The sequence below is a fragment of the SAR86 cluster bacterium genome (genome assembly GCA_023703615.1).
In the GTDB taxonomy this organism is placed as follows: domain Bacteria; phylum Pseudomonadota; class Gammaproteobacteria; order Magnimaribacterales; family D2472; genus MED-G85.
Map to the genome: position 1 here is coordinate 807,400 of CP097971.1, position 57,671 is coordinate 865,070.

54 protein-coding genes and 3 tRNA genes (2 of these 57 only partly in view) are annotated in these 57,671 nt (G+C 31.8%); 14 read left to right on the plus strand and 43 right to left on the minus strand.

Features of this window, described 5'->3' with window-relative positions; all coding sequences use genetic code 11:
- Positions 1-778, plus strand: partial view of an acyl-CoA/acyl-ACP dehydrogenase gene (locus M9C80_04200; GenBank protein URQ69144.1) — the 3' portion only. It extends 335 nt beyond the left edge of the window; 778 of the gene's 1,113 nt are visible here — the last part of the coding sequence; the start codon falls outside the window, past its left edge; its stop codon occupies positions 776-778.
- A gap of 10 nt (positions 779-788) precedes the next feature.
- A complete protein-coding gene (locus M9C80_04205) occupies positions 789-2,009 on the plus strand; it encodes an acyl-CoA dehydrogenase family protein (protein URQ69145.1) in 1,221 nt (406 codons plus the stop codon).
- Between the two features lie 3 nt (positions 2,010-2,012).
- Here the strand turns inward: M9C80_04205 and M9C80_04210 are convergent, their stop codons facing one another.
- Entirely contained in the window at positions 2,013-2,534 is a 522-nt protein-coding gene (locus M9C80_04210; GenBank protein ID URQ69146.1) for a hypothetical protein, read from the minus strand.
- 24 nt (positions 2,535-2,558) lie between these two features.
- On the opposite strand from M9C80_04210, the gene M9C80_04215 reads away from it, so the two are divergent.
- Positions 2,559-5,411 carry an insulinase family protein gene (locus M9C80_04215; protein URQ69147.1) on the plus strand — a complete coding sequence of 951 codons (2,853 nt, stop codon included), beginning with the start codon at positions 2,559-2,561 and terminating at the stop codon, positions 5,409-5,411.
- A 3-nt stretch (positions 5,412-5,414) separates the two neighbouring features.
- Here M9C80_04215 and M9C80_04220 read toward each other — a convergent pair whose 3' ends face one another.
- From M9C80_04220 to M9C80_04290, 15 genes are read right to left on the minus strand one after another with little or no spacing between them, the layout of a single operon-like run.
- Positions 5,415-6,017 carry a transglycosylase SLT domain-containing protein gene (locus M9C80_04220; GenBank protein URQ69148.1) on the minus strand — a complete coding sequence of 201 codons (603 nt, stop codon included), beginning with the start codon at positions 6,015-6,017 and terminating at the stop codon, positions 5,415-5,417.
- Positions 6,018-6,036: 19 nt separating this feature from the next.
- A complete protein-coding gene (locus M9C80_04225; GenBank protein URQ69149.1) occupies positions 6,037-7,323 on the minus strand; it encodes an ATP-dependent DNA ligase in 1,287 nt (428 codons plus the stop codon).
- A 1-nt stretch (position 7,324) separates the two neighbouring features.
- The gene (locus M9C80_04230; GenBank protein URQ69150.1) at positions 7,325-7,969 is read right to left on the minus strand and encodes a cell division protein ZipA; all 645 of its coding nucleotides are present in this window, start codon (positions 7,967-7,969) and stop codon (positions 7,325-7,327) included.
- A complete protein-coding gene (locus tag M9C80_04235; protein URQ69151.1) occupies positions 7,969-10,167 on the minus strand; it encodes an AAA family ATPase in 2,199 nt (732 codons plus the stop codon). The genes M9C80_04230 and M9C80_04235 overlap by 1 nt, the downstream gene beginning before the upstream one ends.
- 33 nt (positions 10,168-10,200) lie before the next feature.
- Positions 10,201-10,980: a hypothetical protein gene (locus M9C80_04240; GenBank protein URQ69152.1), complete on the minus strand. Its 780-nt coding sequence runs from the start codon at positions 10,978-10,980 to the stop codon at positions 10,201-10,203.
- Entirely contained in the window at positions 10,981-11,355 is a 375-nt protein-coding gene (locus M9C80_04245) for a cytochrome c-type biogenesis protein CcmH (protein URQ69153.1), read from the minus strand.
- Positions 11,348-11,875, minus strand: coding sequence for a DsbE family thiol:disulfide interchange protein (locus M9C80_04250; GenBank protein ID URQ69154.1), 528 nt, complete (start codon positions 11,873-11,875; stop codon positions 11,348-11,350). The genes M9C80_04245 and M9C80_04250 overlap by 8 nt, the downstream gene beginning before the upstream one ends.
- Complete coding sequence (locus tag M9C80_04255; GenBank protein URQ69155.1) at positions 11,872-13,776, minus strand: heme lyase CcmF/NrfE family subunit; 1,905 nt, start codon at positions 13,774-13,776, stop codon at positions 11,872-11,874. The genes M9C80_04250 and M9C80_04255 overlap by 4 nt, the downstream gene beginning before the upstream one ends.
- Complete coding sequence (ccmE, locus tag M9C80_04260) at positions 13,773-14,177, minus strand: cytochrome c maturation protein CcmE (GenBank protein URQ69156.1); 405 nt, start codon at positions 14,175-14,177, stop codon at positions 13,773-13,775. The genes M9C80_04255 and ccmE overlap by 4 nt, the downstream gene beginning before the upstream one ends.
- On the minus strand, positions 14,164-14,331 hold the full coding sequence (locus M9C80_04265) for a hypothetical protein (protein URQ69157.1): 168 nt from the start codon (positions 14,329-14,331) through the stop codon (positions 14,164-14,166). Before M9C80_04265 ends, ccmE begins: the two co-directional genes overlap by 14 nt.
- Positions 14,324-15,064, minus strand: coding sequence for a heme ABC transporter permease CcmC (gene ccmC, locus M9C80_04270; GenBank protein URQ69158.1), 741 nt, complete (start codon positions 15,062-15,064; stop codon positions 14,324-14,326). The genes M9C80_04265 and ccmC overlap by 8 nt, the downstream gene beginning before the upstream one ends.
- Before the next feature lie 19 nt (positions 15,065-15,083).
- Positions 15,084-15,731, minus strand: a complete 648-nt coding sequence (locus M9C80_04275) for a heme exporter protein CcmB (protein ID URQ69159.1) — start codon at positions 15,729-15,731, stop codon at positions 15,084-15,086.
- Entirely contained in the window at positions 15,731-16,312 is a 582-nt protein-coding gene (gene ccmA, locus M9C80_04280; GenBank protein URQ69160.1) for a heme ABC exporter ATP-binding protein CcmA, read from the minus strand. The genes M9C80_04275 and ccmA overlap by 1 nt, the downstream gene beginning before the upstream one ends.
- Complete coding sequence (locus tag M9C80_04285) at positions 16,312-16,818, minus strand: hypothetical protein (protein ID URQ69161.1); 507 nt, start codon at positions 16,816-16,818, stop codon at positions 16,312-16,314. Before M9C80_04285 ends, ccmA begins: the two co-directional genes overlap by 1 nt.
- A gap of 5 nt (positions 16,819-16,823) precedes the next feature.
- Positions 16,824-18,116: a PLP-dependent transferase gene (locus M9C80_04290; protein ID URQ69162.1), complete on the minus strand. Its 1,293-nt coding sequence runs from the start codon at positions 18,114-18,116 to the stop codon at positions 16,824-16,826.
- A 208-nt stretch (positions 18,117-18,324) separates the two neighbouring features.
- Here M9C80_04290 and M9C80_04295 point away from each other — a divergent pair, with 208 nt between their 5' ends.
- Positions 18,325-18,723, plus strand: coding sequence for a cupin (locus tag M9C80_04295; GenBank protein URQ69163.1), 399 nt, complete (start codon positions 18,325-18,327; stop codon positions 18,721-18,723).
- 6 nt (positions 18,724-18,729) lie between these two features.
- Here M9C80_04295 and M9C80_04300 read toward each other — a convergent pair whose 3' ends face one another.
- The 5 genes from M9C80_04300 to M9C80_04320 all read right to left on the minus strand — a co-directional run bounded on the left by M9C80_04300 (position 18,730) and on the right by M9C80_04320 (position 26,421).
- Complete coding sequence (locus M9C80_04300) at positions 18,730-19,215, minus strand: thioesterase family protein (protein URQ69164.1); 486 nt, start codon at positions 19,213-19,215, stop codon at positions 18,730-18,732.
- Between the two features lie 55 nt (positions 19,216-19,270).
- A complete protein-coding gene (locus tag M9C80_04305; protein ID URQ69165.1) occupies positions 19,271-22,240 on the minus strand; it encodes a TonB-dependent receptor in 2,970 nt (989 codons plus the stop codon).
- A gap of 140 nt (positions 22,241-22,380) precedes the next feature.
- Entirely contained in the window at positions 22,381-22,599 is a 219-nt protein-coding gene (gene yidD, locus M9C80_04310; GenBank protein ID URQ69166.1) for a membrane protein insertion efficiency factor YidD, read from the minus strand.
- Complete coding sequence (gene thrS, locus M9C80_04315) at positions 22,593-24,530, minus strand: threonine--tRNA ligase (GenBank protein URQ69167.1); 1,938 nt, start codon at positions 24,528-24,530, stop codon at positions 22,593-22,595. Before thrS ends, yidD begins: the two co-directional genes overlap by 7 nt.
- A 37-nt stretch (positions 24,531-24,567) precedes the next feature.
- The gene (locus M9C80_04320; GenBank protein ID URQ69168.1) at positions 24,568-26,421 is read right to left on the minus strand and encodes an alpha/beta hydrolase; all 1,854 of its coding nucleotides are present in this window, start codon (positions 26,419-26,421) and stop codon (positions 24,568-24,570) included.
- A gap of 23 nt (positions 26,422-26,444) precedes the next feature.
- Here M9C80_04320 and M9C80_04325 point away from each other — a divergent pair.
- Positions 26,445-26,519 (plus strand) — tRNA-Arg (locus M9C80_04325).
- Positions 26,520-26,525: 6 nt separating this feature from the next.
- On the opposite strand, the gene M9C80_04330 is transcribed toward M9C80_04325, so the two are convergent.
- The 5 genes from M9C80_04330 to M9C80_04350 all read right to left on the minus strand — a co-directional run bounded on the left by M9C80_04330 (position 26,526) and on the right by M9C80_04350 (position 31,594).
- Positions 26,526-27,125, minus strand: a complete 600-nt coding sequence (locus M9C80_04330) for a pyridoxamine 5'-phosphate oxidase family protein (GenBank protein ID URQ69169.1) — start codon at positions 27,123-27,125, stop codon at positions 26,526-26,528.
- Complete coding sequence (cysS, locus tag M9C80_04335) at positions 27,122-28,504, minus strand: cysteine--tRNA ligase (protein URQ69170.1); 1,383 nt, start codon at positions 28,502-28,504, stop codon at positions 27,122-27,124. The genes M9C80_04330 and cysS overlap by 4 nt, the downstream gene beginning before the upstream one ends.
- Before the next feature lie 4 nt (positions 28,505-28,508).
- Positions 28,509-29,132, minus strand: coding sequence for a Maf family protein (locus M9C80_04340; GenBank protein ID URQ69171.1), 624 nt, complete (start codon positions 29,130-29,132; stop codon positions 28,509-28,511).
- Complete coding sequence (folE, locus tag M9C80_04345; GenBank protein URQ69172.1) at positions 29,133-29,777, minus strand: GTP cyclohydrolase I FolE; 645 nt, start codon at positions 29,775-29,777, stop codon at positions 29,133-29,135.
- Positions 29,778-29,863: 86 nt separating this feature from the next.
- Complete coding sequence (locus tag M9C80_04350; protein ID URQ69173.1) at positions 29,864-31,594, minus strand: hypothetical protein; 1,731 nt, start codon at positions 31,592-31,594, stop codon at positions 29,864-29,866.
- A 24-nt stretch (positions 31,595-31,618) separates the two neighbouring features.
- Between M9C80_04350 and M9C80_04355 the strand changes: the two genes are divergently transcribed.
- Complete coding sequence (locus M9C80_04355) at positions 31,619-32,260, plus strand: MBL fold metallo-hydrolase (protein ID URQ70201.1); 642 nt, start codon at positions 31,619-31,621, stop codon at positions 32,258-32,260.
- Here M9C80_04355 and M9C80_04360 read toward each other — a convergent pair.
- The 11 genes from M9C80_04360 to M9C80_04410 all read right to left on the minus strand — a co-directional run bounded on the left by M9C80_04360 (position 32,257) and on the right by M9C80_04410 (position 44,562).
- Positions 32,257-33,054: an SDR family NAD(P)-dependent oxidoreductase gene (locus M9C80_04360; protein URQ69174.1), complete on the minus strand. Its 798-nt coding sequence runs from the start codon at positions 33,052-33,054 to the stop codon at positions 32,257-32,259. The two genes, M9C80_04355 and M9C80_04360, sit on opposite strands and share 4 nt — an antisense overlap.
- A gap of 4 nt (positions 33,055-33,058) precedes the next feature.
- The gene (locus M9C80_04365; GenBank protein ID URQ69175.1) at positions 33,059-33,499 is read right to left on the minus strand and encodes a hypothetical protein; all 441 of its coding nucleotides are present in this window, start codon (positions 33,497-33,499) and stop codon (positions 33,059-33,061) included.
- A gap of 5 nt (positions 33,500-33,504) precedes the next feature.
- Complete coding sequence (locus M9C80_04370) at positions 33,505-36,234, minus strand: insulinase family protein (GenBank protein URQ69176.1); 2,730 nt, start codon at positions 36,232-36,234, stop codon at positions 33,505-33,507.
- Between the two features lie 134 nt (positions 36,235-36,368).
- Complete coding sequence (locus M9C80_04375; GenBank protein ID URQ69177.1) at positions 36,369-37,169, minus strand: hypothetical protein; 801 nt, start codon at positions 37,167-37,169, stop codon at positions 36,369-36,371.
- A 99-nt stretch (positions 37,170-37,268) separates the two neighbouring features.
- Entirely contained in the window at positions 37,269-38,123 is an 855-nt protein-coding gene (locus M9C80_04380) for a methylenetetrahydrofolate reductase (GenBank protein ID URQ69178.1), read from the minus strand.
- 35 nt (positions 38,124-38,158) lie between these two features.
- Positions 38,159-38,248: transfer RNA gene (locus M9C80_04385), tRNA-Ser, on the minus strand.
- 54 nt (positions 38,249-38,302) lie between these two features.
- Entirely contained in the window at positions 38,303-39,637 is a 1,335-nt protein-coding gene (locus M9C80_04390; protein ID URQ69179.1) for a dihydroorotase, read from the minus strand.
- The gene (locus M9C80_04395) at positions 39,638-40,852 is read right to left on the minus strand and encodes an aspartate kinase (GenBank protein URQ69180.1); all 1,215 of its coding nucleotides are present in this window, start codon (positions 40,850-40,852) and stop codon (positions 39,638-39,640) included.
- Between the two features lie 17 nt (positions 40,853-40,869).
- Positions 40,870-43,446, minus strand: coding sequence for an alanine--tRNA ligase (alaS, locus tag M9C80_04400; GenBank protein URQ69181.1), 2,577 nt, complete (start codon positions 43,444-43,446; stop codon positions 40,870-40,872).
- Between the two features lie 2 nt (positions 43,447-43,448).
- Positions 43,449-43,970: a gamma carbonic anhydrase family protein gene (locus tag M9C80_04405; GenBank protein ID URQ69182.1), complete on the minus strand. Its 522-nt coding sequence runs from the start codon at positions 43,968-43,970 to the stop codon at positions 43,449-43,451.
- Entirely contained in the window at positions 43,960-44,562 is a 603-nt protein-coding gene (locus tag M9C80_04410; GenBank protein ID URQ69183.1) for a CoA pyrophosphatase, read from the minus strand. The genes M9C80_04405 and M9C80_04410 overlap by 11 nt, the downstream gene beginning before the upstream one ends.
- A 54-nt stretch (positions 44,563-44,616) precedes the next feature.
- Here M9C80_04410 and M9C80_04415 point away from each other — a divergent pair, with 54 nt between their 5' ends.
- Positions 44,617-45,153: an NUDIX hydrolase gene (locus tag M9C80_04415; GenBank protein ID URQ69184.1), complete on the plus strand. Its 537-nt coding sequence runs from the start codon at positions 44,617-44,619 to the stop codon at positions 45,151-45,153.
- Here M9C80_04415 and purL read toward each other — a convergent pair whose 3' ends face one another.
- A complete protein-coding gene (gene purL / locus M9C80_04420) occupies positions 45,154-48,987 on the minus strand; it encodes a phosphoribosylformylglycinamidine synthase (protein URQ69185.1) in 3,834 nt (1,277 codons plus the stop codon).
- A 62-nt stretch (positions 48,988-49,049) separates the two neighbouring features.
- On the opposite strand from purL, the gene M9C80_04425 reads away from it, so the two are divergent.
- Complete coding sequence (locus M9C80_04425) at positions 49,050-49,775, plus strand: transglycosylase SLT domain-containing protein (protein ID URQ69186.1); 726 nt, start codon at positions 49,050-49,052, stop codon at positions 49,773-49,775.
- Here M9C80_04425 and uvrB read toward each other — a convergent pair.
- A complete protein-coding gene (uvrB, locus tag M9C80_04430) occupies positions 49,750-51,759 on the minus strand; it encodes an excinuclease ABC subunit UvrB (GenBank protein ID URQ69187.1) in 2,010 nt (669 codons plus the stop codon). The genes M9C80_04425 and uvrB overlap by 26 nt on opposite strands.
- Positions 51,760-51,803: 44 nt before the next feature.
- Between uvrB and M9C80_04435 the strand changes: the two genes are divergently transcribed.
- Positions 51,804-51,878: transfer RNA gene (locus M9C80_04435), tRNA-Asn, on the plus strand.
- Between the two features lie 22 nt (positions 51,879-51,900).
- Here M9C80_04435 and M9C80_04440 read toward each other — a convergent pair.
- On the minus strand, positions 51,901-52,317 hold the full coding sequence (locus M9C80_04440) for an arsenate reductase ArsC (GenBank protein URQ69188.1): 417 nt from the start codon (positions 52,315-52,317) through the stop codon (positions 51,901-51,903).
- Positions 52,318-52,381: 64 nt separating this feature from the next.
- Between M9C80_04440 and M9C80_04445 the strand changes: the two genes are divergently transcribed.
- The 3 genes from M9C80_04445 to M9C80_04455 all read left to right on the plus strand — a co-directional run bounded on the left by M9C80_04445 (position 52,382) and on the right by M9C80_04455 (position 54,862).
- Positions 52,382-53,497, plus strand: a complete 1,116-nt coding sequence (locus M9C80_04445) for a sulfotransferase (protein ID URQ69189.1) — start codon at positions 52,382-52,384, stop codon at positions 53,495-53,497.
- Between the two features lie 151 nt (positions 53,498-53,648).
- On the plus strand, positions 53,649-54,152 hold the full coding sequence (locus M9C80_04450) for a peptidylprolyl isomerase (protein URQ70202.1): 504 nt from the start codon (positions 53,649-53,651) through the stop codon (positions 54,150-54,152).
- On the plus strand, positions 54,149-54,862 hold the full coding sequence (locus M9C80_04455) for a UDP-2,3-diacylglucosamine diphosphatase (GenBank protein URQ69190.1): 714 nt from the start codon (positions 54,149-54,151) through the stop codon (positions 54,860-54,862). Before M9C80_04450 ends, M9C80_04455 begins: the two co-directional genes overlap by 4 nt.
- Here the strand turns inward: M9C80_04455 and M9C80_04460 are convergent.
- Positions 54,852-55,478 carry a hypothetical protein gene (locus tag M9C80_04460; GenBank protein URQ69191.1) on the minus strand — a complete coding sequence of 209 codons (627 nt, stop codon included), beginning with the start codon at positions 55,476-55,478 and terminating at the stop codon, positions 54,852-54,854. The genes M9C80_04455 and M9C80_04460 overlap by 11 nt on opposite strands.
- Positions 55,479-55,566: 88 nt before the next feature.
- Here M9C80_04460 and umuD point away from each other — a divergent pair, with 88 nt between their 5' ends.
- Together umuD and umuC are read left to right on the plus strand one after the other, a co-directional pair.
- Positions 55,567-55,995, plus strand: a complete 429-nt coding sequence (gene umuD, locus M9C80_04465; protein URQ69192.1) for a translesion error-prone DNA polymerase V autoproteolytic subunit — start codon at positions 55,567-55,569, stop codon at positions 55,993-55,995.
- Positions 55,995-57,257, plus strand: coding sequence for a translesion error-prone DNA polymerase V subunit UmuC (gene umuC, locus M9C80_04470; GenBank protein URQ69193.1), 1,263 nt, complete (start codon positions 55,995-55,997; stop codon positions 57,255-57,257). Before umuD ends, umuC begins: the two co-directional genes overlap by 1 nt.
- 5 nt (positions 57,258-57,262) lie before the next feature.
- Here umuC and M9C80_04475 read toward each other — a convergent pair whose 3' ends face one another.
- The gene (locus M9C80_04475; GenBank protein URQ69194.1) at positions 57,263-57,631 is read right to left on the minus strand and encodes a DUF2237 domain-containing protein; all 369 of its coding nucleotides are present in this window, start codon (positions 57,629-57,631) and stop codon (positions 57,263-57,265) included.
- Positions 57,628-57,671, minus strand: the final stretch of a protein-coding gene (locus M9C80_04480; protein URQ69195.1) for a hypothetical protein. It continues 148 nt past the right edge of the window; the window shows 44 of its 192 coding nt (coding positions 149-192); its start codon lies beyond the right edge, outside the window; its stop codon occupies positions 57,628-57,630. Before M9C80_04480 ends, M9C80_04475 begins: the two co-directional genes overlap by 4 nt.

The following is a 57,671-nucleotide window of genomic DNA, read 5'->3' on the forward strand; positions in this document are numbered from 1 at the left end:
AAAGTTAGTATCAGGTGAAATTGTAGGCACACTTGCTGTTACCGAAGATTTTATGGCACCTAGTCGTGACAATATTTTGGTAAGTTGTGATAATGGTTTGATAAATGGCAAAAAAATAGCAGTGCCTGACGCTAAAATTGCTACTCATGTAATTGTAGTGGCAAAAACAAATTCTGGCATTTCGTTGAGATTGGTAGATACATCCTCCTCTGGAGTTACTATAAAACACCAGAAAAATATTGATGAAAGTAGAGGTCATTTTCAAATTGATTTTGATAACGTAGAAGGTTCTCTTATTGGTGATGAGATCAGTGGTTGGGAACAATACGAATCAATTATAAATCAAGCAGCTGTATTGTTTAGTTATGAACAAATAGGTGGGGCACAAGCTTCGCTTGATATGGCGATAGGTTATGCAAAAGAAAGATATGCTTTTGGAAGACCAATTGGCTCTTTTCAAGCAATAAAACATAAACTTGCTGATATGTATGTTTCTTTAACATTAGCCAAATCTAATTGTTATTATGCTGCTTGGGCCTTGTCAACAAACTCTTCTGACCTTCCATCTGCTTCTGCAACTGCAAGGGTTAGTTCTACAAAAGCATTTCAATTGTGCTCAAAAGAAAATATTCAAACTCATGGAGGCAATGGATTTACTTGGGAATATGATTGTCATTTATTTTATAGACGATCAAAACTTCTATCATTAAATATAGGTTCGATGAGTAATTGGAAAGAGAAACTTGTTACAAGTTTAGAACAGTCAAATATTAACTAGGATTATAAAAATGGACTTCAACGATACAACAGAACAAGCAAATTTTAGAAAACAATGCAGATCTTGGCTTGAAGAAAATGCAAAATATAAAAGTGGAAATTCTAAGCCAAATGATTTTGCTAACAAGGATGCACTAAAAGAAGCCAAATCATGGCAAAAAAAGAAATATGATGCAGGATGGGCAATGTTACATTGGCCAAAAGAGTATGGGGGAATTGGAGCCAGCGCGATAGAAAGGATTATATGGGGTAATGAAGAATCAAAATTTGACGTACCAAAAGGTATTTTTGAAATTGGTCTAGGGATGTGTGGTCCAGTAATGATGGAGTACGCTACTGATGAGCAAAAAGAAAGATACTTACCTCCTATGGCCGAAGGTAAAGAAATTTGGTGTCAATTATTTTCTGAACCATCCGCTGGATCTGATGTTGCAGGACTAAGAAGCAAAGCTGTCCAAGATGGAGATAAGTGGATAATAAACGGGCAAAAGGTTTGGACATCTGGTGCTCATTTTTCTGATTTTGGCATTTTAGTTGTTAGGCATGATCCAAGTGTTGAAAAGCATAAAGGTATGACTTTTTTCTTTGTGGATATGAAGTCACCTGGCATAGAAATTAAACCAATTAAACAAATTACTGGAAGTTCAAGTTTTAATGAAGTTTACTTTAATGATGTAGAGATACCAGATTCACAAAGACTTGGAGCAATTGGTGATGGTTGGAAAGTGGCTATCACAACTTTAATGAATGAGAGATTGGCTGTTGGAGATGCTAACGGCGCTGATGTTGAAGATGCTTTTAAGTGGGCTAAAAAACAGGATGATAATGGTGAACCACTTTTAAATAATAAAGCTGCTCGTGAATCTATTGCAGATTGGTATTGTGAAGCAAGCGGCTTAAAAAATACAAAATTGAGAACAATGTCAGCCCTTTCAAAAGGTCAAACACCAGGACCAGAAGCATCTATTACAAAAATTGTTAGTGCTGGTAAGCTGCAAGATATTGGTAACTTTGGTATAGACTCCTTGGATATGGCTGGAATGCTAAGAACTGAGAATTTAGATATTAAAAGTTTTCACAATGCTTGGCTGGGAGCTCCAGGACTTAGAATAGCTGGTGGAACTGATGAAATTTTAAAAAATGTTATTGCTGAACGTGTTCTTGGTTTACCGCAAGATCCCAGAGCAGATAAAGGAGTTGCGTTTAAAGATATTCCTTCAAGCAAGAACTAAGCTTTATAAAAAACTCAACATAATTTCATCAATTAAAATATTTGATCCATCATCAGTTGTAACATCTCTTGATGAACCATTTCTCCAAACAGTAAGTACTGTCCAAACTGTGGTATCAAGTTCTTTGTCTTTGAGATTAATTCTTAAGATATTTTCAGTTACAGTTCTAACATCATTATTAAATGAATATCTATTATAGTAATAAGGTGAATAGTAGTAATAACCTAGAGATCCCCTATCTGCATCAATTTTATCTTTAGTTGTGATATTGATTTCAAAAGTTAAATTAGAATTTTTATCATAGGAAAGACCCTTCTCTTCCAATGCATTTTTAAAATTATTTGAAAATTTTTCAAGCTCAATTGGATCAATTTCAGCACTTAAAAATGAATCATTTATATTTATATAAAAATCGCTATAATTATCAAGATTAAATGTATCAACAGAGTTAATTTTTATATTCGATTGAGTGCTAGCACATCCAAAAATTAATAAGACACAGATTAGAGAAGTTATTTTGTTCATTATATTATTTTAACAACTTTTTTTATGTTTGAAATACAAGACGAAAAATATATACCATTACTTGATATAAATGCACAAATTTATGAGGATGAGCATTTTAAATGCAAACATATTCATTTAGATTCAAAAAGCAATGAAAAAGTATTTATGGTTGCTTTTAGAACTATTCCAAGTGATTCGTCTGGCGTAGCTCATATACTTGAACACACTGCATTATGTGGTTCTGAAAAGTATCCTGTAAGAGATCCTTTTTTTATGATGATTAGAAGATCTCTAAATACCTTTATGAATGCGTTCACTTCAAGTGATTGGACTGCTTATCCTTTTGCAACTTTAAATAATAAAGATTTTAAAAACTTATTAGGGGTATATCTTGATTCATCCTTTTTCCCAAAATTAGACATGCTCGATTTTGCTCAGGAGGGCCATAGGCTAGAATTTTCAGACAACGATAATATCGAAAGTGAAATTCAAATTAAGGGAGTTGTTTTTAATGAAATGAAAGGAGCCATGAGTTCAGTGACTAGTCAATTATGGCATGGTTTATCAAAAAATTTATATACATCATCAACTTACAAACATAATAGTGGAGGAAATCCAGAAAATATTATTGATCTTACTCATGAGGATTTAGTTTCATTTCATAAAAAACATTATCACCCCTCCAATGCAACCTTTTTTACTTTTGGAAAGATTAGTCCAAAAGAAATTCAGGATTATATACATGCAAATGTTTTGAACAAATTCACTCCTTCGCTTGAAGAAATTGCTGTCAAAAATGAAAAAAGAATATCAGAACCAAAAGTTGCCTATGACTTCTACAATCCACAACCTGGTGATGAAAATAATCATCATGTTGTCTTAAGCTGGTTGTTGAAAGAAAGTCATAATCCAATTGAATTATTAGAATCTTATTTAATGTCAAGTATATTACTAGATAATTCTGCATCACCACTTAGAAAGATATTAGAAAATACAAATTTGGGTAAATCTCTTTCTCCATTAACTGGACTTGAAGCTGATCAAAAAGAACTTGTCTTTGCTGTAGGACTGGAAGGAGTTGAATCTAATAAGCATATGGAAGTTGAGAAATTAGTATTTGATTGTTTAAATGATCTTACTGAAAATGGCATCCCGAAGGAACTTGTAATGTCATCACTTCATCAGTTAGAAATAAAACAAAGGGAAATTACAGGATCTGGTATGCCCTTTGGTCTTCAAGTAATGTTAAGTTGTTTGCCGGCATGCATTCACAATGATAATCCTTTAAATATTCTTGATTTAGATTCGGCTTTTAATAGCATTAAAGATAATTTAAATAAAGAAAATTATATTGAAAGTCTTATATCTAAGAATTTGATAGAAAATAATCATAGAGTTAATTATTCTTTAATACCGGATGTTAACTTTAATAAGAAAATTGAAAAGAAAATTCAAGATAAGCTTGATAAATACACAAACACACTTTCAATTGATGATAAAAATAAAATAGCTTATATAGCAAAGTCTCTTGAAAAAAGACAATCACAAGTAGATGATCCTGAAATTTTACCAAAAGTTACTAAAAGTGATATCCCACTAAAGAGATCATATATTTCACCAAATAAAAGTGATGCTAATTACTTTTACAAAACAGGAACTAATGGTCTTGTATATCATTCAATGATTTTTCCATGCAAAAGCTTAACTAAAAATGAGTTAGAGATCTCCTCTCTTTTTTCTGACAATATTACAAATATTGGACTGGGATCAGAATCCTATGAATTAATTCAAAAAAAGCAATCTCTTATAAGTGGTGGTATTTCAGCATCTTTTAGTGTAATTCCAGATGAAACAAATAAAAATTATCAACTAGCGTTAAAAATTAGTAGTAAGTGTTTAAAAGGAAATGAAAATCAAATGCAAGATTTAATGTTAAAAACAATTCAAGAATCAAATTTTAATGAGTCAGAAAGAATTCAAGAATTGTTAGGTTTTATTTCAGCTAATAATGAAAAATCAATTATTCAAAATGGTCATATTTTATCAATGAGTAGTGCTGCAGCTCAAATAAATAATATAGCTTCAACTAATGATTTTACCGGCGGGATAAGATTTATAAGTAATACGTCGAGCTTGTATAAAAATATTACTAAAGAAAAAAATATAGATAGTTATATAGATTCACTGCAAGCAATTAAATCTAAAATATCTAATGATCCTATATACACATTCATAGCTTCATCTATAGACTTGCAGGATTTAAAAATTAAGAGTGATTTTGATAAAAATTCAAACTTTGAAAAAATTCTTTTTCTTGAATCGCAAAAAGATTCATATGCATGGATAACTGGATCACAAGTATGCTTTTGTGCTGAAGCATTTCCATCAGTAGATATTGATCATAATGATTCTGCTGCATTAACGGTTTTGGGTGCTGTGCTAAGAAATGGCTATTTACATTCGGCAATTAGAGAAAAAGGTGGTGCTTATGGTGCTGGTGCAAGCCAAGATTCAAAAAATAAAACCTTCAAATTTTTTTCTTACAGGGATCCTAATTGCATCGAAACATTTAATGAATTTAAAAGATCAATTGATTGGGGAATAAGCAATATTAAAACATCTCACTTAGATGAAGGCATACTTGGAGTTATTTCTAGTATTGATAAGCCTTTATCGCCATTTGGAGAGGCTATGAATGATTTTTCCAGTGAGTTAGATAATAGATCACAAGAAGCAAGACTTAATTTTAGATCTAGAGTTAAGAAGTGCTCTGTAAAAGATTTACAATACGTTTGTGAAAAATATTTATTAAATAACTCAAAAAAATCTGCTATTGCTGGTGAAAGTTATATTGATCAGTTAAAAGAACTTAACCTTAAAATTAAAGAAGTTTAAGACTTAAAAAAAGAAAAACCATTTACGTTTGAGTTGCTTTTGACATCCCCAATACTGTTGTTGATATTTTGTTGATCTTGTTTGGACTCTGTCAGCAACCTTTATCAACCATTGTTTCTTTCTGTAAGTTTTCTTTTTAAAACCACCATAGCCTTCGTGATAAGCTAAATATAAAGACCTTGCATCGGTTCTTTCAAACCCTTGATAATATCCTTTGGCCGCATACCAACCAATAAAATCGGCTGAATCTTTAAATGATGAACGTTTAGCATTAGTATTGCCAGTTTCCTTTTGATAATCTTCCCAAGTCATTTTTAGTGCTTGTGAATAACCTCTTGCAGTTGAGGCTCTTAACCAAGGGATGAAACCAAGTAACTTATCTCTTGCCGGTTTAGCATCATGTCTAAAGCTAGATTCCTGATACATAAAAGACATTAGCACATAAGGAGGTACCTTCCATCTCTTTTCACTCCTCATTACAGCCTTATACCAACTTCTTTTTTCTTTGAATATTAAACATAGATTATCAGGATTCTTTGGTGGTTTTGTTGCACATGAAGACAAGATTAAAAAAGCAAACATGAATAGAAATATTTTAGAATTCATTTTAATGAAAATCGATTTTTTATAATTTTTCATCTATCTCAAATCCTCTAAAATTTTTAAACCTTGGGAACCTTAAACTATAGGTTTCACTATCTAAGCTTTGAGTAATTGCATCTGCTCTTATTTCTATAAGTCTACCGACTAATTTATCTTTAGCTAACCAAAATTTTTCTCTATCTTCATCAGTTAATCCACTTCCAACACTTAAAGAAAAAAACTTTCCATCATCTGTTCCTTCAACAGTGAATGCGCCTAACTTGCCCTCATGCTTACCTGTACCCTCTTGAATACTTGTTACTTTTAATGTTACTTCAATAAATGGTTTTATTTTTAACCATGCATGGCTCCTTTTGCATTCGTAAAGATCATTTTTAGGCTTTATCATTAGTCCTTCATAGCCCATTTCAAGTGCTTCTTTATTCATCTTGGCAAACTTTGCTTGTCCTTTTGGATTATCGAAATCTATTACTTCATAATCAACTAATTTTATAGAATCTTTAAAATTATTATCTAGTTTTCTAAGGACCTCTTTTCGTTCAATTGAATTCAATTTGCTTACACCATTGTTAAATTCATTGAGAGGCAAGATATCAAATAAAGCTAAGTATGCATCTTTTGTATTTGCACCAGACTTTCTATGGACTTGCTTCATTAGCTCTTGAAAATCATTACTCATTACTTCTCCATCAAAAACAAAATTATTATATTTTGAAGAACTTAAAGCTTCTTCGATATGGGGAAAATTTGAAAAAATTTTTCCATTTCTGCTATATAAAGTAGCATTTCCTTTTTTTACAATTGCGATAACTCTTACTCCATCATATTTATATTCTACTAAACATTCGCCAATAATTTTTTTAGGATGCTTTGCGCCATCATGAGCTAACATGCATGAAAAAACTGGAATACTAAAATCAAGATTCATTCTTTTTGCTACATTATTAACTGTTTTTTGACTCACACCACATCTTAAATCCTTAATAAGAATTCTTCGATACCAATTATTCCATTGATCACCTGATGATCTTTTCATTAATTCTATAATTAAATCTCTTGCAGCATGACCAGTTTTTTCTCTATCAACAAGAAGATTGATCTTCTCTTTAAACTCCTTCCATGATAAGTGATTGGTCTTTTCCTTAGATTCAGGAACTTGTTTTACACCGAATGTAATTAGTGGATCTAAACACATAGATAAACCCTCTTGAAATTCCTCATTGTGTAAATTTTTTTCAATTACGCTTTCTTTAAATAGTCTACTATTATTACTTTCGAGTTCTATAATTATCTTTGATGGGTCTGTCATCCTAATTTGATACTTCTTTAAAGTTATTAAGTTGGCTTAAACGCATAATTTCTTGAGCTCTTGATTCCATATGAGAAATCATTTGTTTTGTTATTGGCATCCTCTCTGCATCACAAATACTTGAATGAAACTTTTCTGAAAACATATATGCAAAATTAATCATTTCTTGGAATGCATTAGTAGGATTGCTTACACTTGCAAGATCAGCAACAACTAAAATGGCGAAGGTTGAAGTATTTTCATCAAAAGTTCCGGGATTAATAGCATTAACTATTTTAAATATTTCTTTGTTATTTATATCTAAATATGAAAAATAGCCGTTCTTACTTTTTGTATTTAGGTTATTCATGATTCCAAAAAATTGATTAATATTAAAATCAGATTTATCTACAGAAATTAGGTTTAGTATGGCTAGCTCTTGCTCTTTGTTTTGTAGCTCTTTGGCTTCATCAACTTTTTCATTAAAGTCAAAAGAACTTTGATTATCTATATTTATTGAATCATCTTCATCAAATGAATCCGAAACAGGTTCTATTTTCATCTTAAGCTCGCTGGAATTTGATATTTTTCTAATGAAGAAAAAAGTTAAAATTAAAAAAATTAAAACTGAAAAACCTATTAGATATATTTCAAAATTATTTTGCATTACGTTTCTGCAAATTCTAATGCTTGATTAACATCAACCGATACCATTCTTGATACACCAGCTTCCTGCATTGTGACTCCCATAAGATGATCACTTCTTTCCATTGATACTTTGTTATGAGTTATAAAAATAAATTGGATAGTTTTTGACATTTCTTCAACCATATTTATAAATCTCATCGTATTTAAATCATCTAATGGTGCATCGACTTCATCAAGCATACAAAAAGGAGCAGGATTCAACTCAAATATTGAAAATACAAGTGCTAATGCTGTTAACGCTTTTTCACCGCCAGATAACTGCGAAATTGAAGTATTTTTCTTTCCAGGAGGACGGGCCATCAGAACAACTCCTGCGTTAAGAGTATCATTTTCAGTCAGAGAAAGTTCTGCAAAACCACCCCCAAAAAGTTTTGGAAAGACTTCTTTGATCCTTGCGTTTACTGCATCAAAACTATTTTTAAATCTAGTTTTTGTTTCTTCATCAATTTTCTTAATAGCAGCTGAAAGTTTTTCAAGTGCGTCTATTAATTCATCATACTGGGAATCTAATTCTTCTTTTCTTTTGAGTTCTTCTGCAATTTCATTTGGTGCTGCTAAGTTAATTGCCCCTAACTTTAAGATTTTCTCTTGCAAAATCTCAATATTTTTTTGTAATTCTTCAACATCTAAATTCTCGTAGTTATCAAAATTAATTGTATCTATATTTATACCTGCTTGATTAATTTTTTTATTAGATGAATCTAATTGTATTTCATGTGATTTAAGTTCTACTCTTAAATTAGTAATTTTTTCTGATATGGATCTTAAATCAAGCTCTGCGATAGATCTTTCACTTTCTAATTTTTTTACTTCGCTATCAACAGCTGATTGTTCTTTTCTTATTTTGTTAAGTGCTTCTTCAGCTATTGAACTATTCAAAATAAGGTCATTTAGTAATTCAGTTTTTGTTTCAATTGATTTATCTATGTCATTTATATCTTTTGTAAGCTTAGTCTTTCTTTCAATATAGTCAGCTGAAATGCTTTTTGTTTGCTCTGATGCTATTTGAAATATATTTTTTAATAAATCTTTTAATTCATAAGCATTTTCTTTAACACGATCTTTAACAAAGCCATTTTCATTTAATGTGTTAATTATCCTATCTAAAAGTCGTAATGCTTTTTCTTTTGGTGACAAATTTTCAAAATCTTCTGCTTTCTCAATAGCTATTTTATGAAGATCTTCTACTCTTGAAAGTTCTTCTTTGAATTGTTTTTTTTGATTTTTTAAGTTGTGAATATCTTGTTCGTTTCTTGCAACCTCTGCTCCAATAGAATAATAATTTTTTTGAGACTCTTCATACGAGCTTAAAACTGCCTCATTTTGTGTTCTAAATTCATCAATCTTAGATTGTTTAGTTTTAACCTCTGAATCTTTTATTTTATAGTCACGATTTAGAGCATCTAGATTATTTTGAAGTTGGTCTTTGCTATTTTTTGCTTTTAATGAAAAAACAATAGCAATATCTAGCTCTGTCTTTGCTTCATCTTCTTTAAGTTTTTTATATTTTTCAGCAGCTTTAGCCTGATTTTCAAGCCTTTTTATTAATCTTGAAATTTCATCTTTAATATCTTTTACACGCGAAAGATTTTCTTTAGTTCTTTTGATCCTACTTTCAGTCTCTCTTCTTCTTTCTCTATATTTAGATACTCCGGCTGCTTCTTCAATATGTGTTCTAAGATCTTCTGGTTTTGCTGAAACTAAACTACTTACCATCCCCTGTTCAATAATTGCATATGAACTTGGGCCAAGCCCAGTTCCTAAAAAAAGATCCTGAACATCTTTTCTTCTGCATTTTGTACTATTAATAAAATAATTTGACTGACTATCTCGAGTCATAACTCTTTTAATTGAAATCTCATTAAAGGATGAGTATTCACCACCAATTTTTCCACTTGAATTATCAAATAATAATTCAATACTGCATTGACCTGAGGGCTTTCTCAGGTCTGATCCATTAAAAATGACATCAGCCATTGAATCTCCTCTTAAATTTTTGGCTGAAAGTTCACCTAACACCCATCTCACCGCATCAATTACATTAGATTTACCGCAACCATTAGGACCAACTACACCAACTAAGTTTGTTGGAAATGCTATTTTCGTTGGATCTACGAAACTTTTAAAACCTGCTAGTTTTATATGTTTTAATTGCATTATGAAGAGTTAATTTCTTCCTAATATATTAAACTATTGTTCCTTTTTTAACCATTGATTTGCTTGAATTTTATATGAATTAAAAAGATTACTACTATTTAAGAGAAATGTTGAATTAAAAGATATTTTACCGACTGAATCATTACATGAAACGTTAATTTCTAGATCAATTGATTCATTATTTAATATAGCAGATGATATATCAAAACCTGGAATTAATGAGTAATCATTTGTTATTGTGATTTCTTGTAGAGTTGGAAATTCTATTAAAGCTATTGGCAAATCTGGACCGTTAGTAATAAATGCTTTAAGTTCAGAGTTACCAATGTCACAGTTATCAATTGGCTCAAATTCAATAACAAATTTTGATTGAGAATATTCAGGAAATCTTTTATCCCTTAAGGACTTATAAAAAGAGTAAAAAATAAATTTTTCTTCATTAGTAATGAAATATCTTTCACTTTTTGAAATTAAGTCCTCTGCAGATATAAGATTTTCTTCAATTAATGCCTTATTGATATATTCTGAGTACCATTTTGTAAGATCTTCTTTTTTAATTACTGAAGATAACTCTTCATGTTTTTTAATAGGAATTATTACATTTGATGAAATATGCTCCAAAATTTCTTTATTCAAAATATGCATTTTGAATGATCCCAAGAAGGATGTTTTTCCAACAAATGAATAAATACATAAAGCAATCATCAACAAAGACAAACCAATGACATAACCTTTATTTGGTGTGGTTTGTTTTAAAACGTAACTAAAAATTGGAATTAAAGCAAAAAACGACAATATATATATGTAGATCATTTATTTTTTTCTAAATATAAATGTCAACGAAGCAAGAAATAATAGTATAAAAGGTGATATCCATAAAAAAGAAGTTTTTTTATCAAAATTTGGATTATAAACTGCTCCCTGACCAAATCTTTTAATTACATATTCTTTTATTTCATTATCAGTTTTATTTTCTTTAATCATTGCAACAATTTTAAGTTTTAAATCCTCAGAAACAGGAGCATTTGAACTAGCTAGAGATCCGCTGGTGCACTTTGGACATCTTATTTCCTTAATTAACTTATAAAATCTTTTTTCGTCTTCTAAATTATCAAATTCATAGAGTGGAGTTCCAGAAATTAAAGAGGTAAAGAAAAATAAATTTAGCAATAGATATTTTTTAATCATTAAATAGACCTTCTTTTTCAATTATTGGCTTAAACACATCTTTCCATACCTTTTCGTTAACTTCGCCTTGATAATGAACTAAAACTCTATCATTATGAATTAAAAATGTTTCTGGTGCTCCGGTAACACCAAGATCTAATGCAAATTGTCCTTTATAGTCATAAATTATTAGTTCGTAAGGATTACCAAATTTTTGAAGCCAATTAATTGCTTCATTTTTTTCATCTTTATAATTGAGGCCAACTATTGGAATTTTTTTTGATTTAAGTTGTGTTAAATATGGGTGTTCAACTAAGCATGTTATACACCAACTTGCCCAAATATTAAGAATATATTCATCACCTAAATCTTTATTAGTAACAGTATTAACTTTATCTAAAAGAGGTAACTCAAAAGCAGGTGTATTAAAATTTCTAAAATCTGCTCCAGGATAAAATTTATCTTCTTTTAAATAAACAAATAAAAAGATAATTAAAGACATAGGTATAAGTAAGATACTTAATCTAAACAATATCTTCATAACAATGATCGCTTATTTTTGTTAAGAGAATATAAAAGCAAAATTCCTGATAGAGCCATCAAACATGTCGAAAACCAAATCCATCTTATAAAATAATTAAACTGAATGTTTACAACCCAATTTCCATCCTCCAGCTGATCTCCTAATGTAATATAAATGTCTTTAAGTATTGTTGGGAATATCGAAGTCTCTGTTGTGATTTGTCCTCTTGCAAAGTAACGTCTTTTTTCCGGGAAAAGCGTAAACTCTTGTCCATATCTGTCTTCAAAAATAAAAGTGCCTTTGACTGAATCAAAGTTATCATTATTTTCAAGCTCAATATTTTGAAATTTAATTTTATAATCTTCAAAAGAACTAGATTCGTTCAATTTTAAAAGAATTGCCCTTTCGGATGATAATTCATTATTCAAGGCAATAGATATTATTAAGAGGGCTAAACCAAGATGGGCAAGAATGCTAAAAGGATTTGAGTATTTCTTTTTACTAATAAGTAAAAAAATTACGATGAGGTATCTTACAAAAATAAGCATTCCTGTAAAAATGGATGTAATGATCCAAATATTAGTTATTTTTGTTAATGCCATAAAAATAGCCATTAAACAAAAGCTTAAAACAAAAGACAAAGTTGTTGCATTTAGTAACTTGGATTTAATATTTGATGTGCTCCATTTTGAGTTAATAGAGTAAATCATAAAGAATCCTGCTATAAGCGTAATTGGAATAAAAATCGCATTATAGAATGGTGCTCCAACACTAATTTGTTGATCAAATAGATATTCATAAATTAAGGGATACAAAACACCCAAAATAGTTGTGAATGCCAAAGTGGCGAAGATTATATTATTAATCGAGACGAATGATTCTTTTGAAAAAGTTTTTATTTTTTTTTCAGATTTTAACTTATCTACTCTTAAAATAAATAAAGAAAATGCCGATAAAATTATTATTGATGTAAATAATAATAAGTACATTCCTCTTGTAGGGTCATTCGCAAATGAATGTATACTATCGATAATTCCAGATCTAACTATAAATGCGCCAAATAGACTCATAGAAAATACTAATATTGATAATAGTACTGTCCAAATTCTAAGAGTTGATGATTTTGCAGAAACGTAAACCGAATGAATAAAAGCGGTTGCAAGAAGCCATGGAATCAAAGCAACATTTTCAACTGGATCCCAAAACCAGTAACCACCCCAACCTAGTTCATAATAAGCCCACCAACTCCCAAGTGTTATTCCTACAGTTAAAAAAGCCCACGCTGCTAGAGACCAAGTTCTTACAAAAGATTCCCATTTAATAGTTGAGTTTCCTTCTATTAAGAAAGCAATAGCATTAGCAAAAGCTATGACAAATCCTACATAACCAAGATATAAAATTGGGGGATGTATTGCTAAAGCAGGATCTTGAAGCACTGGATTAATATCGGCACCATTTGATGGAGCAATTGGTAAAATTGTCTCAAAAGGATTTGAGGTAAATAATAAAAAAAATAAAAACCCAACTATGATGAGCGCTATAACCCCTATTGATAAAGCTTTTAATTGTTGTTTGACTGAAGTACTAATGTTATAAAAAAATCCCCACAAAGCCAAAAAAACTATCCATAAAAACATAGAACCTTCATGAGCACTCCATATAGAAGAAATTTTGTAGAAGAGAGGTAAATTAGTATTAGAGTGTTGTGCAATGTAAAGAACAGAGAAATAATCATTAGCTGCTAAGAAAATATAAATACCAAAAGAACTTAGTAACAATAAAAAGGAGTGGTTATAGAGTTTTGAAGTAAGGTTTATTACATTTATATTCTTATTATCAAAAGAAAAGCTAAATAATGCAGTTAACAAGAATAATCCAGCAGACAAAATTGTTAGGAAATGAGAGATCTCTACTATCATTTTTTAATTTCTAGGTTTGGTGGCATATAGTTTTCGTCATGTTTTGCTAAAACCTCCTCCGCATAAAACATTTGATTATCAAGAAATCCTAAAGCAACAACGCCGCTATTTTCTTTAAATAAGTCTGGTACTATACCTCTATAAGTTACATTTATTGAGTTTTCATAGTCTGTTACAGTAAATAAAATTTCCGATGAAGCTCGAACTACCGAACCCTCTAAAACCATGCCTCCTAACTTTATTCTTCTATCGCTAGGAACTTCTTTGTCCATTAGTTCAGATGGTGTAAAAAAATAATCCAGATTTGAATTAAGTGAATAAAGAATTAGCGAAATACCTGCAAATGAGAACAAAAGGACGAGCAACACATTAAATAATCTTTTTTTTCTAATTGGGTTCATTTAATTTTTTTTTAATTTTCTTAATTCTTATATTGAGACTGATAAAAAAAATTAATAAGCTTGCAATTACAATTGCGAGAACAGTCCAAACATAAATACCATGACCATTCATATATAAGGCCTCAGCAAAAGAATTAAATGCAAAATTAAACATAATCTCTAATCCATGTCTTAGTTTTTTCTCTAATCAAGATTTGATTTTTAGAAGACAGTAAAACTAAGCAAACTACTAATCCGACAAAGCCAATAATAGATCCAATTAAAGGATATAGCATTACTGGATCAATACTGGGCTTTTCAGTCAGTGTAATTGATGCAGATTGATGCAAAGTACTCCACCAGTCTACGGATTTTTTTATAATAGGCAGATTAACTGCTCCAATTATTACAAGCCATGACAATAATTTATCTGCCCTTTCGTAATTAGTAAATGAACTATGAAGTGAAATGCAACCTAAATACATTATAAATAATATCAAAGTAGATGTTATTCTCGCATCCCATTGCCACCAAGTACCCCATGTGGGTATCCCCCATATAGCTCCAGTTATTAATGCAATAAATGTTGTCATTGCTCCAATTGGTGCTATTGCAACAATTAGATATGCAGCAAGCTTAACTCTCCATATTAAGTAGAAGACTCCAGAAATTGCCATAACCGCATACAGCGATTGAGATACAAATGAAGCCGGAACATGTAAATAAATTATTCTAAAAGAATTCCCTTGAATATAATCTTCTGGAGTCAAAAATAGTCCCCAAAAAACAGATAAAGAAAATATAAATATAGAAAGATAGAAAATTGCTGTGTAGTACCTATCTACTTTCAATAAATAAGACTTTGGTGAAGCAAATTGATGTATGAATTTTTTAATAATTTTGTACATGAATGCAGTGTATTTAAAACTATTCTAAGTGTGCTTTAATTATATAAGATATAACAGTCGGTACTATAACTATTATAATTGATAAGCTTCCAAGCAATAAAAAAATAAACCCAGTGAAATTTAATTCCAATTGAATTGCTGATACGCTTTTACCTAAAACAATCAAAACAGGAAGAGCTAATGGCATTGTTACTATTGCTCCTAAAACACTTCCTTTGTTTAAACTTAATGCATTTCCTAAAACAAAAATATTTAAAAATATATAAGAGCTAATCATCGACATTGGCAATACTAATAAACTAATTATTAAATTTTCTGATGTTCCAAGTGAAAATATAAAGCTTAGCAAAGAAATTGGGATTCCTATAAATAACCAATATATAAAAATTTTTACACCAACAATCAAAGAGAAGGAGGAATTTACAATCATAGTTTGTTCTAAAGTTCCATCATTATAATCCTCAGTAAAGATATCTTCAGCAGCAAACATCATTGAGATCAAAATTGCTATCCAGAGAACTGAAAAGAAACCAATTACTAACTTTTCTTTTAAGAACTCAACTGTTAATGGGTATGCAATTAATATGAGCCAAAACACTAATATTGGTCCCATCCAGCTTCTTGCCTTAGTTTTTAATTTTAGGAATTCTATATAAATTATTTTCATTAGTTACTATTTAAATTTAATATTTCTGAATTCAAGTCACATTCGATATGTGATGTATAAATTAGAGCTTTTTTTTGAGTGAGTTCATTATTCAAAAAACTACTTAATAAATTTTGCGTACTTTTATCTAAACCAACGAATGGTTCATCTAAAATTAAAAGATTGGAGTTGTTTAAAAAAACTCTTAATAAAGCAAGTTTTTTTTGCTGGCCAAAAGAAAGATTGGCAACTCTAACATCAAGAAATTTTTTTAAATCTAATATTTCGACATATTTTTTTAGCCCTTTCATATTGTTTAGCTCCATTAATAATAAGTTTTCTTCAAGGGTTAGATAGCTTTTTAAGGCATTTTTATGACCAAGGTAAGATATTTTATTTTTAGTGCAGTGTTTTATTGTTCCCTTTGTTTGTTGAGTAAGCCCCAATATAATCCTAATTAGTGTGGATTTGCCCGATCCATTTTCACCACAAATATGTAATGCGCTACCCTCTTTTAGAGAAAAAGTAAGGTTATGAAATAATCTTATTTCATTAATTTTATAACTTATTTTATCTGCTACTAGGATAGATGTATCATTCATTAAAATAAATCCGAATTTTTTGACCTAATTATAAGTGCTGGTAATGGTTTTTGGGGATCAATTCTCGCATATAGCCTTTTAGATATTTCTTTAAAAGGAGATCCACTAAAAAGTCCTATTCCGCCAATTGAAAAATATAATCTTTTACTAAAATATATGCCTTGATCAAGATTTGGAATGCTTCTTACAATTGTTGACACTTTTTTAAGTCCTTGAAAAAAATCTTTTTTATCTTTTAAATTAAACCAACCCCAAGTTGACTGATCAATTAAAGATATTTTTTTTAATAAATCTCTTGCGGCTTTAGTTGGAAACGCTGATGGAGGCAAAAGAACAATTAATTGTCCTTTAGCTTGAGTAATTATATTGTCTAATTGTTTTTCTAACTCTGATTTTTCAAAATTAGATGAGACTATTTCCTCAAACTTATCATGTTGAGGAATACTTAGACCTTTTAATCTCTCTGCGCCACCTAATATGACAAAGGTGACTAGCTCCTGACTCAAAATTTTTAAATTTTTGCTAAAGCCTGTTCATAGTCAGCAATAATATCATCAACGTGCTCTAAACCAATCGACAATCTAACAAAACCTGGAGTTATACCAGCTGCTAATAACTCTTCTTCATTTAATTGGCTATGTGTGGTGCTTCCAGGATGAATAGCTAAACTTCGTGAATCTCCAATGTTAGCAACGTGATATACCATCTCTAAGGCATTGATAAATTTTCTACCTGCTTCTATTCCACCTTTGATTTCAAATCCCATAAGGCCACCATTACCGCCAGTTAAATATTTTTCAGCTCTTTCTTTAGCATAACCTTCCATAACAGATGGATAAATAACTCTTTCTACAGAATCATGATTTGATAAATAGGTTGCAATTTTTTCTGCATTTGAAGTATGTTCTCTCATTCTTAATGCAAGAGTTTCTAATCCTTGAATAAACATGAAGGCATTAAAAGGACTCATAGCAGCGCCCATATCACGCAAAATAGTAGTTCTTGCTTTGAGAATATATGCAATTGGACCTAAAGGTTTTACAGCTTCAGTCCATACAGCTCCTCCATATGAAGGATCTGGAGTATTCATTGCTGGTTGTCTTTCTGGAAAAGCCTCCCAATCAAAATTACCACTATCAACAATAATTCCTCCGATAGATGTTCCATGTCCACCAATAAACTTTGTAGTTGAGTGAATCAGAACTGCAGCACCATGATCAAAAGGTTTGCAAATGACCGGTGCAGCTGTATTGTCAACAATCAGCGGAATGCCTAATGGTCTTCCTATTTCAGCAACTTCTGACATCGGGAAAACTTCAAAACTTGGATTTGGCAAAACTTCGCCATAATAAGCTCTTGTTTTATCATCGGTTGCATCTGCAAAATTTTGTGGATCAGCAGGATCAACAAATCGAACATCGATACCCATATCAGACATTACATTTTTAAACTGATTATATGTACCCCCATAAAGATGTGATGATGCAACTATATTATCGCCATTTTTTGCAATATTTTGAATTGCATAAGCTGACGCAGCTTGTCCTGATGCAACTGCCAAAGCTCCAACACCACCCTCAAGAGCAGCAATCCTATCCTCTAAAACAGCACACGTTGGATTCATGATTCTTGAATATATATTTCCTAGCTCTGATAAAGCAAAAAGATTTGCAGCATGATCGCAATCATCAAATTGAAAACTAGTTGTTTGATGAATTGGTACGGCAACTGAATTAGTACTATCATCTTTTCTCCACCCAGCATGAAGACCAATTGTTTCTGGATTTGTGTATGTTTTACTCATTTTTTTTCCTTATATTTTTACAGCAAATAAAAGGAACTCCCTAATTCCTCTCTTTAGCCAATTTGTTAAACGCTGGCAAGCTGATATCAAAACGCGTCTGATAATTATATTTGATTTATATTGAATAACAAAATTTATATAAATTTATAAACAATTGATGATTAGTTCAAAGTATTTAATTATAATTAATCATCAAGAGGTGAATCTAATGGCAAAAAAATATAATAATTTTAGAGTGGGCGGTGCGCCACAAAAAGTAAATGATGATTATGCTGTTTGGACTAATGATCTTTTGCAAAGAGTTATCGCAAGTAAAACAGTTATTCAACCTGGAAAATCGACTATTGGACATAAATTAGTCGACTCAGATGTAGTCTATGTTATAACAAATGGGCGAGGAACGATGGAAGTCGTAGAATACATGAATTCTGATGAGGGTCATGGTTCTGATCCGTCTTATGGAGTTGAGCATGAAGACTCATATGAGCTCACATCCGGTGATGTTGTATTGGTTCAATCTGGCGACTACTGCAAAGTAATAAATGATTCAGAACACGATCAACTAACTTATCTAAGAATATTTGACAGAGGTGGCTGGAGAAAATAGTCTTTATTAATTTCTTAAAGATTTAATTTTTAATCGTATTTGGAAAGGAAGGTCTTCATTAGACTTGTTTTGTTTTATGTAGTTTTGCAGAAACGTACACTTTTCATCACTGAATGCAGTTATTTTTCTAATTTTTAAATTTACATGTCCCAAAACTGTTTCGAAAATTGCTGCTATTTCATTATTTTCATTTAATAAGACTCCAACAAAATGCATCATCTTTTCGTTAGCATTGTGAAGCTCAAAAAACGGGCGAACCTTATCATTGAGTTTAAATTCTCTTAAATATCTGATGCTATCCTCAAGAGTAAATGTAGAAAAACCAGATTTTAAATATTCGTTATCAAATCCAAGTTTTTCGATATAAAAAGATGAATAAACTGAATCAAATAATTTGTAATAGTAAGTAACATTCATATGGCCATTGTAATCACACATATCTTTTGAAACTGTAATCTCAGGTGAATGATAAGAAAAAAAATTTGTATTCATTTTAAATACTCAAAAAAAAGCCCGGCAAACCGGGCTTTATATTTAAAAAATTATATTAAAAAGTTGAACCAAACTTAATACCAAATTGTCTTGGTTCTGAGACATTTACATAGTTATTACCACCTTGTAAATTACTTCCTGCTCTAATATAGATTATATCTCTGTCATCTCTTATGTTTTTAACATATAAACCAACGTACCAATTGTTATTTGATTCATAAGTAGCAACTGCATCCATATATGAATTTGCGCCAATATAAGATCTCGCATTATTCCATGGGTCACCATAAATTGATCCAGTGTATTTATAAGATAATCTTGTTGAGATAGCCCCGCTACTCATTGGAAACACCTTATTGATTGCAATGCTGTAGGATTGCTCAGGCGCAGCAGGTAATCTATTTCCATCTATTGAAATTGGAACTGTTGGTGATGTACAGTCAAGGCCACCCAAAGGCAGAGCTACATCAGTACATAAGAAACCAGCAGATTTATATACAACACCGGCATCAGTAAGAGCAGCAGTTAACAATCCTGTTCCGGCAAAACCTATTAGCTGCTCAACCGTTGCAATACCAGCATTAAGTTGTGCAATACCAGCAGTAAGTGCTGCAGCCTGTCCAACTAAAGTGGCATACCCAACAGGATCTGCAGCTTGAAGAGCTGCTGTATATTGAGCTATACCAGCATTAACTTGTGCTAATTGACCCTGCGTACCAGCTAATTGAGCTTCCAGTCCAGCTAATGATGTATTGTATTGTGTGACTAGATCAATATTATTGATTTTCATTGTTGAACCATTAATGTTTAATGGATCGACAAGGGCACCGCCTGTGATTTCAGACTTTGCAAATAACCATGTTACATCAAGTCTTGTTGTATCATTAAGATAGGCATTTAAAACACCTTCCCAACCTTTAATTTCACCATCAATATTGAAGTTTCTTGCTGAAGCATTTTCAATATATCCAACCAAGAAACCCTCTCTGGTGTCATGGAAAATATTGGTATTTAATCTAATGGCACCATCAGCAAATATTGCCTTCATACCAATATCAAATGTTTCAGCTACTTCAGGATCATAAGGATCTGGTATTCCAGTATCGGTTGGATTAAATCCACCTGATTTTTCAGCAGTAGTAAATGACATATAGCCCATCACATCGTTACTGAAATCGTGCTGAAGAGCAACCTTATATGAGAAAGATGTGTTAGGTAATTGACCATTAGTAGGTGTTACGTCAACCCATCTTCTGTAATTACCTTGTGCAGCAACTAGATCATAGTCACCCATGTTAGCATCAGAAATACCACTAACGTTTTGAGATACAACGTGATCATTATTATATCTTGCACCTAAAGTAAGCTTTGTCGTATCACTTAGGTCAACATAAAGTTCACCATAGTAAGATTGTAAATCTAAAGTTACGTGCTCATCGTTTTGTGAACCAGAAACTTCAAGCGGAGCTTCATATCCACCACCAAGGAAAAGGTTTGTAATCGGTACTGGATTGCCGAAGACTGCAGCACCTGCTGCAAGTCCTAAATTTTGGTAAAATGCAAGTCCACCAAATCCAGTAAAGTCAGGCAGGCCTAGAACTGGTAAAACACTTACATATGGATGATATCTCATTTTTGCTACCATCGAAGTACCAACTGACTGAGTTCTATACTCGTTATCAGCTCTTGATAAATATTGATATGCGCCGACAACAAAGTTTACGGGCCCGTCAAAACTGGATACAAGGTTAATATCGATATTTTGATCATAATATTCTGTCACAGAAAAATCGTAGTTACGATCTGTGTTACCAGATTCACAAAACCCAATATCAAATGATTCTTTACCTGAAGCATTGTCTATACCATAACAAACTGTGTAGTCTCCCATTTGTCCTACCAAACCAACTAAAGCTCCCTGAAGAGGTAAAGTAGCTACGGTGTTATCATTATCATTCATCTGTCTTCTGTACACAGTTTGATAATTTGCTTTAATATTTAGAGTCAAATTATCAAATTCTTTAATGACATCAATTTGAGTATTATTGACATCGTTTTTATGAACTGGCTCTCTGTCTAAATAAGTATAGTCATAACCTCCGTGTCTTTTGCTGTTTGCAAAAGTGTCAGAGATTGGATCGCCTAATGGATAAAGAAGACCAAATAGGTTAAATGCGCCCTGATAATGGCCTCGTGTATCTGTAACAACACCAACTTCACCTAACTCATACGGACTACAACCAAAAAAGTCATCTTTCTTACAATGTGTATATTGCTCTTGAGGTCTATTATCGTCAGCTTTAAAGTATTCATGAGTAAATTGAATGATAGTTGTGTCATTCACATCAAAATCTAATGAGAGCCTTGCACCAAGTTCGTTTCTATCATCAAAATCATTTCCAGTTTCTAAATTAACTGCATAACCTTCTCTTTTGTTTTGCATTATTGCAAGTCTTGATCGAACTCTATCACCAAATGGAACATTCGTAACGATTGATGTTTTCGTATGATCATAATTACCAACTTGAACATCATAATAACCTTCAAATTCTGATGTTGGTCTTTGAGTTATGAAATTTATTACACCGGTTGTAGCATTTCGTCCTCTAAGAGTACCCTGAGGACCTTTTAAGACCTCTATTCTTTCTAGGTCAAAATAGCTCATATCTGCACCAATTCCACCACCGGTACTTAAGCCGTTTGTTTCAACAACAAATGATGTCAAAACAGCTGCACCAGTACCAAATGATCCTATACCTCTAGCAGTATATCTGGATCCAGATCCGATTCCTTTTGCAACACCTAGACCAGGAACTGCTTCTGTAAGATCAAGCATATCAGTTATTTGCTGCTCTTCTATTGCATTTGAATCAAAAGCTTCAATAGCTAATGCAAGATCCTGAAGTGATTCTTCTTTCTTGGTAGCTGTAACAATAACTTCCTCAATTGTTTGAGAAAATAGAGTTGAAGTAAAAAAGGTTAGGCCAAAAAAAGCTAAAGCCGTAAATTTCGTTAAAATCCTCATAAAAACCCCCCTAAGGCACATTTAAATTTTTAATGAAAAAATCATATCATTAAAATACAAATCTATCTATTAAAAGAGATATAAAATTTTCTTTATCAATTAAGCTATTTTAATGGAAAATACAAGCAAATATCAATAATTTATTCTTCTGGAACCGGGTCATATCCTCCTTTAGAAAAAGGGTGGCATTTGAGCACTCTTCTAACTGCAAGAACAAATCCTTTTATTGCTCCGTGCTTTTCAATTGCCTCACGAGCATAATTTGAGCAAGTTGGATGATATTTGCAAGAACTAACGGTAAAAGGCGAAATTAAATATATATAGATGTTAATTATTTTTAGCAAAAATCTCTTTAACATTTATTAGATTCTTTGAGTTCTGTTTTTAGTTCGTTTAAGAAATCTTTAATTTTCATGGTATTTGTGTCTTTGCTGCCTATTTTTCTTACATTTACAGTATTATCAGCAATTTCTTTTTTTCCTAAAGCTAAAATATATGGAATTTTAGATAAACTATGTTCACGAACTTTATAGCTTATTTTTTCATTTCTTTTATCGATTTCAACTCTAAAACCATTATTAACAAATTCTTTTTTAACGGTGTCTGCATAATCATTTGCATCAGATATTATTGGAGCAATCATTATTTGAATTGGTGCAAGCCATAAAGGTAATTTTCCTGCATAGTTTTCAATCAAGATTCCAATAAACCTCTCAAACGAACCTAAAACTGCTCTGTGAATCATGACTGGAAAATGCTTTTTGCCATCCTCACCAACGTATTGGGCATCAAGCCTTTCTGCTAAATTGAAGTCTAATTGAAAAGTACCACATTGCCACTCTCGTCCAATTGCATCTGTAAGAACAAAATCAAGCTTTGGTCCATAGAATGCTCCGTCTCCGTGATCAATTCTGTAAGGGTGTCCTAAATTATTTATTGCTGACTCAAGGGCTTCTTCAGCTTTATCCCATGTCTTATCTGATCCAACTCGCATTTCTGGTCTAGTAGATAATTTAATATCAAATTTTGTAAAACCTAAATCTGCATAAATTTCGGACAAAAAATCTATAAATAATTTTGTCTCAGACTCTATCTGATCTTCTGTACAAAATATATGTCCATCATCTTGAGTGAATGCACGAACCCTCATAAGCCCATGCATTGTGCCAGAAGGTTCGTATCTGTGACATAAACCAAATTCTGCGTATTTTAATGGCAGATCTTTATAAGATTTTATTCCCTGATTATATATTTGAACATGCCCAGGACAGTTCATGGGTTTAAGTGCATTAATTCGTTTTTCATTTGCATGTTCTTCATCAATTTCTGTAATAAACATATTTTCACGATATTTATCCCAATGTCCTGATGCTTCCCATAATTTTCTGTCAATTACTTGAGGTGTATTAACCTCAATATAACCATTAGATTGAAGTTTATCTCTTACAAAGTTCCTTAAATTTCTATATACAGTCCATCCATTTGGATGCCAGAATACCATTCCTGGTGCTTCGTCTTGAAAATGAAATAAGTTCATCTCTTTGCCAATCTTTCTATGATCTCTTTTGAGAGCCTCTTCAATATTATCAAGATGGTTTTGAAGATCTTTATCATTATTAAAAGCAGTACCATAAATCCGAGTTAACATTGAGTTCTTTGAATCTCCTTTCCAATATGCACCAGCAACTTTTGTAAGTTTAAAAGCCCCAATAAAGCTTAAACTTGGTAAATGTGGTCCTCGACATAGATCAACAAAATTTTCATCGTCTTGAAAATAAAGTTGAAAGCTGTCAGTCTGATCAGATTCATTAATGATAATTTCTTTATAAGATTCTTTCTTTGATTTGAATATTTTTAATGCTTCTGACTTTGAGACCAGTTTTTTTGTAATAGCAGATTTTGTTTTAATAATTCTTCTCATTTCGTCTTCGATTTTAATGAGATCGTCAGAGGAGATGACTACATCGGACTCAACATCATAATAAAAACCGTCTTCAATTGTTGGGCCTATAGCTAATTTTGAATTTGGATAGAGATTTTTAATAGCTCGAGCTAAAACCTGAGCAGTTAAGGTATGGCGCATTATTTCAATGCCGTTATTTGAATCAATTGTGATAATAGAAACTGATGCATCGTTTTCAATAACATCACATAGATCTTTTTGAACTCCATTGATTGTCATAGCAACTGCTGACTTAGCTAGTCCTGGTCCAATATCCTTTGCAAGATCATATCCTGAAGAACCTTTAGGCAATTCTCTTGAACTATTATCAGGTAAAGTTAGTTTCATATGAGTATTATAAATTGGATATGCTAAATAAATAAGATTATAAAGGCAAATATATAACAGTGTTAGTCGATAGAATCATAATAAAAACTAAACAAGTGATTATTGGTCCTAAATAAACGCGACCGGTCATTTGAAAAAATATCCTATTGAAGTAAGGTAGAATAAACATCATTGGAACAATTCCAAATAACAAATTTACGCTTAACCAATCTGTAGAATTAGAACTCCAATACACAGTACCTGTCGCAGCAAAGACGGAGTATTGAATAATGATTATCAAAATAAGGCCTAGAGAATTTGCTAAGCCAGCTATTAATCTTGACTTCCATTCAGCTTGATTTTTAAATCGCATTGCTCCATTTGCTCTTAAGGAATTCGAAAAGAAAAATATAAAAAATAATGGAAAATACATTAATAAAACTAACAGCATTTCTAGTTGAAATACTCTTACACCTATAAACCAAAATCTATAGTCAACATGAAAAAAATAATAAATAAAAAATAATATTGAATAGTACAAACAAAAAATAATTAATCCAAGAAGAAGAGTTTTTCCAAGATCGCTTATCGTAATTTCTAGTCCCCATGATGATTTATTTACCCCATGATGGCGACCGAAAAAATAATATGACAGAGCAAAAATTATTATACCAAGTGTTCCATTTAATGCGGCCCATAACATGACAGAATTATTCATTCTTTGAGGAAAAAACCAAGTAAGCTCTCTGTTGGCAGCATCAACAAATAAAACTTTTGCAAGATCAACCATTGGAATAAAAGTTAAACACGCAATAGCAGCACTTACAAAAAATATACCCCAAAAAACTATTTTTCCATTCTTAGATTGTTCTGGTAATGGATTTGGGACATTTTTTACAAGTGTTTTAAAAAAATTTAAAGATAAAAAACTTCTAGTTAGTGGTATTAACATCACCAAAGATACGATCATATTAAGCAATGTTAATAATTCTTTGTATTGCCATATTTGATCATTAGAATCTATGTTATTAGGAAAACCAAATACTGTTTCAAAATAGTTTAGTTGATTGGAAGTTGCCTCTTTGTTGTATGGTTGAAATGGATGCAAAAGTTTTTCATTGAAAATTACTCTGACTGTGCTTTGTTTTTTGTCACCATAATATTTTCCAAGTTCTACTTTGTTTATCTGTTTATCTATAGGTAAAATATTATTAATAACTCTTAATGACTCTGGCGCAATCTCCATATTGCCTGCATCCCAACCCTTGAGTTCATTTCTGAAAGCACCTTCGTCATATAGAGCATAGCTAATGCCCATGTTTGATTTTGAATCACGTAGGATATTATCTCTCAAAGTTAAAACATAACCAGAAACATACACTGAATGAAGTTTGCTTGTTCTTTTTTCTTTAATAGCTTCTTTACCAAAATAATCTGCGCCTCTTATTGCTGCATTTCCACCCATAGAATGACCAGTTGAACCAATTTTGGTTATATCTACGAATGGAAAATTGCCAGCATACGCATAGTCAACAAGAGCAAACATTCCGTATCCCTGAGTAGTAGCAGCTATTCTACTTGTTGATGATGATGACATTCCTTGGGCATATGGATCAATTAAAGCAACTGCTAAACCTCTTCTAGACAACTCTATAGCTATGTTTGATAAAGCTTCTTTTGATCTTTGAAAACCAGGAACAACAATTACAAAAGGAACCTTTTTTTCGTTTGAAGCTGTCTTAGGTTTATAAAGATCATAAACCAAGGTTTGACCGTTATCTGTTTTAAGTGTTTTTAGCTCAATATCAACTTTGTTAAAACCAGTTTGGATTAGTGAGGCAATAAAACTTGAAAAAACAATGAAAGAAATACACCCTAACAAAAATTTATTATTTTTTGTATTTTTGATCATATGCTTAAATAAAATAGATTATAGCCTTCTTAGTTAAATGGATATAACAAATCCCTCCTAAGGATTAGTTGTAGGTTCGATTCCTACAGAGGGCACCACAACTATCACGGAACAAGCCAAGAAGATTGAAAATCTGTATCCCATTTATGTAACGCCCTTCTATGTCCAGAACCTTTAAGAAATAAAAATTCTAGAGTTTTAAATGTAAAAATCAATACTGCAAAATTTTTGTAGCCATCCTCAACATTAAATTCTTTAATATCATAGTCAGAGGGATCATCAATAATTTTTGTTGAGCCTCCCTTAACTGAATAGCATTTTTTTGAGCGTGTTGTTGAGGCATCCCATGCTGCTTTTGTAATCTCATCATTAAAATGTGCCACTATGTTACCTTGCAACTTTATTTGTATTTTTAAATCAGGATCATAACCAATAACGGTAGCTGTTGGGTTCTTTTTGTAATGTTGAATTTTTTGTGCTCTATAATCAGTATGGAATCTCATTTTTCTATTTTCTTTATCAAATTCTCTTAAAACCATAACCCTTGATGAAATAGAATTTCCATTATGCGAAGACACTACAGGAGTATGAAAAAGGGTTTTTGTATCATCTACTGCGATTGATAAAATTTTTTGTGATAAAGACAAAGTTTCATCAAGGCACGTAAATGTTTTTGGTAATTTAATTTGGGTATTTTCTATCATATTTTTAAATTCCAATCAGTACCATCACTAGTATCTTTTATTTCAACACCCAGGTCAGTTAACTCTTTCCTAATTTTATCTGCCAAATCATAATTTCTATTAATTTTTGCTTTAGTCCTGTCTGCGATTAATGTATTAATTTTTTCTTCAAGTTCTTGCGAGACTTTTTTATACGAATCGTCTTTTAAAATACCTAATGCTTCTGAAATCAAATCGAGTTGATCTTTGGTCTTTTGCTTATCTTTATTTGAGGAATTATATTCTTTTATAATTTTATTTAACTTAACTATAAGCTCAGGAGTATTCAAGTCATCTGCTAAAGCACTTATGACATCAGTGTTTTTATGGTTTATCTTTGATGTTTTTTCATTTTTTAAATCTTTTTTTATTTCATATAGTTTATCTAGAAGCTTACTAGATTGATAAATTATCTTTTCATTCCAATCCAAATTTTGTCTGTAATGGGAAGATAACAAAGCTAATCTAATTACTTCTCCATGATGTGAATCTGTTAATTCGTTAACAAGAATAATATTACCAAGTGATTTAGACATTTTTTCACCTTCAATAGTTACAAACCCGTTATGCATCCAATACTTTGCATAGGATGTTGGATCATCAATATGTGCGGTTGAGCAACAACTTTGAGCAATTTCGTTTTCATGATGAGGAAAAATTAAATCTCTGCCGCCTCCATGAATATCAAAAGGAAGGCCAAGTGTTTCTTTTGACATAGCAGAGCATTCTGTATGCCAACCTGGTCGTCCAATACCCCATGGAGAATCCCATCCTGGCTGCGAATCATAACTTGGTTTCCATAAAACAAAATCTGAGGGATCTTTTTTAAATGGTGCGACTTCTACTCTACTCCCAGCGATCTGCTCTTCTCTATTTCTTTTTGAAAGCTTGCCATAGTTTGAATAGTTAGGCACGTGGAAGAGAACATGTCCATCTTTTTCATATGCAAAATCTTTAATAATCAAATCTTCTATTAATTCAATCATTTCTGATATGTATTCTGTTGCTTTTGGTTGGATATCTGGAATTAACACATTTAGCTTAGCCATATCATCGTTATAGATTTTTGTATATTTTTCAGTAATTGTAGAAATTTCTATATTTTGTTCATTTGCTGCATCAATAATTTTGTCATCAATATCAGTGATATTTGATACATATGTAACATTTGGGTAAAAAATTCTTAAAGCTCGAACTAAAGTATCAAAAACAACTGCCATTCGCGCATTACCTATATGTGCATAGTTATATACAGTTGGGCCGCATGCGTATATTTTTATGTGATTTGGGTCAATTGGATTTAGTTTTTCTTTTTTACCATTAAGGGAATTAAATATTTTGAAAGACTTTAAGCTTTTCATAAATTTATTCTAAACCAATTACATCTAAATCTCTCAACGCACTTAATAATGATATTAAAGGCATTCCTCTAACAGTGTGTGATGAACCATTTACATATTCAAAAAGATTACATCCTAATGACTCGAATTTATAAGCGCCTGCTGCATTGATTGGATTTTCCATATCTACATAATTTTTTATCTCATCATCTGACAAATTATGCATTTTTAATTCAACAGTCTCCGAATATTCCCACAAACATTCACCCGACTTAAATATACATACACCGCTATGCTGATAGTGTTTTTGGTTTGATAAAACTTTTAGGCTTTCTATTGCTTTTTTCTTTGTGCCAGGTTTATTAAGAAGTTTATCACCATAAACACACATTTGATCGCCCCCAATGATTACATGATGAGGATTTTCTTCACTTATAAATTTTGCTTTCGCTCTTGCCAAATGAATAACTTGTTCGCTGAATGGGAGAGAGGATATTTTGTTTTTTAATAACTCTTCATCTGTTGATGAAACTATTACTTCAAAAATAATACCTGCCTCTTCGAGCATTTGCTTTCTGCTCTCAGAGCCTGAAGCAAGTATTATAGGAATTTTAGGCTTGATACTGGAAGATTCCAGAGATCTGGTCATTTAATATTTTTTTGGAGAGTGAATAAGACTTATGAATTCCTCTCTAGCTTTATGATCTGATCTGAAGGTTCCTAACATTCTTGATGTAATTGTGCTTGATTCAGTTTTATGAATACCTCTGGTACTCATGCACTGATGATTAGCATCAATTACAACAGCTACACCTTTCGGTTGAAGAACTTTATCAATTGTATCTGCTATCTGAGCTGTCATAGTTTCTTGTGTTTGAAGTCTCTTTCCAAAAAGATCAACAAGTCTTGCTAATTTACTAATTCCCACAACTCTTTTTTTTGGTATATAACCAATATGAGCAACTCCTACAATTGGAACCATGTGATGTTCACAATGTGACTCTACTCTAATATTACGAACAATTACAGCATCATCATAACCTTCAACTTCTTCAAAAGTTCTGCTTAAAATTTCTTCAGGATCTTCATCATAACCAGCAAAAAACTCTTTGTATGCTTTTACAACTCTTTTTGGTGTATCAATGAGTCCTTCTCTTTCAGGATCATCGCCAGCCCAAAGAATTAAAGTTTTAACCGCCTCAAGGGCTTCTTGCTCAAGCGATTTTTCAGAAATCTCTTTTGTAATAGTTTTAACTGCCTTTAAAGCTTCGTCTTTAGTATTTTTTTTACTCATATTGTTATATTTCCTTTAATATGATGCACATTTTATATAAAAATTAAAAAAAGTATATCTTCAATATGAAATCAATGAAAATTGATTTATGGTCCAAACCACCCGTTAATGTCGTATTCTATGCCAGTTGAAACAAAACCTTGTACTGCAAATAAACATCCAGTTAATACAATACCTAGAACAGAACCAATAACACCATTATTTGCAGCATATCCTAAAATTGTTGCTGGTTTATATATAAGCTCTCTATAGTTGATTGACTCATCAACCTGTTCTAGTAAAGATTTTGCACTTTGAAGATCATTTATTTTTTCTTGATCAGAGCCGTTAAGCTTTAATTCCCATATTTCTTCTTCAATAATAAATATTTGGTTTCTTACAAAATCTCTATGTTGTGCGCTTAGAGACTGGAGTCTGATTGCTTTAAAAATTGCAAAAAGGCAGATACTGGAGATTAAAGCTGTTATTACAACTATAACAGCAATAGTCGAGATATGATGCCTCATTTCAGTCCAAATAATGAGATTTAAGATTGCCACACAAAACAAAGAATAAGCAATCAAAATTGAGGTATAGCTTTGTATTCTTAAGAAGAAGGTTTCACCAAAAGATCTCAATACTTTTCGCATATTCATCCACCCAAACACATTTACTCTTTTTTGCAAATCAATATAAACATTTGAGGCTTTATTAGCACTATCGAAAACGGATTGAATAATTGTTCCAGGATAAGAGACCATTTCACCAAGTTTTTTTGAAGTTTGATATCTTCTTTCATAATCTACAGCACAGACCAAACCAAACATCATTATTTGAAAACCATTAAAAAAACCAATCAAAGTGGCAGATGAAATTATTTTTTCCTGAGCAGTTACACCAAATAAAACAATATCTGTCAAAAATTTTGCCAAAAATGGAGTAACCGTAATAGATAATATACATATTACTATAAGCAATCTTAAGTAAATGAATGTAGGTTTGTCATAAATAGATTTAATAATATTAAAAAGAAGAAATCCTGATGCTATTTCTCTTAATTTTGTCGCACTAGTTTTTGGAGGAAATAGCGAACTTGATTTTTGAGCGGAAACATCTGAAGCCGAATCTTCTTCTAATTCAATAGGTATTCCTTGCAAGCATATATCATTTTCATCCATTGCTATAGTAAGTTCGTCCTCAATAATGCCAGGATATAACCATGGTTGAAGCCAACCTTGACCGACAAGTCTTCTATTAGTTTTGTTCCTATCCCAATCTGGTGCCGGCAAACATAATCTTTCAGTATCTTCAGGACGAAAGTAACCATATTTAGTTGCAATAATTAGCCTTCGCATAAACAACATTAAGTAGGCCAGAATTATATGAAATGGATCAATATTTTGTATTAATTCATTATCAGAAAATAATGCTAAGTATAAGCCAACATTCATTAACCATGAGCCAGGATAAACAACTAACCACATTTGAATAATATCCTTTAGTGAATGATGTTTTGTAGAGACCGCTATCAACATTCTATTCTGACTTACATGCCATGCTCTACTTAAAGAACTCTCAAGCAATAAGGTCGCTAAAGGTGAAAATATTACAGGAGGTAGATTTTCATAAATAAAAGTTTTCCAAAAAGATTTCCAAGAAAAATTGACAGGAGAATGAAAGTTTTCAATAGATTTATTAGAAGAAGCGCTTCTTAGTTTTGCTGCTTGATAAGATGAAGAAATTCCAGATATAAAATTCTCATCATCTTCATTTGAAGGTTTTCTTAGACTTAGGTAAGATTCACTTGTTAAATGATTATTTAATTTATCCTCACTCATAAAAGTATTGTACCAATGTCAAAAATAAAAGCATTAATAAACCCGGTTACACCATTTCAACAAAATGCCCCTATTATTTATTGTGAAGAAACAAAAAAATGTGCCTTTGTTGATCCAGGTGGAGATATTGAAATACTTTTAAATGATGCAAAAAAACATGAACTTATTCCAGAAAAAATTCTTCTTACACATGGCCATGCTGATCATGCTGGGGCTGCTATGGAGCTGTCAGAAATATTGAAGTTAGAAATTCATGGACCCCACAAAGAGGATAAATTTCTTTTAGATTCACTTGAAATGCAAGGAAAAATGCTTGGTATGCCTACGCGGAATTGTATTCCTAATTTATGGCTAGATGAAGGTGACAAGGTTCTTGTAGGAAATGTTGAGTTAGAAGTTTTATTTTGTCCAGGTCATACTCCCGGACATATTGTTTTTTTTAGTAATTTTTCAAAACTTGCAATCGTTGGAGATGTTATTTTCAAAGGCTCAATAGGAAGAACCGATCTACCAAAAGGAAATTATAATGATTTAATTTCATCTATTAAGTCTAAATTATGGTCTCTCGGTGATGATATTGAATTTATTTGTGGGCATGGGCCTAATTCAACTTTTGCAGATGAAAAAAAGTCAAATCCATTCGTATCAGATAGTTCTTTTGGTTAATTTCTGTTGTATCTTCCAGGTGCAAATATTGCTCCTAATGCCCTTGTAATTGTTTCGGGAATATTTTTAATAAGAAAAACTAAAAACTTATAAGTTTTAGTAGGAACACACAATGATTTTCCTTTTAAAGTTGCATTAACTGCTTCTTCTGCAACTCTTTGAGAAGAAAAAACCATAAAATTTGGAACTCTATCCATTTCCTCTTGGACTCCACTTGCCTCATGAAAGCCTGTGGAAGTAAATCCTGGACAAACTGCAGTTGATGTTATGCCTTTGTGGTTGTAATTAACATTAATTGAATCACTAAATCTATTCATAAAAGTCTTTATTGGTCCATATAATGCTTGAATTGCAGAAGGTGCTGCAAAAGCGGCCACAGACGATACGATCATAATTTTTCCCTCATTTTTTTCTAACATCATAGGTAAGAATAATTTTGTTGTCATAATTACTGAAGTACCAAGAACTCTAATAAAATTCTCTTCATCTTCAATACTAGTTTCGTGAAACGGTGTTTTGATTCCATATCCAGCATTATTTACAAGTATGTTGACAAAATAATTATTATTTTTGCAAAATTCAAAAATTTCTTGCGGTGCGCCAGTTAATCCTAAATCAACAGCTATGAATTTTACTTTGACATTGAAATTGTTAGATATTTCTTTTGCGTATTTTTCCAATAATGCTTCACGTCTTGCTGTAAGAATAAGATTATGGCCCCTTTTGGCTAAACTTTTAGCAATTTCTAAACCAATTCCAGAAGAGCTTCCTGTTATTAGTGCAAATGAATCCATAGATCTAAACTCCTTTTATAAAATTTTTAGCTTTAGATTCATCATCAAATCTTGCATATTTTGGTGTACGCATCGACTGAATTTCATCTAAAATTTCATTTGAACTTAGGCCAAAACTTTTTAAAGAGTCCACCAAAGATTTTTTTGCTTCAATATTTTCATTTTCTGAAGTTAGTTTTTCTGCAAAAAAATTATTTTTAAATATGATTTGTGCTAACGCTGCAAGTTCTTCATTATTTTTTGACTCTTCGTAAGCATCGATTGCATTTAGAATCCAATAATGTGGTTTTGAAACATTTTTCTTTGCATCTTCGAGATTAGGATATAAATTTGCATGTGATTTATCTTTAAACCAAGTATCTTCATGCTCAACAATGCATAACTCTTTTATAATTGAAATATATTCATCAACACTAAATTCATCTGTTTTAAATGGATGTTTCATAAAAACTATTCTGCATTTATAACTTGAATTTCACCCAGCTCCAACCCCTCTATGCCTGCTTGAACTTTAGAAAGATCACCGACTATAATCCAAGTCCATTTATCAGGATTAATATATTTGGTTGATGCACTAATAACATCATCAATAGAAACAGATGACCTTTTTTCAGCAAGATTATCTAGGTAATCTAATGGTCTATTATATTTAACTATATTACTTACCCCGTTAAGCAAAGATCCAACTGTCTCATAATTACCAGGCATTCTTAGCGTTCTTGCCTTGATCGCTTTATCTAGCTCATCATTAGTAATTGGCATAGTTGTGATGTAGCTATTATATTCTTTTAGAATCTCTTGAATTGATTCAATAGTTTTATCAGTTTGCACAGGAGCTCTAACTTGCATTGTTCTTTGACCTAACGAACCTCCAATGCTTGCTCTTGCTCCATAAGTCCAACTTTTATCCTCTCTCAAATTCATATTTAATCTTGAGGTAAAACTTCCAGCAATTGCATAATTCATATAATCAATAATTATGTCATCAGGAGAGTTAGTTGGAGGCAATAATTGAACAGCAAGAATATAAGATTGAATAGCATCTGGCTTATCTATCAAAAAAACTCTTGATTTTCTTTGATCATTTACATTAAAAAAACTTAAATTAATTTTTTTCGAGGAATTTGCTTTCCAATTTTTAAATTTTTTATTTAGTATTCGTTTTGCCTCATCCATTGTGATATCACCAGCCAAGACAAATGTAGCATTTGTAGGATTAGTTATTTTTGTATGTATATCAACAATATCGTCTCTAGTTATGTTTGAAACAGTCTCTGCTTTTCCAGAACCTGATGGCTTTCCATAAGGATGATCTTTTCCATAAATCAGAGGGCCAACTTTTCTAGCAGCCATAGAAGCTGGAGTTGTCAATGATTCATCAATGTTTGAAATCCATAGCTTTTTTAATCTATCGATTTCTTCTTGTGGGAAAGTTGGATTTAGTAAACTCTCATAAAGCAAATCTAAAGTTTTATCAAAATTGATTTTTAGTGAGCTTAATGAAGCATACGAATTATCCAAAGATGAACCGAAGCTTATACTTGATCCAAGCTCGGATTTAAGATCTTCATAACCAAAAACATTGTATTTTTTTGTGCCTTCATCAAGCATGCTCATAGTGAAGTTTACCAACCCAAGGTTATTTTCATTTTCTATTGCATATCCGCCATTAAACATTATTTCCATTTCAATAATTGGAAGATCATCTCTTGTTACGAGCACTATCTTGGCTCCATTATCTAAATAATCTTCCTTAATTTTTGGAAACATAAATTCTAATTTAGAATCCACTGATGGATATGGAACTCCTGCAGATCTATCTATTTCAGAGTTAATAATCGAGGTTTTTTGTTTTGGATTTATTGTTAAAATATATCTTCCAGAAGAGAGCCATTTATTTGCAATATCTTTTACTTCCATTGATGTCATTTCTAAATATTCTTTAGTCTCATCAAGAAAAAAACCTGGGTCTCCATAGTATGTTTCATATGCAGCTAAAATGTCTGCCTTGCCTCCAAATCCACCAATTCTTTGTAATCCAAAAATAATGTCAGAATATGTTTGTGTTTTCTCATTCTCAAGCAATCTTTCTTCTGGTCCGGTTTTTAAATATTGTTTCAAAACTTTCATTGTTTCTGTTTCAACTTTTTGGGGCTCAATTCCCTTATTCACTTGAGCTGCAATAATAAATTGACCAGCAATTTCTCTACCTGAATAGTATGCATAAACACTTGATGCTATCTGTTGTTTGTATACTAACTCTTTATAAAGTGGACTATTTTTTCCACTTGCAAGAGTGCCTGCAGCTAATTCAAGAGCGGTTGCATCATAAGTACCAGATTGAGGTACATTCCAAATCATATATATTAATGATTGTGGAACATCATCTTCCATAACATCTCTTTTGTCTTCTGTTCTTTTTGCAATCCAAACTTTTGGTTTTGTTAGTGTTGGTCCACTTGGTATATCTCCAAAATATTTACTGACTTTTTCCTTAGCAGTTTCAAGATCAATATCGCCTGCCAAAATAAGAACTGCATTGTTTGGACCATAATATGTTTTGAACCATTCTTGAACATCTTCTAAGCTTGCTGCATTTAAATCTTCCATTGAACCAATAGTAGTCCAAGAATATGGGTGGCCTTTTGGATAAGTTGCTTCTGATAATCTTCCTCTAGCCTTACCATAAGGCCTATTTTCACCTTGTCTTTTTTCGTTTTGAACAACTCCTCTTTGTTCATCTAATTTATTTTGATCAATAACTCCAAGAATGTGTCCCATTCTTTCAGATTCCATCCATAATGCTAAATCTAGAGCATTTGTTGGTACATTCTGAAAATAATTTGTCCTATCTGAATTTGTCGTACCATTTTGACTTGTCGCTCCAATTTTTTCAAAAGGCTCAAAATACTCACTATTATAATTTTCTGTACCATTAAACATTAAATGCTCAAACAAATGTGCGAAACCTGTTTTACCAGGTTTTTCATTTTTAGAGCCAACGTGATACCAAACATTGACAGCTACCATTGGTACTTTTTTATCTTCATGAACAATAACAGTTAAGCCATTTTCAAGAACAAATTTTTCATATTTAAGCTCAGGAAGATCATCAACTGAGATAGCAAAACCTAATGAGGAAAATAATAATAATTGCAACAAGCTAAGTTTAAATTTCATATGGACTCCAAAAATGTATAGAAATTGTATATATGAAATATTTTTAATCAAGCTTGAAGAGCATGATTTTTAAGAAATTTAGTTTGTTTTTTTAAAAAAATTGGGAGGTATTAAACCTCCCAATGAAAATAGTATTATTCCTCAGTATTATTTAAAAGCATATAACTATCATAGTAATCAAAAGTATTACAAGTAACAGTTTCATTAAATTTAGCTAACATTTCTTGGCCATTTTCTTCCCAATCAGCTTGACCTGCTGCCATGGTTTCAAAATTTTTATGCCAATTTCCCCATAATACATCTGCATCTTCATATTCGAAAGTTGGGTAATATACTCCAAAGAAATATGGATCTTGGTTATCTAGATTGTCTAAATAATTATTATACTCAACGACATTAGCTCGAAGATCTGCTGGTTTTTTGCCTTCATTAAATGAACACTCCATAAATTCGGATGCGAAATATCCTGTTTCAGGATCTTCTACTTCACCAAAAGAGTTAGCGACTCTTGGTAAATAAAACGTCCAAGCAAATCTGCCTTCTCCATCACAATTAACAACCGCTGAATATTTTTCATTCCAGGCTTGTGCATCAGGATTAGATGACCATTCTTCCCAAGCAGCATCTGCCTCTTCTTTTGAGTTCCACATAAGTTCCCACCAACCGTTGTCATACTTATTACTGTCACCTTTTGGAGCATATATACCTGCCCATAAAAGATTTTCAGATTTATCAAGATCATCCCATGCACTTAACATTTCAGCTACGAGCTCTTGAGAAAATTGAGGGCCTGGAGAACATGCTACAAATTCGTTGTAAAAAGGCCCTTGGTATATTGGTCCTTGATCTGTCATAGCAGTTGATTCATTTTCCATCGAGCAACTGACTATAAAGATAACAGAAAGCACAACAATAGAGTTTAAATTAAATTTCATATCTTCTCTCCTATTAATTAAAGAATACGAATTATTATATTGCTCTTTTTTAATACAAATTGCATCTTATTTTTTGTATAACTTCTGTATATATAAATATTATGCAGATTTGGCCCATTTTGCAGCAGTTTTGATACCGCCAAGAGGAAAGAAATGAACTTTTTCAATTATAAAGCTTGGATTTTCTTTTTTGTAATTGGCAAGATCAGAAATTATATTATTTGGTTCGTAAGGTAATAGTAATTTTGTAATATCTTTTGCTCTTTTTTTTATAACATTTATTGATGCTCCTACACCGCACTCGATTGAATATCTCAAAAGAGTTTGAAGTTTTGCCGGTCCAGCAATACCTATGTGCACAGGAATATTAACACCAAGATCACTTATTTGATTTGCCCAACTTATAACTGTGGATGCTTCAAAACAAAACTGAGTAACAATTGCCATATTGGCATCAGTTTTTTTATTAAAATCATTTTTCCAAAGTAAAGCCTGGTTTGTATTGCTATTGGATCCATCAGGATCAATATCTTTGCTACCCTCAGGATGCCCTGCAACATGAAGAGTTTTAAAATCTGCTTTATTAAATAGATCAGATTCCAAAAGATCAATTGAAGAATCAAAATCGCCGTAAGGTTTATTTGCACCGCCAGCTAAAAGAAGTGCTTGATTAACTCCAGCCTCATTTTTATATCTGGATATCCAATCATGAAGTATTGGTTTATTTTTAATAATTCTAGCTGGAAAATGTGGCATTGATTCAAAGCCATGGTCTTTCAATTTTTTTGCAGTATTAACCATTTCATCTATTGATGTGCCTTCAATATGTGCAATATAAACAAGCGTGTTCTTAGGTAAGACATCTGAAAAATTATCAATTTTTGCAGCTGCATTTGGTGTTACCTCAATGGAATAACCAGCTAAGAAATTTTGTATATTTTTATTTACTTCCATATATATAATTCCTAAATATTATTAAAACATAAAAATGGCGGAGAGTGAGGGATTCGAACCCTCGAACCAGTAAACCAGTTACCTCCTTAGCAGGGAGGCGCTTTCGACCACTCAGCCAACTCTCCTATTTAATTAAAAGAAATGGATTATAACTGTTTGCAAATATAAAGATAAGTGATTTATCTATCGAATTCTATTTGCATTCCATAAGGTATATCAGGGTTTATTTTTCCATTTTCAAAAGCAATATTTCCATTAACAATGGTCATATATATTGATGAAGGAAAAGTTTTTCCTAGAAATGGAGACCAACCGCATTTATATAAGATGTTTTCTTCTGTAACTTTATAAGACTTATCAATATCAATTATTGCTAGATCTGCATAATAACCTTCTCTTATATATCCCCTATCTTTTATTTGAAATCTTTTTGCTACATTGTGACTCGACTTTTCAACAATTGTTTCTAATGAAAGGATATCTTTATGATAAAAATCCATTAGTATTTGCAACCCATGTTGAACAAGTGGAAGTCCAGCCGGTGCATCTGGATAGCTTCTCATCTTTTCATCCCAAGTATGAGGCGCGTGATCAGTTGCAATAATATCAATTTTATCTGCTTTTAATGACTTGATTAATGCAAGTCTGTCTTGTTCTGTTTTTATGGAGGGATTACACTTTATTTGATTACCAAGTTTTGCATAGTAAGTATCATTTAAAAGCATATGATGAACACAGACTTCCGCAGTTATTTTTTTACCGTCTATTGCACCAGAAGTAAATAACTCCATTTCTTTTTCAGTAGTTAAATGGAAAACATGAAGGTCTGCATCATATTTTTTAGCAAGATCAACTGCTAGAGAACTTGATAAATAACAGCTTTCAACATCTCTGATTAAATGATGATGTTCTGCTGATAAATCATCACCATACTTTTCAAAAAATGAAATTTCTCGATCCTTAACTCTTTTGGGATCTTCGCAATGGGTAACTACAATAAGAGGTGAATAGTTAAAAATGTCGTTTAAAGCATCAATACTATCTACTAGCATATCACCAGTTGATGCGCCCATAAAAACTTTTAATGCTGCTGCCTGATTAATGTCGACATTTTTAATTTCTTCAATGTTAGTGTTGCTACCACCTAGATGAAAAGAATAATTAGATAGCGATCTCTCTGAAGCAATTGCAAATTTTTTCGTTAGGTTTTCATTTGTTGTAGTAGTCGGATTAACATTTGGCATTTCAAAATAACTTGTTACACCGCCTGCAAGTCCAGCCTTTGATTCAGTAGCAATGTCTCCCTTGTGGGTTAGTCCGGGCTCTCTGAAATGAACCTGATCATCTATTAAACCAGGTATTACATGTCTTCCATTAAGATCAATTGTTTTTTTTGCTTCAGAATCAATACTTGTGTTAATCAATTCGATTCTGTTATTTTTTATTGCGATATCAGATTCAAACGATTTGTTTTCATTAACAATTTTGCAATTTTTTAAAATGATGTCGTACATTTATTTTTCTAGCTCGAATTCCTCATGTAAAACCTTAACAGCTTTTTCGGTCAAAGATTTATCAATAACCATAGTTAGCTTAATTTCAGATGTACATATTATCTGAATATTAACATCATTTTCTGAAAGAGCTTTGAATGCCCTGCTAGCTACTCCAGCTTGAGATCTCATCCCAACACCAACCAAAGAAACTTTTGCAATGTCTGAATTTACAATCAATTCTTTGAACTCCACTTTATATCTAATTGATTCGATAATTTTATTTACTGTTTCTTTTTCCTCTGAAGAGACTGTGAAGGTAAAGTCTGTTTTTCCATCAACACTTACATTTTGAACGATAACATCAACCTCAATTTCTGCATCACTAATTGGACCCAAAATTTTATATGCTGTACCTGGTGTATCACCAATGCCATGAAGAGTATATTTTATTTGATCTTTTTGAAAAGCAATTCCTGAGACTAGTGCATTTTCCATACCATCTTCCTTTAAAGTTATTAAGGTACCACTGCTATTACTAAAACTTGATAAAACTTTAACGGGTACTTTAAATTTGTTTGCAAATTCAACAGCTCTAGTTTGCATTACTCTAGCGCCTTGCCCCGCCAATTCAAGCATTTCTTCCATTGTAATGGAATCTAACTTTTTTGCATTACTTACAATTTTAGGATCTGTAGTATAAATTCCATCTACATCAGTGTATATATCACACCTGCAAGCACCGACTTGAGAGGCAATTGCTACTGCAGTTGTATCCGAGCCACCTCTTCCAAGAGTAGTAATATCACCAGATTCTGTAATTCCTTGAAAACCAGTGATTATCGGAATAGTATTATTATCTAATACTTCTAATATTTTTTTTGCATCTACATCTAAAATTTTTGCCTTAGAATAAGTATTGGTGGTTTTAATTGAAATTTGAGAAGCTGAATATGATCGCGCCTTAACTCCTTTTGAATGAAGTGCCATGCTTAATAATGCAGAACTAACTGTTTCGCCAGTAGCAACCAATGCATCAAATTCTCTTTTATCGGGATTATTTCCAAAGTGATTTGCTAAATTAACTAACTTGTTTGTTTCACCGCCCATTGCAGACACAACAACAATGATTTTATTAGATTTTGAGGAATTCTTAATAATGTCGGCTACAGCATTTATGCGTTCGACTGTCCCGACAGATGTGCCTCCAAATTTTTGAACAATAATTTCCGACATAAATGTACTAATTTGATTTATTTTGCGAGAGATTTTACTGAATTTGGAATAGAAGTCACGAAATCTTGAATATTTTCTGTCTCGCCCGCCCCTTGAGCAAAATCAGCCCTGCCGCCTCCTTTACCATTAATTTGACCTGAAAGATTTGAAACAACATCTTTAGCAGATAAAGAATCAGTTAAATTTTTAGTAACTCCACATACAAAGGCAACCTTATCATTTGTTAATGATAGTAAAATTATGCATACCTTTTCATTAGTATTTTTTTGTTGATCTACCAATCCTCTTAAATCTTTTGTATTTTCAATTTGGACTTGCTCAATAATTAATTTCCAGTCCTCGATTTTGTGAGTTTCAGAAAAAACAACTAACTTTTCAGATTTTTTTGAGTTATTATTTTTTTTTAATTGTTTATTCTCTTCTATAAGATTTTCAATTTTTTCTTGCAAGTCCTCTGCAGAAACATTCAAGCTACTTTGAAGAGATGAATTAATATCTCTAATCTTCTTAAAGTGTTGCAATGAGTTTTTACCTGCAACTGCTTCTATCCTTCTAATCCCTGAAGCAACACTTGATTGATTGGTAATTATGAAAAACCCTATATCGCCAGTTCTTTCAACATGTGTTCCTCCACAAAGTTCAACAGAATATGAATTTTCACCCATAGAAAGAACTCTTACATCGTCGTCATATTTTTCACCAAACAAAGCCATTGCTCCTGATTTAAGAGCATCATCAAGTTTCATTGTTTCAGTTTTGACTTCTAAATTATTTAAAGCCTCTTTGTTCACGATTCCCTCTATATTTACAATTTCGTCTTGTGTAAGCGGTTTATCATGAGAAAAATCGAATCTGAGTTTATTCTCGTCAACTAACGAACCCTTTTGCTGAACATGATCACCTAAAACTTTTCTTAGTGCAGCGTGAACTAAATGTGTCGAGGAATGATGAATTGCTGTAGCTTTTCTTTTTTCTTTTTCTACACTCATTTTTATTACATCGCCGGTATTAATCTTACCTTTTTTTATAATTGCTTTATGAAGAAAAACTTTGCCTTGCTTCTTACAATCTAAAATATTACCAGCAGCTGACTCAGATGCAAATTTTCCTTTGTCTCCAACTTGACCACCTGCCTCAGCATAAAAGGGTGTTTGGTCAAAGGCAATAAAAACCTCGTCGCTTATGTTTGCAGTTCTTGTTCTTTTTTGATCTTTCCATATTTCTAATACTTCAGATTGCGACTCTAACTTTTCATATCCTAAGAAATTAGTTTCTTCAACACCTGATGCTTCTGGAAGTGAGGATACAAAGGTACTTGATGCTTTTGAAGTTGTTTTTTGAATATCCATACATTCGTTGAAACGAGTTTCATCGACAGTCATATTTTTTTCTCTTGCAATGTCTGCTGTCAAATCATATGGAAATCCAAATGTATCATGAAGTTTAAAAGCAATATCGCCTGAGATTATATTATTAGTCATTTTAGAAATACTATCTTCAAGCATTTCAATACCATTTTCTAAAGTCTCAAAAAATCTAATTTCTTCTTTTTGAATAACTTTTGTAATTTCTTTTTGCTTGTTTTTTAATTCTGGAAATGCTGAGCTCATTAGATTAACAAGATCAGAAACAAGCAAATGCATGAAAGCTTTCGTTGCTCCAATTTTATAGCCATGTCTTATGCCTCGTCTTATTATTCTTCGTAAAATATATCCTCGTCCTTCTTTTTCAGGGATTACTCCATCTAAAATTAAAAATACAGATGATCGAATGTGATCAGCTATGACTTTGTGAGATTCACTATCTTTATGACCAAGAATTTTTTCTGAACATAAAATTAAATCTTTAAATATATCCGTTTCATAATTTGAATTTACGCCTTGCATTACAGCTGCTATCCTTTCAAGGCCCATTCCCGTATCAACAGACGGTTTTGGTAATGGAGTCATGTTGCCTTTTGAATCCCTGTTGTATTGCATAAAGACAAGATTCCATATCTCAACAAATCTATCACCTTCATCACCTTCGCTACCTGGGGGAGTTCCTTCAATATGGTCGCCATGATCATAATATATTTCTGAGCATGGTCCGCATGGACCAGTTTCACCCATAGACCAAAAATTGTCCTCCTCACCTAAACGAATAATCCTTGATTTATCAACACCAATCTTATTAAGCCAAATTAGTTCAGCTTCATCATCATCTTTAAAAACCGAAATCCATAGTTTATCTGTTTCAATTTTTAATATTTTGGTAAGAAACTCCCAAGCAAATAAGATAGCTTCTTCTTTAAAATAATCGCCAAAACTAAAATTACCTAGCATTTCAAAAAAAGTATGGTGACGAAGGGTATAACCCACATTTTCTAGATCGTTATGTTTACCTCCAGCCCTTATACATCTTTGTGAACTTGTTGCTCTTACATAATTTTTTGTTTCAGTTCCAAGAAAAACATCTTTAAACTGAACCATTCCAGCATTTGTAAAAAGAAGAGTTTCATCATTGGCTGGAATAAGAGGACTTGATTCAATTATCGTGTGATTCCTTGAATTAAAATAATCTAAGAAAGCTTTTCTTATCTCATTAGTTTTCATATTTAAATAATTTTAGCCAATTTTTTATACATCTTATAATTTTCAATGTAGTGATGTGCTCCCATTGATAAAGCTTTTTGTTCCTCTTCGGAAAGTGTCCTTTTTATAATTCCTGGCATACCAACTACTAATGAACCGTCTGGAACTTCAGTATTTTCTGTAATTAGAGCTTTTGACCCAATAATACAATTTTTGCCGATTTTTGCGCCATTTAAAATTACTGACCCTATGCCGATAAGACTTCCGTCTCCGATTTCACATCCGTGAAGCATAACCATGTGTCCAACAGTAACAAATTTACCAATACTGCATTTAAAACCTGGATCAGTATGAATAACAGAACCTTCTTGAATATTTGATCCCTCGCCAACAAAAATTGGTTCGTTGTCACCTCTTAGTGTTGAACCAAACCAAATACTTACGTCTTCTGACAAAGTCACATCTCCTATAACAGTTGCATTAGGAGCAATCCAATAATCTTCAGAAGATGTCTTGAGTTTTTTATTTCCTAAGCTAATTATCATACTGACTTCTTATAATTTCCAGATCAACATCAATCCCTGCATCAAAACAAATATTCAAAAAATCTGCAGTTATCATTGCTGTTAAACCCCAGATTCTGTTGTCATTATAGACCCAACTAGGAATGTTTACCTTTACATTTTTTCTTTCAATCTCTTGATTTATTAAGTTACTAGGATTTAGCAAAAAGTTTAAAGGAACAGTAAAAATTTTTTCTATTTCATCATTTGCAACAAAATCCTGTTTTGTAGTAATTAATCCAACAAAAGGGTTTACTTCAATATCATGTCTCGAAATTAAATAATTTAAAGCTCCAAGATTATTTACATTGCTAGATTTTAAATTGATTTCTTCCTCAGATTCTCTTAATGCGGTTTCACATAAATTTTTATCAGCTTGTTCCCATTTTCCACCTGGAAAACTTACTTCACCCGAATGCGTTGAAACTTTTGAAGATCTAACAGTAAATAAAATCTCTGGACTTTCAATGTAATCGTCAAAATATAAAATTCCAATGAAAACAGCAGCTTTAGTTTTATTACTGTCATTTAGAGGATTTAGTTTTTCAAGTTTTTGCTTTATGCTGTCTATCATATTGCTAAGTTTAACTTCTAAAACACTATAATTCTTTTAAATTAAGGAACTAAATTGAAATATTGCTCAACATGTGGAAGCTCAGATATTGAGCTTAAGATTCCAAAAAATGACAACATAAAGCGATATTGTTGTAATAACTGCGGTGCTATTTTTTACACAAATCCAAATGTTGTTGTTGGTGCCTTATGTATAAGAAATGAAAAAATTCTAATGGCAAAAAGAAATATCGAACCAAGAAAGGGTTTGTGGACATTGCCAGCAGGGTTTTTAGAAAATTCTGAAACCCTTCAAGAAGGTGCTCTAAGAGAAACAATGGAAGAGACTGGCTCAGCTGCAAAAATAGTTATGCCTTACACAACTTTTAGTTTGCCACACATTAATCAAATTCATGTTTTCTATTTAGCTGATTTGTTGGATGATAATTATGGCCCAACTTTTGAGAGTATGGATGTTCAATTATTTGATAAAGATAAAATCTTATGGAACGAAATAGCTTTCCCCACTGTTGAAAAAACTCTTAAGTATTATTTAAATGATATTGAAAAAGACAAATTTATTTATAGGGAAGAAGACATCAAGCTTTGGTGATTAAACAATTTTTTTAGCATTAATAAATAATTGCATCCATGGTGAAAACTCTTCCCAATGCTTTGGATGCCAACTCATTTGAATTTTTCTAAATACTCTCTCAGGATGTGGCATCATGATCGTGACCCTACCATCGTCTGACGTAACTCCAGTAACACCCTCTTCAGAGCCATTTGGATTTATAGGATAAATTTCAGTTTTCTTACCATCAGAATTTACAAAATTAAGAGCTATTTGCGATGATTCATTTAATTTTTTTAAGCTATCGTTTTCAAATCTTGCATAACCTTCTCCATGAGCTGATGCAACTGGTAGAGTCCATCCATCCATATTATCAAGCAATATTGAGTTAGTTTTTTGAATTTCAACTTGAACTAATCTTGCTTCAAATTGATCAGACAAATTTTTCTCAAAACTTGGCCAATTTATAGCGCCGGGAATTATTTCTTTTAATTTTGAAATCATTTGGCAACCATTACAAACGCCTAGTGTAAAAGTGTTTTTATTTGTGAAAAATTCTTCAAACTGATCTTTAACTATTTCATTATTTAATATTGTTTTTGCCCAACCTCCTCCTGCACCTAAAACATCACCGTACGAAAATCCACCACATGCTGCCATGCCATTGAATGATTTCAAATTAATATTTTTATCAAGTAGGTCTTGCATATGAACATCAACAGCATCAAAGCCAGCTAAAGTGAATGCTGCTGCCATTTCTAATTGTCCATTTACCCCTTGTTCTCTGAGAATCGCGACTTTTGGTTTTTTATCTTTTGTATTAAAAATTTGTAAATTTGGATTTTTAAATGATTCTCTTGAATTGAGTCCTTTATAGTTTGTATCTAATAAGTTTAATTCTGAATCTGCTGAAGATTTATTGTCTCTAAGAGACTGAATTGTGAAAGAAACATCCCTCCATTTCTTTTCAAGATAAATAATTGATTCTTCAAAAATTACTTTATTCTCATGTGATATTTGAACATTTTGACTTGAGTTTAATACTGCAACTTCTTCAGCAATAATATTTTTATTTTTTAAACTTCTGCTAATTTCATCAGCAAGCTTACTCTCAACTTGAATTACAAAACCAATTTCTTCTGCAAACAAAAAATTATTTAAGTTATCGGCTTGGATATTATTTAACAAAATATCAAAACCAACTTTCTTAGTAAATGCCATCTCGAGCAGACTAACTATTAAACCTCCATCAGAAATATCATGAAGAGCTAAAATCTTATTTTCTTCTACAAGCTTTTGGATAGTATTGAATAATATTTTAAATAAGGTCAAATCATCTACATCAGGTGAGTCTAAATAATTTGTATTAGTGATTTCACTAAATATTGAGCCCTGCAATCTTTTGGAATCGTTCAAAGAAATACATAATAATTTAGTATCTTTCCCTACCTGAATTTCAGGTGTTATTGATTTTCTAACATCATCAACCGGTGCCATGGCTGTAATTATTCCTGATAATGGACTTTTAACAGTCCTATCAACAGAATTTTCTTTCCAATTTGTTCGCATTGACAAAGAGTCTTTACCAACTGGCACCGATATCCCTAGGTCTATACAAGATTTTGATAAAGATTCAACGCCATGCCTTAAATTCATATCTTCAATGTTTTCGCCAGTTGCAGCCATCCAATTTGCAGAAACTTGAACAAAATCTAATCCTTTAATCACTACACCAGCCATATTTGTAAGTGACTCACACAAAGCCATTCTCATTGAAGCTTTGGGATTATTCGTAGCGATTGTTGGTTTTTCTCCAACTGATAAGACTTCCCCAGAATATGAGGTGTAAGATCTTAGAGTCATTGAATAATCTGATACTGGAACTTGGAATGGTCCAATTAATTGATCTCTTGCAACTAAACCACTAACTGTTCTATCTCCAATAGTTATTAGAAATAATTTGCTTGCTACTGTTGGATGCTCTAATACTTTTATAAGAGAGTCCTCAAAACTATAATCATTTGCATTTGATTCATTGATAGAGGGTGATGGATAGTTTTGAATATTAATATCTGTAATAGGTAAGTCTCCAAATAACATTGACAAAGGAACATTAACTGGATAATTGTTGTTTTCTTTGTCAAAAAGTTTCACGTATTTTTCTTTTATAGTTTTTCCAACAAAAGCATATACGCACCTTTCTCGCTTACAAACTTCTTCAAATTTATTTTTGTTAACCGGGTGGATGGCTAAAACATATCTCTCTTGAGATTCATTCGACCAAATTTCCATGGGTGACATAGACTGATCCGAATTTGGAATCTTATCCAACTCGACATATACACCTAGATTAGAATCTTTTGCGAGCTCTGGTATTGCATTTGATAGTCCCCCTGCACCAACGTCATGAATAAACTCTATATAACTATTGTCTTGTGATGAGCAATAATTTATTACTTCTTGGCATCGTCTCTCCATTTCAGCGTTATCTCTTTGTACTGACGCAAAATCTAATTCTTCATCAGTTTCTCCAGATGAAACAGAGGATGCAGCTCCACCACCTAAACCTATTAGCATTGCTGGTCCACCTAACACAACAACTAAATAATCTTTCTTAATTTCTAATTTAAAATTATTTTTATCTCTAATTTCTCCTATACCGCCGGCTAGCATGATAGGTTTATGATATCCGTAAGAAACATTATTAATAAAAGGAGTTTCAAATGATCTGAAATATCCTAGTGTTGAAGGTCTTCCAAACTCATTATTGAATGCAGCTGCTCCAATTGGAGCTTCCAACATTATTTCTAATGGTGAAGCAATTCTATCTGGCTTGTACTGCTCAAATTCCCATTCTCTTTTTTTATTTGGAAGCCTCAAATTAGACACATTAAATCCAACCATTCCTATTTTTGGTTTTGCGCCTCTTCCAGTTGCGCCCTCATCTCTTATTTCTCCACCTGATCCTGTTGAGGCTCCAGGATAAGGAGAAATAGCAGTTGGATGATTGTGAGTTTCTACTTTAATAGTTGAATTTAATTTATCTGCTTGAAAGCTATAATTTTGAGAATCATCAATATGCAATCTCTCAACAAGATCACCTTCAATGATTGCAGCATTATCTTTGTAGGCACTTATAATTCCGTTTGGTGATTCTTTGCTTGTATCTTTAATTAAATCAAATAATGAACTATTTTTTGATTTACCATTCTCGGTCCACTTTGCATTAAAAATTTTATGTCGACAATGTTCTGAATTTGCCTGAGCAAACATCATTAACTCAGCATCAGTGGGGTTTCTTTTTTCATTTGAGTAAAAATCGAATAAATATTGTATTTCTTGATCACTTAAAGCAAATCCAAAGGATTTATTGGCATTTTTGAGAGTTTTTATACCTCCCTCTGATATGTTAAAAAAATTGAGTGGTCTTTTTGAGCTTGTTTTTAAGAAATTTATGCACTCACCTTTGTCATCGTAGATTTTTTGTGTCATACGATCAAAAAATATATGAAGATTTAAATTTTTATTGTTATTGTATGATTCACAAATAAAGCCAAGGAATTTTTCAATTCTCATAACTTCGCTAATACCAACATTTTTAATAATGTCATGAGTTTTAGATGACCATGGTGATATTGTCCCAGCTCGAGGTCCAACATAAAAAGAATACTCCTTAATTAGATCATCAGCATCGATAATGTTTTTTAATTTATCAATATCTAAATTATCATATGCAGATATAAGAAAAATTTCCGAGGATGATATTGCGTCATCTAGATTGTTTAATTTATTAAATGCAATATTAAGTTGGTTAAGTTTTGAATTTGAAAAACTTGATTTGCCTTGCAGTAAAAAGATTTTAATCTTTGACACTTCTTTAAGTCTGAAATATTGTATATAACAATTATAAAGTCTTTTAAAGAAAATAATTAAAAATGGGGAATAACTTTAACTTTTTTTTTAGCATCTTAATTTTATTTATTATAGGTGGTTGTGATATTTTTGATTCTAAAAAAAGAGAGGCAAAGTTATGTGAAGATAATTTAATCGAAGTATACAGAAACACCTCATTAAACAATTTTGAAAAAGAAAAATTTACAACTCTGTATGAAAATCGTCTACCTCTTTATAAGCAAATGTTTGAGAACGCTGCTATGGAAACATCTTTAAATTCAGACCTGCTTGCTGCGATTTCATTTCAAGAATCACAATGGGATCCAAGAGCAAAATCTAATATGGGAGTAAGGGGAATGATGATGGTTACTCTTGAAACTGCAGCAATGGTGGGTGTCGAAAAGAGACTTGATCCTGAGCAAAATATCAATGGTGGAGCAAGATACCTTGCTATATTAATAGATAAAAATAAATTTGGAAAAACAAGTGGAGATCAGCTATCTATAACACTTGCAAGCTATAATATTGGGCCAACAAATATAATTAATATAGCAAAAACTATAAATAAAGAACCTACAGAAATAAGGTGGAGAGATATTGAAAAAAAACTTGGAATGGTTACTGAAGAGGATATAAATATTAAAGATGTAAACGGCTATTCAAGAGGACAACAAGCCATTGATTATGTATATAGAGTTAAGGATTATTATAAGTTGCTAGCAGCACATTCTTGCACGAAATCTAAAGATCAATTAATTTTCTTTTAAGGTGCTTTACCTTATCTCGACATAGAGCAGCTTTTTCAAATTCCATATCTTTCGCGTATGCAAACATTTGGTTTTCAATTTTTTCAATACTATCACTAATATTTTCTACGGTATCGTCTTTAATTTTAAAGGATAAAGATTTTTCAATATCTTCTTTTTTTGACTTTGATTTTCCTTTTACAATTCTTGCACCTTCCATAATATCTTTAACAGCTGTTTTTATAGATTTTGGTGTGATTTTATTTTTTTGATTATATTTTTCTTGAATTGATCTTCTTCTATCTGTCTCTGCAATTGCCCTTTCCATTGATCCAGTTATTTTGTCAGCGTATAAAATTGCTTTTCCTCTGAGATTTCTTGCAGCTCTTCCTATCGTTTGAATCATTGTAGTTTCTGATCTTAAAAAACCTTCTTTGTCTGCATCAAGAATTGCTACCAAGCTTACTTCTGGGATATCTAAACCCTCTCTTAACAAATTTATTCCAACTAAAACATCAAACTTTCCTAGTCTTAAATCACGAATAATCTCTACTCTTTCAACAGTATCAGTGTCTGAATGCATATATCTTGCATTTATGCCGTTTTCACTCATGTAATCGGTTAAATCTTCAGCCATTCTTTTTGTAAGTGTTGTGACTAGTACTCTCTCCTTGATAGAAATTCGATCATTGCACTCGCCAATAAGATCATCAATTTGACTGCTTGCTGGTCTAATCTCAACATCAGGATCTGTTAAACCAGTTGGCCTAACTAAAAGCTCAACAAGATTATCCTGATGCTCATTTTCGTATCTGCTTGGTGTAGCTGATACATAAACTCTTTGAGGCGCCATTAACTCCCATTCTTCAAATTTTAATGGTCTATTATCTATAGCTGAAGGCAATCTAAAGCCGTACTCCACCAGGGTTTCTTTTCTAGATCTGTCTCCTTTATACATTGCTCCAATTTGTGGAACTGATACATGTGATTCATCTATAAAAACTATTGCATTCTTTGGAATGTAATCAAAAAGACATGGTGGAGATTCTCCAGGCTTTCTTCCTGAGAGATATCTTGAATAATTTTCAACACCTTGGCAATATCCAAGCTCTCTGAGCATTTCAATATCATAGTTAGTTCTCTCTTCTAATCTTTGTGCCTCAACTAATTTATTTATTGATCTCAAGTATTCTAATCTTTCTTTTAGTTCACTTTTAATATCATCTATGCAACCTAAAACAGTTTCTTTTGGTGTGACATAGTGAGTTTTAGGAAAAATAGTCGCTCTTGGAACATCGTTAATAATCTCTCCAGTCAAAGGATCGAACCATGATAGTTTTTCAATTTCATCACCAAATAATGAAACTCTCAATGCTTCACTATCAGAATCTGCAGGATAAACATCGATAGTATCTCCTCTTACTCTAAAAGTTGCACGTCTGAAATCTAAATCATTTCTAGTGTATTGCAAAGAGGATAGTCTTCTCAGCAAATCTCTTTGATTAATAGTGTCTCCTCTATCAAGATGAACTACCATTTTTAAATATGATTCTGGTGCACCCAAACCATAAATTGAAGAAACGGTAGCTATAACAACTGTATCTTTTCTTTCCAATAAAGCTTTTGTGGCTGACAGCCTCATCTGTTCGATATGTTCATTAATTGAAGCATCTTTTGCAATATATGTATCCGAAGTAGGAACATATGCTTCAGGTTGATAATAATCGTAATAAGAAACAAAGTATTCAACAGAATTTTCTGGGAAAAAATCTCTGAATTCTCCATAAAGTTGTGCAGCTAAGGTTTTGTTGTGAGCCATTATAATTGCTGGTCTTTGTGTAGCTTCTATGACCTTCGCCATAGTATAAGTTTTGCCAGAACCAGTCACACCCAAAAGAGTTTGATGCAGTAAACCATCACCTAAACCCTCAACCAAACTTTCAATAGCTTGAGGTTGAGAGCCTGCTGGTTCAAAATCAGATATAACCTTTAATTCTTTTGTCATTTACTTATATATTAAAAACTAATTATAATGCTCAGCTATTACGTTCCTCAGTAGCTCAGCGGTAGAGCAGTTGACTGTTAATCAATTGGTCGTTGGTTCGATCCCAACCTGAGGAGCCATTATCTAATTATCACAATGCGTTCATGAATTTTCAACGTAAAATTTTTTTAATAACTTAAATATATTTTCTCTAGTTTTTTTAAATGCGATTTTTAATTGTGTCTCAGAATAGTTTTTGTTAGCAGGATCCACGTTTAACCAATGAAGTTTTCTTGCTTTACTTGGCAGGACTGGGCATATCTCTTCAGCACAGAGGGTTATGACGAAATCTAAATTGTCTAAAAAATTAGTATCAAGACTATCAATTGATTTAGATCTTTGATGAGATATATCGATACCAATTTCTTTCATTGTACAAATTGCGCTAGGATGAATATTACCAGTAGGATTTGAACCAGCACTTTGTATATTATGACTATTTCCAAACATCTCTTTTGCTAAGCCTTCAGCAATTTGACTTCTTGCAGAGTTTCCAACACATAAAAAAAGAATATTCATAATTCAAAATTGTAGATTTTTTAATATCAATGTATCTTATATATTATAAGTAACTTTATAAGAGATGAATAAAATTAGTATAAACAACATGCTTGGCAATCTTGATGGCAATCTTGGTGAAGATGATTATTCTGAACCACTTGAAATACTAGTCAATTCAGCAAATAAAAATAATGAGTTTAATTTATTCGGTTCAATAGCATTTAAAAATCAACTAAAAAATAGGCTTAAAATGCGATCTAAACTTTATGAATATATAAAAGATAAGGATTTGCCTGACATATCTGATCCTATTTTTGTCACTGGCTTACCAAGATCAGGTACTACATTTTTATTCAACCTACTTGCTTTAGATGAAAACCATAGATCACCAAAATATTGGGAAATAATGTCTCCTTTACCTTTGATAAAAAATAAGTTTGATATTACTAAACGGGAGTGGAAAATTAATGCAGAATTAAAATTTGCAAGAACAATTATTCCAAAATTAAAATCAATGCATCATATTAGAGCGCAAAGTCCTGAAGAATGTGAACTCTTAGCAACTATTAATATACGAAGTTTTGTATACATGTGCATGGCTGACGTACCCGAGTATATTGAATATTTAAAAAATTGTAGCTTTGAAACAGTTTTTTTATGGCATAAAAGATTTTTTCAAGTGCTTGAATTATATGGCAAACCAAAAAGATGGTTATTTAAAGATCCAAGTCATATTGCCCATATTCCAGAAATTATGCATGCATACCCAAATGCAAAATTTATTAACATTCATAGAAATCCTGAGGAATCTATTGGATCTTTTTGCAGTCTTGTGAAAAACATCAGATCAGCCTTCACAAAAAATGCAGATTTCTCAAATATTGGCAAAGATGTTGCTGAATTTTGGTCAAATAATTTAAATAAAGGAATGAATGACAGAAATCTTTTGGCATCAAGTCAAATTATTGACATTAGCTATTCAGATTTTATAAAAAATCCTTTAGTTGAAGTAAAAAGAATTTACACTTATTTAGATTTAGATTTTGATATAAAAACGGAAAACAAAATTCATGATTATTTAGTTATGCAAAAAAAAATCAAAAAAAATAAACATAAATATGAACTAGAAGAATTTAAATTAGATGCCACGGAAATTAAAAAGCATTTTAAGAACTATATGCTTAATTTTAACTTTTAATGATAAAATTAAACTTTAAATATAAGCTAAATTAGTGAAAATCTCTAAAGCATCCAAATTAATCACAAGCTATTTTGTTATTGCGCTTTTAATTAATTCTTGCACAAATCAAACTAATGAAGCATCCGTTTCACAAAATAAGGAAGGCGATATGACAACAATTATTATCAATACATCACATGGAGATATAAAACTAGAGCTTAATAAAGAAAAAGCTCCTATTACTACTGAAAACTTTGTTGCAATTGCAAAATCAGGATATTATGAAGGAACGATTTTCCACAGAGTGATCAATGGTTTTATGATACAAGGTGGTGGCTTAAATGCTGATATGACTAACAAATCTAGTGGAACAGCACCAATACAAAATGAAGCTAATAACGGTCTTCCAAATGATAGAGGAACTGTTGCGATGGCTAGAACTATGGATCCACATTCGGCTACTAGTCAATTTTTTATCAATCACAAAGATAATAATTTTTTAAATCATACAGGCGAAAATCCACAAGGATGGGGTTACGCCGTCTTCGGCAAAGTCACTGAAGGCATGGACGTTGTTGATAAAATTGCTGACGTTGCAACTGGGTCTTCTGGTGGTCATCAAGATGTTCCTGTAGATCTAATTACTATAGAGTCAGTAACTGTTAGTGAATGAAACCTCGCTTTATTTCAGATTTACACTTAAGTGAAAATAATCCCAAACTTGTTGAAGCTTTCTTAAAATTTCTACAAGAATCAAAGCAAGTTTGTACTCATTTTTATATTCTTGGTGATTTATTTGAAGCTTGGATTGGAGACGATGATGATTCACTCCTTTCAAATAAAGTTAAAAAAGCTTTGTATGAATTCACAAATGATGGTCCAAAAACATTTTTTATTCACGGTAATAGAGATTTCTTAATTGGTAATTCATTTGCCGAAGATACCGGCATAACAATTTTACCTGATCCGTATGTACTTGATATTAATAATCAAAATGTTGTCATTAGTCACGGAGATTTTTTATGTACTGATGATAAAGACTATATATCTTTTAGGAATGAAGTTCGAAGTGAAGAATGGCAGTCAAATTTTTTAAACAAAAGTCTTATTGAAAGAAAAGAAATTGCAAGTTCCATGAGAGATGCAAGCCAAGAAGCAACTTCAGAAAAATCTAATGCTATCACTGATGTGAGTTCTTTAGCTGTTCAAGACTTTGTAAATGAACATACTCCTGATCTTTTAATCCACGGTCATACTCACAGACCAAATATTCATAAGGTTAGTGATTCTATAAGAATTGTTCTTGGAGACTGGGGCGATTATGGATGGTTTTTATCAATTAATGATAAAGATTATAAGTTAGAAAAATTTTCTATTTCCTAGTTATTGGTCTTACAAGTAAACCAATTATTAACAATATAAAAGCTAAAACTATTCTTGGGTCACCCAAATAAAAACCAAGCTTTACTGGATACGCAATTGTTTTCTCTAAAGCAGCTACTTTAAACTTATGTTTTCTTTCAAAAATTGGATTAGTTGCTAATTCCATTAAGGCTCGCCTACTCTTATATCTTATTACTCCTACACTATCCCAAATTTCTGCATTTTCTATACCGATTATATCCATTGATCTATGTATAGAACTTCCCATAAATATTGGGTGAGATGCTCGCTTAAAAATTTCTGGAAATACATGATCTGTATACTTACCTAAAATTATTTCAGCCGAATCACCTTCTTGAATACCTTCAATAATTTCAGGATCTTCATCTAAATCTACATTATTAATCATAAAAAATTGTTTGCCGTCATCCTCTTCCATAAAAACTTTAATTCGGGCATAACGATCTTGATCTAACGAGTCTCCTATTTCTTCAGCATTTTGTTTTAACTTCTCTAAAAAGAATTTAATTTCGTTGTCATCTAAACTTCCGTTTAGGTTTGTATACCAAAGAAAAAAAGAACTATAAGTAATTCCTAACAATAACCAAAATTTCATGTATTTATAATACATTTTTAGCTGGAAGCTTTACAAATAATTATCTTGAAAATATACTGTACATATATACAGTATTTAAAATATTCTCATGAAAGTTAACTATATCGGAAAAATTTCTGAAGAAAATCTACCGGCAATATTTGTGCCTTATTTTCTTGAATCTGTGCATGCAGGATTTCCTAGTCCTGCAAGCGACTATATAGAAAGCCCCATAGATCTAAATAAACACTTGATAAAAAATGGTGCAGCGACTTTTTTAGTAAGAGCTCAAGGTCAATCTATGGTTGGTTCTGGTATTACTGATCAAGCAGTTCTTGTAGTAGATAGAAGTATAAAACCTACTCATGACAGTATAGTCGTTGCTTCCATTGATGGAGAATTTGTATGCAAACGATTAAAGCTCAAACCAAAGATGTGTTTAATGCCAGATAATCCAGAGTACCCTCCTATCTTTATTAATCACGGTCAAGATCTAGAAATAGTAGGAACAGTTACTGCTGCTATTAATAAATTTTAATGTCTTTAGCTTTGGTCGATTGTGAAAGCTTTTATGCTTCTTGTGAAAGGATTTTCCGTCCTGATTTAAAAAATGTTCCAATAGTAGTCTTATCTAATAATGACGGTTGCGTGATTGCAAGAAGTACTGAAGCAAAAAAAATGGGTATAGGTATGGGTGTTCCTTGGTTTAAAGTAAAAGATTCTTTTTTAGCCAAGGGTGGACAAGTTTTTTCCTCTAACTTTGCTTTTTATGGAGATATGTCATCTAGAGTAATGAATATTTTGCAAGGCTTTGTTCCTAAGGTTGAAATTTATAGCATTGATGAGGCTTTTTTAGAATTAGATTCGTTAAAGGAGCACTATGATCTATACGATTTTAGTTGCCATATTAGAGGCTTGGTTAAGCAGTGGACAGGAGTTCCAGTAAGAATAGGCATAGCATCAACAAAAACTCTAACCAAAATAGCCTTAAATGAAGCTAAAAGATTAAATGTATCAACCAATGTTTATCAAATATCTACAATAAAAGATATTAGAAACGCTCTATTTCATACTCCAGTACATGAAGTTTGGGGAGTTGGTAGGAGACTCAGTGAACATCTCAATAAAGCAAAAATCATTAATGCTCTGCAATTAGCTGATGTTGATCCCAGATATATAAAAAGAAAATTTAGCGTAGTCTTAGAAAGAACGGTGAGAGAGCTTAGAGGACAAAGATGTCTCAACATAGAAAATAATATTACAGCCAAAAAACAAATTGTTGTTAGCAGAAGTTTTGGTACAAAGATTACAGATTTAAAAGCTTTGAAGCCCATAGTAAGCAATTTCGCTGTGAGAGCTTCTGAAAAATTAAGAGATGAAAAACAAAAATGTTCTCAAGTATCTGTTTTTGTTCGAACAAGTGCTTTTAATAATCGCAAACCTCAACACACAGGCTATAAAGCCATAGATCTATTTAATCCAACAAACGATACCAGGGATATTTTAATAGCAGCTAAAAAAGCCTTACTTCCTATTTATAAATCAGGATATGATTATGCAAAAGCAGGAATTCTTTTAAGCAAGTTTACAAATGAAACTTTAATGCAGCATTCTTTATTTAAAGATCCAGATGAACCAAAAGCAAATTCACAGTTCATGAAATATGTGGACCAACTCAATGCTTATGAAACTCAAATTTATTATGCCTCGCAAAATACTAAAAAATGGTCACCAATGAAACAAAATATGACGTCACCAAAATATACAACGTGTTGGTATCAATTACCTATAGTTAATTAGATACTTTAACTTAAATCTATCGCGTAACTTTTCAAAATCTCAATATCAATAATATTAGCTGCCTTTTTATGAGTTTTTTTTAAATAAACTTTGGGTGCAAAACCATGTTCATAGGCTTCTTTCCATCTTTCAGCACAAACGCACCAAGAATCACCTTCTTTTAGCCCCGGAAAATTAAATTCTGGCCTAGGAGTAGATAAATCATTACCTTTAGACTTGGAAAAAGCTAGAAATTCGTCATTTATTAGTGAACAAACTACATGAAGACCTCTATCCATCTCATCCGTATGACAAAAACCATCTCTAAAATATCCTGTTATTGGATTAGAACAACATTCATCAATAAATTCATCGAAAACATTAGTTTGTTTCATTTTTGATCCTTTTCATTTTGTTTATACTTTTCATAGTCCT

Bases quoted from the DNA above. Each gene is read 5' to 3' on its own strand.
- M9C80_04205 (URQ69145.1), top strand. From the start codon at position 789: ATGGACTTCAACGATACAACAGAACAAGCAAATTTTAGAAAACAATGC.
- M9C80_04210 (URQ69146.1), bottom strand. From the start codon at position 2,534: ATGAACAAAATAACTTCTCTAATCTGTGTCTTATTAATTTTTGGATGT.
- M9C80_04215 (URQ69147.1), top strand. From the start codon at position 2,559: ATGTTTGAAATACAAGACGAAAAATATATACCATTACTTGATATAAAT.
- M9C80_04220 (URQ69148.1), bottom strand. From the start codon at position 6,017: ATGAATTCTAAAATATTTCTATTCATGTTTGCTTTTTTAATCTTGTCT.
- M9C80_04225 (URQ69149.1), bottom strand. From the start codon at position 7,323: ATGACAGACCCATCAAAGATAATTATAGAACTCGAAAGTAATAATAGT.
- M9C80_04230 (URQ69150.1), bottom strand. From the start codon at position 7,969: ATGCAAAATAATTTTGAAATATATCTAATAGGTTTTTCAGTTTTAATT.
- M9C80_04235 (URQ69151.1), bottom strand. From the start codon at position 10,167: ATGCAATTAAAACATATAAAACTAGCAGGTTTTAAAAGTTTCGTAGAT.
- M9C80_04240 (URQ69152.1), bottom strand. From the start codon at position 10,980: ATGATCTACATATATATATTGTCGTTTTTTGCTTTAATTCCAATTTTT.
- M9C80_04245 (URQ69153.1), bottom strand. From the start codon at position 11,355: ATGATTAAAAAATATCTATTGCTAAATTTATTTTTCTTTACCTCTTTA.
- M9C80_04250 (URQ69154.1), bottom strand. From the start codon at position 11,875: ATGAAGATATTGTTTAGATTAAGTATCTTACTTATACCTATGTCTTTA.
- M9C80_04255 (URQ69155.1), bottom strand. From the start codon at position 13,776: ATGATAGTAGAGATCTCTCATTTCCTAACAATTTTGTCTGCTGGATTA.
- ccmE (URQ69156.1), bottom strand. From the start codon at position 14,177: ATGAACCCAATTAGAAAAAAAAGATTATTTAATGTGTTGCTCGTCCTT.
- M9C80_04265 (URQ69157.1), bottom strand. From the start codon at position 14,331: ATGTTTAATTTTGCATTTAATTCTTTTGCTGAGGCCTTATATATGAAT.
- ccmC (URQ69158.1), bottom strand. From the start codon at position 15,064: ATGTACAAAATTATTAAAAAATTCATACATCAATTTGCTTCACCAAAG.
- M9C80_04275 (URQ69159.1), bottom strand. From the start codon at position 15,731: ATGAAAATAATTTATATAGAATTCCTAAAATTAAAAACTAAGGCAAGA.
- ccmA (URQ69160.1), bottom strand. From the start codon at position 16,312: ATGAATGATACATCTATCCTAGTAGCAGATAAAATAAGTTATAAAATT.
- M9C80_04290 (URQ69162.1), bottom strand. From the start codon at position 18,116: ATGAGTAAAACATACACAAATCCAGAAACAATTGGTCTTCATGCTGGG.
- M9C80_04295 (URQ69163.1), top strand. From the start codon at position 18,325: ATGGCAAAAAAATATAATAATTTTAGAGTGGGCGGTGCGCCACAAAAA.
- M9C80_04300 (URQ69164.1), bottom strand. From the start codon at position 19,215: ATGAATACAAATTTTTTTTCTTATCATTCACCTGAGATTACAGTTTCA.
- M9C80_04305 (URQ69165.1), bottom strand. From the start codon at position 22,240: ATGAGGATTTTAACGAAATTTACGGCTTTAGCTTTTTTTGGCCTAACC.
- yidD (URQ69166.1), bottom strand. From the start codon at position 22,599: ATGTTAAAGAGATTTTTGCTAAAAATAATTAACATCTATATATATTTA.
- thrS (URQ69167.1), bottom strand. From the start codon at position 24,530: ATGAAACTAACTTTACCTGATAATAGTTCAAGAGAATTGCCTAAAGGT.
- M9C80_04320 (URQ69168.1), bottom strand. From the start codon at position 26,421: ATGATCAAAAATACAAAAAATAATAAATTTTTGTTAGGGTGTATTTCT.
- M9C80_04330 (URQ69169.1), bottom strand. From the start codon at position 27,125: ATGATAGAAAATACCCAAATTAAATTACCAAAAACATTTACGTGCCTT.
- cysS (URQ69170.1), bottom strand. From the start codon at position 28,504: ATGAAAAGCTTAAAGTCTTTCAAAATATTTAATTCCCTTAATGGTAAA.
- M9C80_04340 (URQ69171.1), bottom strand. From the start codon at position 29,132: ATGACCAGATCTCTGGAATCTTCCAGTATCAAGCCTAAAATTCCTATA.
- folE (URQ69172.1), bottom strand. From the start codon at position 29,777: ATGAGTAAAAAAAATACTAAAGACGAAGCTTTAAAGGCAGTTAAAACT.
- M9C80_04350 (URQ69173.1), bottom strand. From the start codon at position 31,594: ATGAGTGAGGATAAATTAAATAATCATTTAACAAGTGAATCTTACCTA.
- M9C80_04360 (URQ69174.1), bottom strand. From the start codon at position 33,054: ATGGATTCATTTGCACTAATAACAGGAAGCTCTTCTGGAATTGGTTTA.
- M9C80_04365 (URQ69175.1), bottom strand. From the start codon at position 33,499: ATGAAACATCCATTTAAAACAGATGAATTTAGTGTTGATGAATATATT.
- M9C80_04370 (URQ69176.1), bottom strand. From the start codon at position 36,234: ATGAAATTTAAACTTAGCTTGTTGCAATTATTATTATTTTCCTCATTA.
- M9C80_04375 (URQ69177.1), bottom strand. From the start codon at position 37,169: ATGAAATTTAATTTAAACTCTATTGTTGTGCTTTCTGTTATCTTTATA.
- M9C80_04380 (URQ69178.1), bottom strand. From the start codon at position 38,123: ATGGAAGTAAATAAAAATATACAAAATTTCTTAGCTGGTTATTCCATT.
- M9C80_04390 (URQ69179.1), bottom strand. From the start codon at position 39,637: ATGTACGACATCATTTTAAAAAATTGCAAAATTGTTAATGAAAACAAA.
- M9C80_04395 (URQ69180.1), bottom strand. From the start codon at position 40,852: ATGTCGGAAATTATTGTTCAAAAATTTGGAGGCACATCTGTCGGGACA.
- alaS (URQ69181.1), bottom strand. From the start codon at position 43,446: ATGAAAACTAATGAGATAAGAAAAGCTTTCTTAGATTATTTTAATTCA.
- M9C80_04405 (URQ69182.1), bottom strand. From the start codon at position 43,970: ATGATAATTAGCTTAGGAAATAAAAAACTCAAGACATCTTCTGAAGAT.
- M9C80_04410 (URQ69183.1), bottom strand. From the start codon at position 44,562: ATGATAGACAGCATAAAGCAAAAACTTGAAAAACTAAATCCTCTAAAT.
- M9C80_04425 (URQ69186.1), top strand. From the start codon at position 49,050: ATGGGGAATAACTTTAACTTTTTTTTTAGCATCTTAATTTTATTTATT.
- uvrB (URQ69187.1), bottom strand. From the start codon at position 51,759: ATGACAAAAGAATTAAAGGTTATATCTGATTTTGAACCAGCAGGCTCT.
- M9C80_04440 (URQ69188.1), bottom strand. From the start codon at position 52,317: ATGAATATTCTTTTTTTATGTGTTGGAAACTCTGCAAGAAGTCAAATT.
- M9C80_04445 (URQ69189.1), top strand. From the start codon at position 52,382: ATGAATAAAATTAGTATAAACAACATGCTTGGCAATCTTGATGGCAAT.
- M9C80_04450 (URQ70202.1), top strand. From the start codon at position 53,649: ATGACAACAATTATTATCAATACATCACATGGAGATATAAAACTAGAG.
- M9C80_04455 (URQ69190.1), top strand. From the start codon at position 54,149: ATGAAACCTCGCTTTATTTCAGATTTACACTTAAGTGAAAATAATCCC.
- M9C80_04460 (URQ69191.1), bottom strand. From the start codon at position 55,478: ATGAAATTTTGGTTATTGTTAGGAATTACTTATAGTTCTTTTTTTCTT.
- umuD (URQ69192.1), top strand. From the start codon at position 55,567: ATGAAAGTTAACTATATCGGAAAAATTTCTGAAGAAAATCTACCGGCA.
- umuC (URQ69193.1), top strand. From the start codon at position 55,995: ATGTCTTTAGCTTTGGTCGATTGTGAAAGCTTTTATGCTTCTTGTGAA.
- M9C80_04475 (URQ69194.1), bottom strand. From the start codon at position 57,631: ATGAAACAAACTAATGTTTTCGATGAATTTATTGATGAATGTTGTTCT.